The organism is Rhizobium sp. SG741, assembly GCF_012275435.1.
GTDB lineage: Bacteria > Pseudomonadota > Alphaproteobacteria > Rhizobiales > Rhizobiaceae > Rhizobium > Rhizobium lusitanum.
The window spans coordinates 114,323-171,465 of sequence record NZ_JAAZQP010000009.1; the positions used below are offsets into that span (position 1 = coordinate 114,323).

Consider the following 57,143-nt stretch of genomic DNA (forward strand, 5'->3'; position numbering starts at 1 on the left):
ACATGGATCACTACGCTGCCGACGCCTCCGCCGTCGTCGAGCACCTGAACCTGAAGAATGCCGTTCATATCGGCCACTCCACCGGCGGCGGCGAGGTTGCCCGCTACGTCGCGAAGTTCGGCCAGCCGCAGGGGCGTGTCGCCAAGGCTGTTCTCGTCAGCGCGGTTCCGCCGCTGATGCTGAAGACTGAATCCAATCCGGGCGGCTTGCCGATGGAAGTCTTCGATGGCATCCGCAAAGGCGTCGCAGAAAACCGCGCACAGCTCTTCGTCGATTTCCCCACAGGTCCGTTCTACGGTTTCAACCGTGAAGGCGCCAAGATCTATCCCGGCGTGATCCAGAATTGGTGGCGCCAGGGCATGATGGGCAGCGTCAAGGCCCACTATGACGGCATCAAGGCCTTCTCCGAAACCGATCAGACCGAAGACCTCAAGAAGATCACCGTGCCGACGCTCGTGATGCATGGCGATGACGACCAGGTCGTTCCGATCGCCGACTCCGGTGAGCTTTCCGTCAAGCTCGTCAAGAACGGTACGCTCAAGGTCTACAAGGGTTATCCGCACGGCATGCTGACCACTCATGCAGACGTCATCAACCCGGATTTGCTCGCCTTTATCAAGGCCTGACGGTCTGAAGCCGGCCTGCGGCTACGCCTTTGCGCAGCCGCAGGTCTCCCGATCGAAGCACTGCTCAGAGCGCCAGATCACAGGCTGGATTTCCAACAGGGCTCAGTTAATGAAAAATATCCCTCTTCCCCTTCTCCTCAGCTTCAATGGCGGCTATGTCGACACTGTCGGCTTTCTGGCGCTTGGCGGATTGTTTACCGCCCACGTAACCGGCAATTTCGTGACCTTGGGCGCATCGATAGCGCTGGGCACGGGTGGCGTGCTGTCAAAGCTTCTCGCTCTTCCTGTCTTTTGTGTCGTCGTCTTTGCATCTCGGATAATCGGAATTGTGTTGAGGCGAAGCGGGCGGCCAGTGCTGCGGTCCCTGCTTTTGGGCAAGCTGGTTCTGCTCCTCGCCGCATTTGCCGTCGCCCTAATCTATGGGCCGTTCAACGATCCAAACAGCCCGGCAGCCTTCGCAATGGGCATGGTCCTCGTCGCCGCCATGGCGGTGCAAAACGGCATCCATCGGGCTCACCTCCCAAAGTCTCCGCCTTCGACCCTCATGACCGGAACGACGACGCAGATCATGCTCGATCTTGCAGACATCGCCGCAGGGGGCAAATCGGAGAACACGACGGTTGCTTATTCGCGTCTCAAGCGGATGGTTCTGGCAGTCGTCATTTTTGCGCTGGGCTGTGGGGCGGGAGCACTGGCATACATCCTCGCTCCCATTTGGTGCTTTGTCGTCCCCGCCATTCTCGCCGTCTGTGCTCCCCTTGCCCAGATTGAAACGCCAGAGGGCGATTAACTCGTCTCTGATTGGCCCTGAGCATATCGAGCGATGTTCCGGCAAATGCGGGGGCGGCAAAATCCGACTCGCGTCAATTCCGGGAAGTCGATTTCAAAGCGACTTCCGCCCATCTCTTCAAAGGAGATTGAAATGTCTGATCGTCAAATGTCGGATTCCAGCTACACCCATCTCATCGACGTTGGAATCGAGAATGTCGATATAGCCGAGTGGCTGTTCAGCCTGCCCGATGCGGAATATCAGCGTTGCTCCCCCGACCATATTGCCGCCGGTGCCACCTGGGCGGATGATGGCCGTCGGACGTCGATTAAAGTTGAAACAATCGGCGGTAGCCTGGTGATCCAGCACTACATTGCCGAGGTTGCCCGGCCCGACTATTGCAAGATGGTCTCCATTTCGGACGTCTTGACCGCTCACGGTCGGACCAAGGTGCAGGTCATTTGGGAATTGAGCGCCAAGGCGATCGACGCCGGTCGTTGCGAATACACCAACCATGTACGGGCATTCGCCACGGACGAATTTCTTGCATTCTGCGAGAAGAACAACATCAATTTAGCCGACGCCGCGAAAACCCGCCAGGAAGCATCGTCGGCGCACAATAAAGGCGAGACGCCGCTGTTTGCGGAGAGCATTGCGAGGCGTGCAAGGGAAAAGCATGATGTCGCAGCCTAGGGATTTCCCTGCGCCGAACTACGCGGGTTATCCCTCAGCAGTCCCTCCAGCGTTGGTAGCGATGGAGGGACGGTTTTTTCACTTAACTTTCACGACCCGGCGGCGCTGATGATCTCATCAACAATCGAACCTCATTGGTAACGGGGCGTTCAATCATATTCGATCCATTTCGCTATCCGCAGTTCGCCGTTTTGATGCGGGCTGCATGTTTAAGTCTGAATGCGGATATTCAAGACGTTCGGATCGGGCGAAAGGATGATTGGTGAACGGATCGAAATTTGAAAAAGGACGTCTGAATGGTCGAAAAGAAGAGGATCGCCGATGCCCATGTTCGCGACGGTATTGCGAGCCTGCCGGAAATGGAAGACCTTTCGCTCGAGGTTCTCGTTACGAAGACATCGACCGAAGACAACGGTCTGGACGGAGCGCTTCCCGAGGGCGACGCGCCGGCCTCTGGCCGATTGGACTGATGTTGCAGCCATGTCGATGGACCCCTAGCCAGCCCTGAAGGCGTCAATCAGGCCGTCGCTGAATGCGGCAGCTGGAAGAGATGGCGGATGCGGTTGGCCAATGTTTGCGCATGCTGCGCATGCATGTCGCCGACGCCCTGAAGACGCCTTTCCTGCTCAAGGCGATCGGCAAGCGTCAAGCCGATATCTTCCGCAAGAGCCGGACGATCCCGCAAGATTTCGCAAAGCTGATCTCGGCCTATCTGACGGGTGACGACCGGTGTGAGCGCGACGATGCGGCCGGGCTCCTCCGCCCCGATCAATAGACCGCGCTCGCCGAAGAAATCGCCAGGCGAGAGCCGATTGAGCTCGATGTCCCCTCCATCCTCCTGCCGCACCACCATCACCACGCCGCTCTCGACGAGCATCAATGCAGACGAGCGTTCCCCCTGAGACAGGATCTCGGCGCTCTTTGCATAGGTTCGCCGAACGGCCGCGTTCGAGAGGGTTTCGCGCTCCTTTTCGGTCAGTGCCAAAAACAACGGCAGCGTCTTGATGAGTTGCGACGACGTTTCAGGCGGTGCCTCTGATGCCGTCGCGAGCTGCAAGAGGGAGGGTGCAACGAGCGTGTTGTCACTGGCAAGCGATATCCCCGCCGCCTGTGCGTGCCGGAACACCAGATCGTAGATCTCGTTCTTTGCGGTGAGTGTCTCAGATATGCTGCCGAGACGAAACGCCAGTTCAAATTCTATGGCCTCCTTGCTGAGGTTGACGATCGAAACCGTCGGTGCCGGAGCGCGCAAAATATGGTTGCTTGCCAACATGACCGTATCGAGCAATTGCGCCATGGCTGCTGGCGGTCGCGTCGGCGCAAGCCTGATCGACAGCGTAATCCCATGGGTTTCGTCGGGACTGTTGAGATTGACCAGTTGCGATTTTGCTAGCGCGCTGTTCGGGATGACCACGAGGTCGTTTGCCGCGTTGGACAGATGGGTGGCTCGCCAATTGGTCTCGATCACACGACCTTGGACACCGTTTTCGAGAATGATCCAGTGACCGACTCTATATGGGCGTCCGAGATTGAGTGCGATGCCGGAAAAGACATCGGATAGCGAGCTTTGCAGCGCAAAGCCGAGGACAATCGCAAAGGCTCCCGATGTTGCGATCAGCGTGCCAACCGGCACGCTGAACACATAGGCCACCACGGAAAGGACTGCCCCGACATAGATGATCCCGGCGATCAAGTCCTGGACGAATCGGGCTTCGCGGGGGCGACGCTCGAAGATCAGGAATAGCCTGATGCAACTGACGAGCATCATCGCGCCACCGAGCCACCAGATCGTCTTTGCGAGACCATAAAACAGCCGGTGCCACAAATCGGAAGCGTTGACCACCGCCGAATAGGGCGCAACCCCATTCGCCAAAAGAACAGCAGTCAGGGTTGCGAAGAAAGCGACATCGACGGCGAAGCGTACCGCCTTGTGCCGTGGCAGGGCAGAATGCGCCACTGTCAGCATGGCGACGAGAAACACAAATTGTACAATGGGATCAGATAGATATTGCATGGCGCGTTCCAGACTGCAGCCCACCAGCGGTAGACCATTGCCTAGGCGATGTCTTGGCGATTCCAATTGAATTTGGCGCCCAATCGTTCAGTAATAGTGAACAATGCATAGCTTCTGTAGCCAATTTCAATCTCGATCGAATTCGCCGACATCTGGTTCATGGAAACACAGGAGTTTGGCAAATGAACAAACCAATGACATTTCACAACTTCAAGCATGGTCTCTTCGATGTCACGGTGCTGTCCGACGGACCGATCGTGCTCGACGGAGAAATCTTCGCGCCCCAGGCGACCGATGGTGAACGAGAGGAAATCGTCGCCCGGCTTGCCGGAGCCGATAACGTCGCGGAAGCGCAGTCCAACATTCCCCTGATCATCGCGGCAAACGATGTCATTCTTGTCGATGTCGGTGCGGGGTCGCTTTTCCAGCCGGGCGAGGGGCAACTTGAAGGCAATCTGAACTCCGTTGGTGTAAAGGCAGGGGATGTTACAAAGATCATCCTCTCGCATGCCCATCCCGATCATATATGGGGCATGATACGTGAGGACGGAACGCTGCGTTTCTCCAACGCGCGCTATTACATCACGCGCTCGGAATGGGAATTCTGGATGGGAGAAGAGGCAAGCGCCTTGCCAGAGGCAATTCAGCCTTTTGTCACCGGCGCTCGCCGCGACCTTCAAGCCATCGCGGATCGCGTGACATTCGTCGAAGATGGCGACGAGATTATACCCGGTCTCAGGGTTCTCTCGACGCCTGGCCACACGGCGGGACACATCTCGCTCGTGCTGGACGGCGACGTGCCGTTGATCATCACCGTCGATGCGACCGCCAGCCAGATCGTTTCCGTTGAACATCCCGACTGGAGCTTCGGCTTTGACATGCATCCCGAAACGGCGAGAACCACGCGCCGCGCATTGCTGGAACGAGCCGCACGAGACAGTGCCATTCTTCTTGGCTACCACTGGACCTATCCCGGTGTCGGAAGTGTCAGCAAGGAGGGCGAGACCTTCAAATTCAGTCCTATGACGGAGGCACGATCATGAGGCGTAAGGTTCTCGGAAGAAAGGCGAGCTTCCTGACGGCTGCGGCCGTCGTTGCTCATACGATCTGGACCAGTGCCGCTCCTGCCCTGACGTATCCGCTCTATGCGCAGGAATGGCATCTGACGACCTTCACGACCACGGCGATCTTCGCCGTCTATCCGGTCTTTGTCGTCCTCATGCTCGTAGTCTTCGGCAATGTGTCGGACTATATCGGGCGCAGGGAGGCAATGCTGCTAGGTCTTGCGGCGTCCCTGACGGGCACGATCATGTTTGCGCTTGCGCCGGATGTGGACTGGATCTTCATCGGCAGGGCCTTCATGGGCGTCGGCGTGGGTCTGTCCGCTGGGCCGTCTGCTGCAGCGGTGGTCGAGTTCAGCGCGCCCGGCCGGACCGCCCAGGCCGGTAGTGCGACGGCAGCCGCCCAGGCGTTTGGCATGATCGGCGCAGCTCTGGCCGGCGGCGCATTGATCGAATATGCGCCTCTGCCGACGCGATTGAATTTCGTTGTCCTGACTGCGGTTCTTGTCGTCGTTATGGTTGCAACCTGGATGCTGCCGAACCATACGGCGTCGCGGCCAGCCGGCCGCTGGCGGCCGAGGTTGCCTTCCATCCCAAACGGCGTATTTGCGACGTTCGTGACGGCAACGGCCGCCGTGACGGCCTCTTATGTGCTCGGAGCCATGACGCTTTCTCTTGGCGCGCAGGTGGCGCGGGATATCATTGCGTCGCAGAATGCGCTCGTCAACGGCGGCACGATCGCTCTATTTGCGATTTCCTCCGCCATTGCCACCCTTCCGGCGCGAGGTACCAAGCCTGGCAGGGTCATGCTCGCGGGTAGTGTTATCGCCATCGTTTCCTCGGGATTGCTGGCGCTCGCCGGGGCCTTGCACTCGCTGGTCTTCTATACAATTGCCCAGATCGGCAGCGGGATGGCCTACAGCCTGCTCCTTCTTGGGGGGCTATCGTTGGTCAACGCCGCAGCTCCCGTAACGCACAGAGGCGCAACGCTCTCGGCGCTGTTCCTCGTTGCTTATCTGGCCCAGGCCGTCGTCGCACTGTTGCTGGGTAAGATCGCGACCTGGGCGAGCCTCTCGTTCGCGGTGGATATCGGGGTGGCGACCGTCGCAGTGCTGGCATTGGTGACGCTCCTTCTCGACGCCGTCAGAAGTGCCATCGCTAGCCGCAGCACCCGTAAGGCCCGCGGACACTGACCCCTTTCGCATAGGTGCAATGCAGTGCGGACCGTAAGGCGCGCCCTGCCATTGTTCTTCGACAGGGGAAGGGTTTGAGGATCAATCGATTTATCCAAAACGCCGGGCGTCGCGACAAGACACGGCAGAGGCCGAGGCCGATGAATGAAATAAAAGCAACGTTTACCAGAGCGAACCGCCCTCATGAAATTTTCGAAGCGATATCTGGCAATCGGAGCCGCGTTCGTGTCGGCTGCGATCGTTACCGGACTCGGACTGGCGGCATGGCTCGTCTACGAGCCGCCAATTGCCAAAATCCGCCGCCCGTCGGCATCAAACTTCGATCGCAACCTTGTGGTCAGGGGCGAGCAGCTTGTCACCGTCGGTGATTGCATCGTCTGTCACACCGCGCCGAACGGCGCTCCCTTCGCTGGCGCGCGCGCCCTGCCGACGCCCTTTGGGACGCTTTTTTCGAACAACATCACTCCTGACGAGAAGACGGGGATCGGCACCTGGTCGCTTGCTGCCTTCAGCCGCGCGATGAGGCAGGGCGTCGCTCGGGACGGAAGCCATCTCTATCCGGCCTTGCCCTACGAGCATTTTACCCATGTGAGCGACGAGGACCTCGAAGCCATCTATGCGTTTCTGATGACCCGCCAGCCGGTCGCGCGGCAGGCGCCGGAAAACCAATTGCTTCCGGGCCTTGGGTTTCGGCCGTTACTGGCCGGCTGGAAGCTGCTCTTCCTGAGGCAGACGGAATTCCAGCCTCTGGCGAGCGAAAGCGCCAGTTGGAACCGCGGCAAGTATCTGGTGGACGGCCTTGCCCATTGTGGCGGCTGCCATACGCCGCGCAATCTCGCCGGCGGCGAGGAGAGCGGACGGGAATTCGCCGGCGGCGTGGCGGAGGGCTGGAATGCGCCCGCGTTGGACGAGACAAACCCTTCCGCCGCCAGATGGAACGTTGCCTCCCTTTTCGCATATCTCAAGAGGGGGTCCGATAGCGGCCATGGCGCGGCAGGCGGACCGATGGGGCCGGTAGTCGAAGGGCTCTCCCGCCTCAACGACGCGGATGTCGAGGCGATCGCCGTCTATATCGATTCCCGGATGCATCCCGCTCCGATATCCGGTGAGCGGGCGGTTGATGCGGAACCCGCCATGGATAACCGTTCCGCTGCTGCTGCGGCGCATCCTGATGCCGATCTTCTTTTTGATGGCGCATGCTCAGGCTGTCATGCGCCGCGTGCGCCGATGAACCTCAACGGGCGACCGCTGCTTTCATTTACGACCGACCTGAAGGCCGACGATCCGAGAAACTCCGTGCAGGCATTGCTGCAGGGTATCGCGGCGCCTGGGGAAAAGGGAGCGTACATGCCGTCCTTTTCCGGCACCGTGACCGATCGGCAGCTAGCGGACCTGCTCGCCTATGCTCGCGCCCGCTTCACCGACAAGCCGGCATGGCGGGACCTGGAAGCGACCGTTGCCGACATTCGCAAGGAGAACGCGGAATGACCATCTCGATCAATGTCAATGGCAAGGACCACGTCGTGGAAGCCGAGCCGGATACGCCGCTTCTCTACGTGCTGCGCGACGATCTGGAGCTGAACGGCGCCAAATACGGATGTGGCCTCGGACAATGCGGCGCCTGCACGGTGCATATTGACGGCAAACCCATTTTTTCCTGCCTGACGCCCGTTGGCCTCCTTGACGGCAGGAAGGTGCGGACCATCGAGGGACTGGGCTCGGTCGAGAAGCCAAACATTGTCCAGAAGGCGTTCCAGGACGAACAGGCTGCCCAGTGCGGCTATTGCATCGCCGGCATGATCATGCGTGCGCAGGCTCTTCTCGACCGAAATCCTTCGCCGAGCGAGGAGCAAATTCGCGTGCACATGCAGTCCAATCTCTGCCGTTGTGGAACGCATGCACGAATATTGAGGGCGGTACATCGGGCGAGCCGTGAGATCTCCTCTGCCACTATGGACGGAGGTGCGCAATGAACGCCAGGCAGAACACGGGGTTGACCCGGCGCTCCTTTCTCGGTGCGAGCGGCATCGCAGTTGCATTTGCGCTTACTCGGCCGGCATTTGGGCAGCTTGCTGGCGGGGGCGAAGGAGGTGCTGGTCCGGAAGTCGTCGCTCCCGGACTTCCAGGAAGCCTGAAGTCGTGGCCGTATCTCGACTCCTGGATCCAGCTCGATAGTAAGGGACATGCGACTGTCTTCACCGGCAAGGCTGAACTTGGCCAGGGCATCAGGACCGCACTGTTGCAGGTTGCTGCGGAAGAGCTCGATCTGCCACCCGCGTCGGTAGCGCTCGTAACGGTCGATACGGCGAGAACGCCCGATGAGGGGCTGACCGCGGGTAGCCATTCGATGCAAGATAGCGGCACCGCGATCCGCAACGCATCGGCCAATGTCCGTATGCTGCTTCTGCAAATGGCAGCGGAGCGATTGCAGGTCGAAGCCGGACAATTGTCCACGAGCGGCGACGGCAGCATCCTCGCGCCCGATGGTCGCAGCGTCTCATACGGCGAGGTCGCGGCTACGCTCTCACTTCATGTCGAGGCGATCGCCGACGCGCCGTTGCGGAAGAAGGCCCAGTTCCGCACGATGGGCACGAACCTTCCTCGGCTCGATATTCCCGCCAAGACAACCGGTGGGCAGGCATTTATTCACGACATGCGGCTGCCGGGCATGCTGCATGCTCGCATGCTGCGCGGGCCGAGCGAACGGACGCGTTTGAAGCTGCCGCCAGCCGCCGAAATCGAAGCAATGCCAAAGGTCTTCAAGTTCGTCCAGAACGGCGATTTCGCCGCTGTCGTCACTGAGAGGGAATGGGACGCGATCAAGTTGATGCGAAAGCTCCAGGCGTCCGACTATGAGCCAGCCGGGGCGCCGTTCCCGACAGGCGATGTGACCGACACGTTGAAGGCGCTTCCGGCCCGCGACATCGTCATCCTCGATGTGGCCCATCCCGTTGCCGCGCCCGTCAAGACGGTATCGGCGCGCTACACGCGCAGATGGATCAGTCACGGTTCCATCGGCCCCTCGTGTGCGATCGCCTTGTTCAAGGACGATCTCCTGACAATTTGGACCCATAGCCAGGGTACCTATGACGTGCGCCGCGTCGCTTCGGAGTTGCTCGGACGGCCGATCGGCAAAATCCGCGCGATCCACGTGGAGGGTGCAGGCTGCTATGGTCAGAACGGCGCGGACGATGTCGCCGCCGAGGCTGCCTATATCGCCATGTCCGTTCCCGGCCGGCCGGTCCGTCTGCAATGGATGCGGGAGCAGGAGTTCGGATGGGAGCCGCTCGGTCCAGGCATGGTCACGGAGGTCGATGCCGGCCTGGATGCCTCCAACCGCATCGTGGCGTGGAAATACGATGTCTGGAGCAATCCCCATAATAACCGCCCGGTCGGCGCCGGCGGTGTGCTCATCGGCAACGAGGTCGTGCCCGGATTTCCGCAGCCGGAGGGCAAACCGATCCCGATGCCGGAGGGAGACGGAAGCCGCAACTCCAACCCGCTTTACGATCTGCCGAACATGAATGTGCTTTATCACTTCATCAAGGACATGCCGATCAGGGTCTCGGCGTTGCGTTCGCTGGGGGCGCATCTCAACGTCTTCTCGATCGAAAGCATGTTCGATGAGCTGGCGCTTGCCGGCAATATCGATCCTCTTGAGCTGCGGATGAATCATATGGCCGATATTCGCGCACGGCAGGTCATGCAAACCGCGACCGATGCCTTCGGGTGGCGCAAACGGCAGAAGAGGGGACCTTTCCACGGTTTCGGCATGGCCTTCGCACGATACAAGAATCTGGGCGCCTACTGCGCGGTCTGCCTGGAAATCAGCGTCGACCAGAATACCGGCCGCATCACCGTCCACCGAGTGCAGGCAGCCGCCGACTGCGGCGAGGTCGTCAGTCCGAACGGTGTTCAGAACCAGATCGAGGGTGCCATCATCCAATCCCTCAGTTGGTGCACGCGCGAGGAGGTGACGAATAACGAAACGATTCGTACGAGCTTCGACTGGAGCGCCTATCCGATCCTGCGTTTCCTCGATATCCCGGAAAAGATCGATGTGATCGTCGAAGAACAGCCGGGTCAACCGTTTCTGGGCGTGGCCGAATGCGGGCAGGGACCGACCTCGGCGGCACTTGCCAATGCGTTGGCTGACGCGACCGGCATACGCTTCCGGGACATGCCCATGACGCCGGAAAGGGTGAGGACGGCGATCGTCACTCTGTAGTTCCTTCAATACCGGCCTCCGCCAGCGCGGTACGCAAAGCTGCAATGAAGACACGGACCTTCGGCAGCACCAAACGTGTCGTCGGATAGACGGCCCAGATGTTGATCGGCTCTGGTTGTGCGCCTGGAAAATCGATCGGCACCAGGCGGCCGGCTTTGATGTCGTCGGCGGCATACCAGGTCGACAACAGGGCAATACCGGCTCCGCCAAGGCATGCCGTGTAACAGCCTGCGATGCTGCTGCAAGAAAAGCGTCCATTCAGTCTGGCATGCCGCTCATCGCCGTGTTCCCGGAAGGTCCAGTGGGTGGCGCCGGCAAGCGGCAGGCAATCGTGATTGGCGAGGTCGTCGAGAGACAATGGCACGCCGCGACGGGCAAGGTAGCGGGGGCTGGCGACGATGACCCGAGGATTGTCCGCGAGCTTGCGGGCGATAAGGCTGCTGTCCCTGAGACGGGCGATCCGGATTGCGAGGTCCGTTCCGGTCGTCACGAGATCGGGCAGGCTGTCGGTCATATCGACGGAGATTCTGAGATCAGGATTGTCTTCCAGGAGCCGTGGCACGATCGGCATGATGAACTTCAAGCCGAATGAAATTGGCACGGACATGCGCAGCAGCCCCGAGGCGCTTTCCGTTCCGGAATGCAGGAGCGCCATCGCCGCCGCCTCGTTATCGACGAGAGCCTGGGCGAACGGCAGGAAGCTTTCGCCCTCCGGCGTCAACGAGAGCGATCGCGTGGTGCGATGTAGCAGCCTCACGCCGAGCTCAGCTTCCAGCCCGGCCAGTCTGCGGGTCGCGACCATGGGGGTGATGCCAAGGCGCCGGGCCGCGGCGGCGAGGCTGCCGCTGGAAACCGCGGAGGTGAAGACCAGAACGTCATTCGTGTCCATTATATCGAAAACCGTTACACAGGCCAATCATTCAAGATGACTAAAACGTTTTTCGATAAAAAGCTAGATATCTGCATACTTCTTCAGCCAGAAAGGCAAGGACCATGGACACGATAAGTCAACACCGGCCGGCAGGTTCAAAACAGCTTTCGAAGCCGGCCCTATTCGCGATGGCAGCAGCCAGTGGCATCGCCGTGGCGAATATCTATTATAACCAGCCAATGCTCGGGATCATCGAAAACGAGTTCCAGCACCAGCCAATCACGGGCTTCATCCCGACAGCTACTCAACTGGGCTATGCGCTGGGTCTATTCTTCCTGCTCCCGCTCGGCGACCTCGTACACCGGCGCAAGTTGATCATCGGCCAGTTCATCGTTCTTGCCGTGGCTCTCGCGCTTGCGGCCATCGCGCCTTCGGCCTGGTCGCTCGTCGCGGCGTCACTCGTTGTTGGCGCCAGCTCCACGGTCGCCCAGCAAATCGTTCCCTTCGCCGCCTCGCTCGCCTCCCCCGACAGGCGCGGATCCACGATCGGCACTGTCATGGCCGGCGTCCTGTCCGGAATTCTGTTCAGCAGGACCCTGTCCGGATTCGTTGGCGAGCATGCGGGCTGGCGTCAGATGTTCTGGATCGGCGTGCCGTTGGCGCTTGCCGCGGCGGCTCTCATGTTTTTTGCGCTGCCTCACCACCGGCCAACATCCCGGATGGCCTATCATAATGCCATCAAGTCCCTTGCCCATCTGTGGAGGCGGGAACGCGCGCTGCGCACGGCGGCGCTGATGCAGGCCGCGCTCTTCGGCTCCTTTACGGCCTTCTGGACGATTCTTGCACTCTACCTGGCAACACCGCGTTTCCATCTCGGCGCAGACGTGGCTGGTCTCTTCGGCATCGTTGGCGCGGCCGGTATCTTTGCGGCGCCGCTTGCCGGTAAGATCGCCGACCGTCGCGGACCCGATTTCGTCGTCTGGATGGGCGCCTTGCTCACTCTGGTCGCTTGGGTCATCTTCGGTCTTTGGGCTTCGCTTACGGCACTCGTGATTGGCGTGGTCATTCTTGATTTCGGCATCCAGAGTGCGCTCGTATCGAACCAGCATATCGTCTATGCGCTTGATGCCGACGCTCGCAGCCGTCTGAACACGATCTTCATGACCGCGATGTTCCTTGGTGGGGCGGTCGGTGCTGCCCTGGCGACCGCTGCCTGGAGTTATGCCGGCTGGTTCGGCGTCAGTGCTCTCGGCGCCCTGCTTGCTCTTCTCGCCTTGGTGGTTCGCGTAGCTGGACATCGTACCCGTTCGACAACCGCCGCTCAGGCTCGATAGGAGAATATCATGAAGCGGTTGCGTATTCGGATCGTCGGAGGATCGCTTGCCGGCTTGTTCGCCGGCATCCTCTTCCAGCGCGATGGCCACGACGTCAGAATTTACGAACGCTCTTCGTCCGGTCTTGCCGGGCGGGGAGCAGGGCTCGTCGGCCAACGGGATCTTTTCCGTATCCTGCGTGTGATTGGATGCGAACATGTAGCTCGCGTCGGCGTGGTCGCCGACGAGCGGATCTACTTCAACCGGGATGGAAGCATTGCCGAACGTCTCGCGACGCCGCAAATGCAGATTTCCTGGGATTTTCTGTATTCGACCGTCGCATCACATATGACCGCCGATAGCTATATGATCGGACATCCCATAGACAGCGTGGTCGAGAGCCTTGAGGGTGCGCAGATCATTTTCGCCGATGGCGGGCGTGAGGAAGCTGATTTGGTCATAGGCGCCGATGGACTTGGTTCGGTCGTTCGCCCTCTTCTGAACCGGGACGCAAGCAATCGTTTCGCCGGTTACGTCGCCTGGCGCGGTCTCGTCCCCGAGACAGCATTGCCACAGGAGGCCGCGATCCTGCTGGACAGGTTTGCCTTCTATATCACCGGCGGGATCCACGTCCTTGGCTATCTGGTGCCTGGCCCACATGGCGAAACCGGGCGCGGCGAGCGCAGGTACAACTGGGTCTGGTATCGACCAGTGGCGGGGAACGATCTGCGGACGGAATTCACCGCCGCGGATGGCAGGATATTTGATTATTCGCTCCCGCGCGGTGCCCTCTCCGACGAGCGCCTGCAAATCCTGCAAAAGGATGCTCTTTCGATGCTGCCGCCGCAGCTTGCCATGGCGGTCGAAGCGGAACCCCAGCCCTCCATCCAGGGTATTTTCGACTTCGAAGCTGCGAAGATGGTATCTGCCCATATGGCCTTGGTCGGCGACGCGGCCTTTGTCGTTCGGCCGCACACGGCCATGGGTGTCTCGAAGGCCGCAGGCGATGTCCTCGCACTTCGAGAGGCCTTGATGGGCTCAGATGATCTGCCGGAAGCACTGGCTCGATACGAGCAAGAGCGCCTGCCTGTGGGCAAATATATCGCGGATTATGGCCGCCAGCTAGGCGCCTCCGCCCTTTGACTCAAACGCGCCAACTCTGAGCACGTCCCGGAAAGAGACCGCCTGTTGTTTGCCGTTTTAATCCCTTGGAATGCTGCAGCTTCCCCCGACATGAGCCTAAAGGAGAAACGTCCATGGAGCATAGAAACAGACAATACTCATCGGCTGGCCTCTCCTACAATAGCCGCATGCCTTGGCATCAACCCATGGAATGACGATGAAAGAAGAAAGCGCACCGATGCATCTGACTTATCACATTGGCCGGCATGACGGCGGCTGGGCCTATCGACTTGGCGACGTCTGGTCCGAGCCATATGCCAGCCACTCCGATGCGCGAGCCGCGGCCCATCGTGCTGCCCGCAGGCAACAACTCGAGGGCCGGGACGCCGAGATCCTCTTTCAATCCGAGGATGGCTCCTGGCACCGGGAACATGTCGAAGCAGGGGATCGTCCGGAAGTCGGTGTGGCCGATGAGTAGCATGCGGCGGGTGAGCGATATGTTCCCTCACCGGATGCACCCGAACGGACGGGCTTAGCAGTACGACCCCGCCAATTGGCGGCTCAGATCCCAGTTCTGAACAAACGGCGACGCTGCGCAAGTTTGCACGGCGCAACGAACCGACATGTCCTCTTGCACAAGGAGAAACGTATGACACGTAGACTTTTCCTCGGCGGTCCCGATGGGCGATCGCGATGGGCCGCGCGCCGAGCCTTGAATGTGGTTTTTCTTGTTGCCTGCTCGATTTTTACGGCAATGTTGTTTGCCGGACACGCTCTTGCCGCAGCCCCCCAAGTTGGTACCCAGGCGCCCGGCTTCTATCGCATGATGCTCGGCAACTTCGAAATCACGGCCCTGTCCGACGGCACGCATCCTTTCCCGGTCCACAAGGTTTTCACGAAGTCGTCGTTGGCCGATGGGCAGAGTGTGCCGCTCGATCAATCATCACCGGGAGAAGCAGATGCACTGCTTGCCGAAAGCAAACTTTCCGTTCCTGTTGCGGGATCGATCAACGCGTTTCTGATCAACACCGGATCGAAACTCATCCTGATCGATAGCGGTGCAGGGAGCCTTTATGGTGACTGTTGCGGCCATCTCATCGCGAATATGCGGGCAGCCGGTTACGCTCCGGAGCAGGTCGATGAAATCTATTTGACCCATTTGCACGCCGATCATGTCGGGGGCATTGCGCCCAATGGGAAAATGGCGTTTCCAAACGCCGTGGTAAGGGTAAGCCAAGCCGATGCCGACTACTGGCTCAAGGACGCCAACGAGGCTGCGGCACCGAGCCTGTTGAAATCGATGTTCGAAGGCGACAAGGCGTCCTTGAAGCCCTATATCGACGCCGGGCGTTTCAAGCCGTTTTCCTACGGCGACGAGCTGGCACCTGGTATCAAGCCTATCGCCGGCCCCGGCCATACCCCTGGTCACAGTTTCTTTGAGGTTGAAAGCAACGGCGCGAAGCTCTTGCTGTGGGGGGATGTCGTCCACGTCGCTCCGATGCAGTTTCCCGACCCGGCGATTACGGTTGCCTATGACAGCGACGCCGGCATGGCCGAAAGCGTGCGGCTCGCCGTCTTCGCGGACGCGGCGCAAAAGGGTTACTGGATTGGCGCGGCGCATATCTCGTTTCCTGGACTTGGGCATGTCAGCGCGAAGGATGGGCATTTCTTTTGGGTTCCCGCCAACTACGACGCAGCGCCTGGAACAGGAAACTGAACCGGATCTCGTCCAGCATGAAGCTCAGAAAATCTGCGCGCGGGCTCTTGAAGCGAGGCAGGATGTTGTAGGCCTACAACATCCTGCCTTTTGCCTGGGGGTCTGCTTTTTCTGGGCACCCTTGCGGCCTCTTCCGCGTGTTCCAATTCCCCAGCAATAATACTTTGGTATGGTCTGCTAGCACGCACGTGTACCGGAACCGGATCAGTGTACGATTCCGCGAAGATGGCATCGGTCTCAAAATGGACCCCATGAAAGAATTCAGGGTCACTTGGAGATAGACGATGCCTGCAACCGCTGCTGTTCCCGCCCGCGATACGTCCCCCATCGCTTTCAAGAATGTCACGACGGAAACTGCAGAAGAGGTATCCTCGCTTCTTCTTTGCGCGATCCGCTGTGTCGAAAATGACGAGACGATCGCCATCGATCTCATGAAGCAAGCTTCCCATTTGCTGAAGCCTTTCTCCGTTCATGCCGAGCCGATAGAGCGCCAGCGGAGCAGTTCGGGAGGCCTTGCTCCCTGGCAGATCAATCGCGTGAAGAGTTACATCGAAGATCGCATATCCTATCCCATTGCGCTCGATGAACTTGCCGAGGTTGCCAAGCTTAGCACGAGTTACTTCTCGGCAGCATTTAAGGTCACCTTCGGTATTTCACCCCATAATTACGTCGTCGAACGGAGGGTGGAATTTGCCAAGTATCGAATGCTGAACAGCGACGCTCCTCTGTGCGAAATCGCACTCGATTGCGGATTGGCTGATCAAGCTCATCTCTCGCGAATTTTCCGTCGCGTTACGGGGACGACCCCCAGCGCCTGGCGGCGGTATATGGCGACCCCCGGTAGCCGATCAGCTGCCGCCTGAAGAGCGAATTATATCGACTGAGGCCAATTTGATGCGAATCAAGGGCGAAATGAATGGACGAGCTATGGAACCTTTGCTTTCTAATCCTGTGATTGCCTCGCTGCCGGACAGACTGGAACTTATGACTAGATGAATTAAGGATACGAATGTCCCGCGATGCTTAGCCGAGAGGCATCCTAGATCGACGCACATGAAACAAACTGAGATGCCGCCAACCGCACTTATTGGAATTGTCGATGATGACGCAGAGTTCTTGGCCGCTTTGAGCAGCCTAGTTCGCTCGTTTGGGTGCAAAGTTGAGAGCTTCAGTTCCGCCGAACGATTGATCAACCGAGCGAACCTCTTGGACTTTGCCTGCGTCATAAGCGACATCAACATGCCCGAGATGAATGGCCTTGAGCTGACGAGTATTCTCCGACGCACCCACACGGATCACCAATTGCCGATCATTCTGATGACCGGGCGTGATGCGCCGGAATTGGAGAGGAAGGCTCACAATTTCGGTGCATCCGTCATTGTTGCCAAACCATTTGGCTTTGATGAGTTGGCCACGAGCTTAAAGCAAATTGGGGTCCTACCCCGGTGATGCCGGCTCATTTCTCGTTTAATTTGAGTGCTTCCGACATCTTGATGAGGTCGGCCAGAGTACGGGCATTCATCTTGCGCATCGCGGACCCGCGGTGGATTTTTACCGTAACTTCGCTGAGGGATAGCCGGCCGGCTATCTGCTTGTTCATAAACCCCGATGCAACGAGTGTCATCACTTCCTTTTCGCGCGCGCTGAGCTCCTCATAGCGGGCCCTCAGAGAGGAAACTTCCAATTCCCTGGACCTTTTTTGGCGATCGATTTCCAAGGCCCGAGAGACGGCGTCTAACAAATCCTGGTCTCGAAACGGCTTGGGAAGGAAATCGACGGCTCCAGCCTTCATCGCCCGAACCGTCATTGGAATATCGCCGAAGCCAGTCATGAAGATCAGCGGGATGGACTTTTCGCTCATTATGAGTTGGTCCTGGAAATCGAGCCCGCTGAAGCCGGGAAGGCGCACGTCGACCAGTGCACAACGCGGGCCATCCGAGGTCGTGAAAACAGCGAAATCCGGAACTGTCTCGTGAAGCACGGTTTTCAAGCCGACGGACCGAAGTAAGCTATCAAGCGAAAGACGTAGGTCCAGGTCATCATCAATGACATGCACAATGGGTGTCGAATTCATATTCATATCAAAACCGAATTGAGATGCAGGTCGATTTACCGCGAGTACCGTCCTGTGAGCGGTTCATCACCTTATCCATCGGTCTGCACCTGTTCTGCCGGCAAGGCAAAGCTGAATCGTGCACCCAAATGAGGGGTCGACTGGAGCTCGATTTGGCTACCATGTGCTTCTATAATCGAACGGCAAATGGCAAGGCCCATGCCAATGCCGGTTTCCTTCGTAGAAAAGAAGCTTTCAAAAAGCCGTTCGCGAACATGGGCGTCAATGCCAGGTCCACTATCCTCGACCTCCACGGCGACATCTGCGATACCGCGCCGGGTGCGAATGCATAAGGTCCTATTCCACGCATGCCCGTCCGACATGGCTTGCGCAGCATTCAATGCGAGATTTACGATAACCTGCAATATCTGCGTTTTGTCGGCTTTTACCGACGGCAGGTTCGACGAAAGATCAAGGCGTAGCGTGATCTGACGTTTGGCAAGATCGGTTCGCAACAGAAGGATCGCTTCCTCGACAACAGAATTGATGTCTGCCGGCAGGCGCTCTGACTTTTTGTTGCTCGCCAACGCCCGCATTGTCGTTATGACGCCGGCTGCTCGCTTGCCATTTTTCGCAATGCGCTCAAGCAGCTGCTGAACTTCAGCAATGTCGGGTTCATCTCTGGAGAGCCATCGCAATCCGGCCTCAGCACTCGCAACAATGGTGCCAAGCGGTTGATTGACTTCATGAGCGATCGAGGCTGTCATCTCTCCTAGCAGGGAGATACGGGCAGAACGGGCGAGGTCGCTTTGGAGACCATCCTTGGTTTGCTCGAGGGATATTCTCTCGCTGATACTCCAAAAGCTGAGATAGACGTCGTCCGGCGAGACATCGCTTTCGCCCTGCCAAAGGTTAAAGGCAACCTGGTGCTCACCTCCGCCGGCGATGGTTAAGCTGCCGTCATAAGCAATCGCCTTTTGCCCCTGAAAGAGTCGATATAGACCATCTGCAAACAGCCTGAGCGTGTCTTCCGGGAAGACAGATGCAACGGGAGCCATTGCGATGGTACCTGGATTTTCGATGTGCAGCAGCGCACAAGCACTTGGGTTTGCATCTGTAATCAGGCAGGCGTTGCCGAGCGTACAACTGACGTTCTGGCTCAGCTCAATCGCCTCACCATGGCTTTCCGAAGGAGTAAGTTCGGCAATGAGCTCCCATGCCCCTTTGGCGGAAAGACGGAAAATTCCCATCGGCAAGGAGCGGAACAGATTTGGATCGCCGGTGTAACCCAAGGACGCACCGTCGCTCATTGCTGCAGAAAGCCAAGCAAGTCTTCGTTCAGCCTGTCCTTATGCGTAAACAAAAGCCCATGCGGAGCGCCTCCGTAAACCTTGAGCACCGCATCGGGCATCAGCCGAATTGCTTGTTCGGCGGTTGCCTTGAATGGGACGAATGCGTCGTCTTCTCCGTGAATGATCAACACGGGAACGTCGAACTTCTCGATGTCGCCGCGATAATCCGTCGCTGCGCAGGCGGTAATCGCGTCGTGTGCCGCCTTCAGCGACCCTTGCATAGCGATCTGGTGCAACTGAATCATGCTTCCTTCGGAAACCGACGAGCCGTCCCGGTCCGCTCCAAAAAACAATCTTGCGAAACCGCGCATGAATTCCGCCCTGTCGGCTCTCAAACCAGCACGGACCCCTTCGAAGACAGGCTCAGGAACGCCACACGGATAGTCCGCGCTTTGCGCAAGCTTCGGAGTTGTTGCGCCGATGAGGACAACGCGGGAAACTCTTTCAGTTCCGTGCCGGCCGATATAACGGGCGATTTCGCCACCACCCATGGCGTAGCCGACAAGCGTGACATCCATGAGATTGAGCGCTCGAATAAGCTCGTCCAAATCGTCTGCGAAAGTATCGTGGTCGTAGCCATGCCAGGGTTGATCCGACCGGCCAAAGCCTCGCCGATCGTGCGCCACAACGCGATAGCCCTGGGATGCCAGGAACATCATCTGATTTTCCCACATATCGCTGCTAAGAGGCCATCCGTGGCTGAAGACCACCACCGGCCCGGTGCCCCAATCCTTGTAGTAAAGACGCGTGTCATCTCGGACAGTCAGCATAGGCATCCGTCTAAACTCCATTGAAAAAAGCTAAGAATTTCGAATTTATCGAACGGTAGCACAGCGATTTCTGCCGTACCATAGTTGGATTTTACAAGACGGAGCTATGAGGCAAAGGGCGCGCCTTTCGTTCAAAAGGGTCTGGAATTTCCTGAAGGATTATCCGACAGCGAACGATTTAAGACGGCTTGGCCATGGAGGGATTGGAATTTCGGGGCCGCCTGTTTGTGGACCTAGGCGGCCTGTTTCCGACGTTGAAATCAGCGAAGCTTGTTGGTGGCTCGTTTAATCCTTTCTTGCTCCAGCAGGATAATGTGCTCGCGCTTCAATGAAGGTTCGCCAGCAGATCTTGAGCGTTTGGGAATAGTCGATGAGGTGGCAGGCCACGAACGTGATCGAGTTTTCGGCCGTAGGCGATATCTAGCGATTCTTGCTCAAGGCACCCATCCGTCACCGCCAGCAGCTTGAAGAAGTCGAGCTATTTACGTGTCCACAATTCAAATTCTTTCAAAGCGAGCGCTGTCGGCCTGTGTAATTTACTCCTCGGAACAAATTCGAGCGAATGCACCTCATCCTCGTTGAAATCCGGATTGATGGGCGGTGAGAAGTTGACGGGCGGTTGCAGTCAGCCGTCTGCCGCCCTCTGGCGTCACCACGACCGTCTCGCTGAAACCCAGCCGGGCAGCTGTTGCATAGACGTGGAAAACCATGCCTTCTTCAAGCGGCCAATCAGCGTCGGGCAGGAAAGCCCGGGAGAAATCGCTGGTGCGCGGCGTGCGAGTGTAAAGGCCGAGTGTATAGGCCGTCACATTGTCATAGCGCGGCCTCAAGCCGGACGCGATCAGACCCTGGCGCGTGATGGCATCGACGTCGCGAGCCAAGGCGCCGGGTTTCATGGCCTCGATCTGTTCGTCCTGCACGGCGATGATGCGCGCGGCGATATCCCGAAGCTTGACGGTCGTGTCGCCGATGGCGATGGGCCGCATCAGCCGGGCCCCATAGCCGTCGACCCGTGGAATAAGCTCAACATGCAGAATATCACCGACACCAAGCAGTTCGCCTTTGAAGGCGCCGTGCAGAAATTCATGGTTGCCGCTGGCTTTGACGATCGGGCCGGTCTCGCCGCTATCAGCGCCTTCAAGTAGGAAAGTCGCCGCAGCAGTCGCTGCGGCAGCGCGCGTCGAAGAGCCGACGCGGACGTTCTGCGCAATTGCCCGCATGGCCTTGTCGGCGATGGCAGATGCATCCTTCAGAACCGTGATTTCACGCGGCGATTTGATCCAGCGCAAGCTGTCGCTGATGCCGGGAAGGGCGATGAATTCCGCCCGCGGCAGGCATGCCTTGAGGCGGGCGGCCGTATGGGCGCTGAAGCTGTAGGCGTTGACATCGGCGCCGATGCGGGCATCAGCGAAGCCATGGGCGCGAATGCTGTCCGCGACGGCCTGATGTGGATCATCGATATCTGCAAAGCCGATCACATCCGCGATCCAGGTCTTTTTTCGGCAAGGCGCCTCGTCGAGTTCGCGAAGTACGAACCACGGCTGTCCTTGGCGTGGAAGCAAGGCGGCGCGGTACATGGTTTCGGAAACGGTATAGCCCGTCAGCCAAGCCAGGAGCTCGCCGCTGTCGATCAGAAGGAGATCGACGGCGGCGGCATCCATTGCGGCATGTGCCTTGGCGATCCGCCAGTCATATTCGTCACGAGGAAACATGCGGCCTCAGATGATCTCGCAGATGTCAAGAATGGTGAGCATGTAGACGCGGATCATGTCGAGATAGTCGACGATATCGACCCGCTCGTCCGGCATGGTGTTGTAGCGCCCGCCGGGACCGCAGACGACGCCTTCCATACCGAGCTCGTGATAGAGGTGACCGGCATCCGTCCCGTAAAAGCGGGTCGGGGTGATCGCACCGGTCGGCTGCTTCTCGCCGCGCACGGCCTCATAGGCCGCATTGATCGATGTGACGATGCGGGAGGTCGGCGACACCTCGAAAGGCGGCATCAGCGGCCGCCCCTCGATCATCTCGGGAACCAGCTTGGCCTTGAGCCCCGGAAAACGCTTCTCAAGTTCGACGAGTTCGCCGGCGAGATCAGCAAGAACGCCTTCCTGCGTCTGGCCGGGCGCGTAGCGGGCCGAGCCCCGGATGCGGACGAAATCGGAGACCTGTGGCGGCCGCCATTCCTGGAGATCGCGTCCGAGAGCACCATGGACGACGCCGACATGGCCGCGATTGATCGAGCGATGCACCTCACTTTTCGCGCCGCTGAAGGTCATCGCGTTGATGCGCGGAATGATGTCGCAGGCGGCAGCGATGGCATCGACGGATTGCTCGCGCTTGGAAAGATGTCGGGTGTCGCCGGTAAGCTCGATGACAAAACTCAGCGCTGCCGCATGCATCGTCACGGCTGCAAGGTCGCTCGGCTCGCTATTGATGAAATAGTCGGCCTTGATGCCGCCGCGGATCGCGGCGAGCGTGCCGACGCCGCCCTGCAGCTCACCCACGACATAGGTCAGGATGATATCGCCCTTGAGTTTCACACCGGCATCCAGCAGCGTTTTGACGGCGCAGAAATAGGCCGCGTCGCCCGCCTTCATGTTGGAGACGCCGATGCCGTAGATGAACTTGTCATCGACGAGGCCGCCCCAGGGATCGACGGTCCAGCCTTCTGTTACCGGATTGGTGTCGAGATGGCCGTTGAACAGCAGGCTCTTGCCGCCGCCCGATCCCTTCAACCGTCCGATGGCATTGAAGCGCTGACCGTCCTCGAAAGGCTGTAGCTCGGACTGGAGACCGATCGCTGCCATCTCGCGGGCCATGATGCGGGCGAGTTCGCGTTCGCCATCGGTCTGGGAGTGGCTCTTCTGGCGTACCATGTTCGACAGGAAGTCGAGGCAGCTCTTCTCGTCGATCGTGCCGACGAGCGATTTCGGGTCCATTGTATGCTCCTTGCTCTGCAATTCTAGAAGGATGTGCCCGCGAGCGCCGGAACCGCCGCGATCAGCTGGCGGGTATAGTCGGCGCGGTCAGGGCTGGCGATTTCGTCTGATGGTACGACCTCGACAAGGTCGCCGCGGTACATCACGGCGATACGATGGGCGATCTGGCGAACGAGATTGAGGTCGTGGGTGATGAAGAGAAAGGCCGTGCCGTGCTTGCGGTGCAGTTCCAGCAGCAGCTGCACGATCGAGGCCTGCACGGAGACATCCAGCGCCGAGGTGATCTCGTCGCAGATGACGAGCTTCGGTTTCGAGGCGAAGGCGCGGGCAATGGCGACGCGCTGCTTCTCCCCGCCCGACAGCTGGTGCGGATAGCGGTCTGCATGGGTGCGCGGCAGGCGAACCTGTTCCAGCAGGTCGCCGATCCGGTGCGACAGGGAAGCGCCTTCGCCCGCCCCATAGAGTTTCAATGGCCGCGCCAGGATTTCATGAATCTTCTGCCGCGGATTGAGCGAGGCGTCGGGATGCTGGAAGATAAGCTGGACATCCTTGCGATAGGACCTATCCATATCGGCAAGTCCGGCGATCGTCCGTCCGGCGAAGGTCATCCTTCCCTCGAACGGGTTGAGCCCGGTCATCGCCTTGGCCAGCGTCGACTTGCCCGAGCCGGACTCCCCGACGATGCCGAGGATTTCGCCCGGCTGCACAGTGAGGCTGATGGCGCGATTGCCGGTGAAGCGCTTGAAGGCGCGGCCCGTCAGCGCCGAGAGAAACGGCTTGCGGCCGTAGTACACGCTGACGTTCTCGACCTCCATCAGCGGCTTGGCCTGATAGGAGGGGCGCGTCTCGACCAGCCGATTGGCGGGTTGCGGCACGGCGGAAAGTAGCTCCCTCGTATAATCCTGTCGCGGCGCTTGGAAGATATCGTCGATCGTGCCTTGCTCGACGATCTCGCCGCGCCGCATCACCGCCACGCGCTTGGCCGTCCGGGAGAGCAGCGCCAGATCGTGCGAGATATAGAGCGAGGCGACGCCGGTCTCGGCTTGAAGATCGAGAAACAGATCGAGGATCTGCCGTGAAGTGATCACGTCCAGCGCCGTGGTCGGTTCATCGAAGATGATGCATTGCGGATTGCAGGCAAAGGCGGTCGCGATGACGACACGCTGCTTCTCGCCGCCCGATGCCTCATGCGGCATGCGCTGCATCATCTGGGTCGGGTTCTTCAAGCCCACGCGGGCAAGCATGGCTTCCCCTTCGCCCCATGCCTGCCTTTTCGTCAGGCCGCGATGGCGTCTGAGCGCCTCCGTCAGCTGCGTGCCGAGCGAAAGGGTAGGGTTGAGCGAAGTGCCGGGGTCCTGGAACACCATGCTGATCTGCTTGCCGCGCATGCGGCCGACTTCGGCCGGCGATTTCGCCGCGAGATCCTCACCCTGCAGCCGGATGGCGCCGCCGACTTCGCGGGCATTGTCGGGCAGGTAGCGCATGATCGACCAGGCAAGCGAGGTCTTGCCAGAACCGGATTCGCCGACGAGACCGAGGATTTCCCCGGCTGCGATCTCCAAGTCGATATTTCTCAATGCGTGGAAGACGGCGCCGTTCACTGTCAGATAGTCGAGCGAATAATTGCGGATCTGTAGAACACTGTTTTGGGCGGGTTTGCTCATCTCATCCTCCCGTGCGCGGGTTGAGGGCATCGCGCAGGCCATCGCCGAGCAGGTTGAAGCCGACGGCGACGATCGCGATCGCCAGGCTCGGCCAGATGAGGATGCCGGCGCTGATATGCATGTATTGGCGCGCTTCGGAGATCATCAGTCCCCATTCCGTTGCTGGGGGTTGTGCGCCGAGCCCGAGGAAGCTGAGCGTCGCGAAGAGCATCACCGCGAAGGAGATGCGGATGGTGGTCTCGACGATGATCGGGGCGATGACGTTGGGCAGCATTTCGCGCAGGATGATGTAGGACGAGCTTTCGCCGCGGGCTATGGCGGCACTGACATAGTCCTGCTTGCGGATGGAAAGAGCGACGCTGCGGGTAATGCGCGCCATGCCGGGCGCGAAGGCGACGGCGACCGCCACCAGCGCATTGACGCTGCCGGAGCCGAGCAGATTGACGATCAGAAGCGCGAACAGAAGGTTCGGGATCGACATGATGGCATCGATCGTTCGCATGATCATCTCATCGGCGCGACCTCCGAGATAGGCCGACACGGTACCGATAAGGGCGCCGGCAAGGGTACCGGCGAGCGTTGCGACGACCGCCGTGATGACGGTCGCACGGGCACCGATCAGCAGCCGGCTGAGGATGTCGCGGCCATATTGATCCGTTCCGAGCAGGTAGGTCATGCTCGGCCCCTTGTAGCGAGCAAGGATCGACATGGCTTCGGGATCGCGGGGGGCGAGCCACGGGCCGAATGCGACGACAATGAACACCAGAGTGATGAGGATCAGGCCGGTGGCGCCCTGCGGCGTACGCAACAGCCGCTTGAGAAGATCAACCATATTGGATCCTCTTGTCGAGCCAGGCATAGAGAAGGTCGGCTGCGAAATTGACTATGGAATAGGTGGCCGCCATGAGGAGGACGCCGGCCTGGATGGAGGGTAGGTCGCGCGTCTGGATGGCGACGATAAGCTGCCGCCCGATGCCGGGAATGGCGAAGATTTCTTCGACGACGATGATACCGCCGAGCAGATAACCGACATCCAGCGCAACGACAGTGATGGTTGGCAGCAACGCGTTGCGAAGGGCATGGCCGAACAGAACGCGTGAACCGGAGAGGCCCTTCAGCCGCGCCGCGCGGATATAGTCGGTATGCAGCACATCGACGAGTTCCGAGCGGACCATGCGCGAGACATGGGCGATGAGGATGATGGAGATGACGCAGACCGGCAGCGCCAGATGTGCGAGGCCGTCGAGGAAATTCTCGGTGAGCGGCACGTAGCCGGTCGCGGGAAGCCATTTGAGCCAATCGGAGACGACCAGCACCGCCACCGTCGCCGTCACGAATTCAGGTAGCGAAACGCCCGCATAGGATACGAGGCTCACCAGCATATCGGTCAGGCGGCCGCGCCGCATCGCAGCGATAACGCCGAGCGGAATGGCGAGCACCAGCATCAGGCCGATCGACAGGCAGGCGAGCAGTAGCGACCGTCCCAACGCTTCGAACATCACCGGGCCGACGGGTTGGCCCGTGCGCAGCGACTGGCCGAAATCGCCGTGCAGAATGCCGATAAGCCAGTGCAGATATTGCATCCACACAGGGTCGTTCAGCCCCATTTGCTGGCGCAGAGCGTCCAGGGCCTGCGCGGTGGCGTTTTCCCCCAGCATCATCACCGCGGCATCGGCCGGCAGGACCTGGGTAATGGCGAAGACGACGAGCGACACGACGAAGAGCGTGTAGACGATCATCAATAGTCGCTTGATGAGATAGTGCGGTGACAAGGACTTGTTCCCCGGCGTTCCTGCGGCCGGCTGCGGATGGCGCGGCCGACCTTTGGGCTGCGTTGCGCGTCCAAATACGACGCGCAACGCCTATGTCGACTTGACCGCGAGGTCAGCTCCGCTTCGGCGCCTTGTCGGTCAAGGCGGTGTAATCGAGGCGGAAGACGGATGCGCGGGGATGGACCTCATAGCCCGACACCCAGTCGCGTTTAGCCGCGAGCACGTCGAAGAAGGCGGGGATGATCGAGGGGACTTCCTCGTTCATCAGCTTTTGCGCCTCCGCATACAGTGCCTTGCGCTTGGCCTCGTCGGTGATCCCGCGTGCTTCGTTGACGACCTTGTCGAAGGCCGCGTTGTTCCAGCGCGTCTCGTTCCAGGCCGCGTCGGAGGTGTAGAGAAGCTTGAAGATGGCGTCGGCCGTCGGCTGCATATTGTAGAAGCCGACATAGAAGCTGCCCTTCTTCCAAACCTGATCGAGATAGGTGGCATGCGGCATCGTTTGGACGTTGATCCTGATGCCGGCTTCCTTGGCCATTTCGCGAAGCGCCACGGCAAGCTGCGTCCGCTGGCTCGGCTTGTCGGAAGCGATCAGAGTGGCCTCGAACCCGTCGGGATAGCCTGCCTCGCTCAGCAGCTTCTTTGCTTCCTCGATATTGGCCTGGCGCAGCGGCAGGTCCGTGTAGAAATGGTAGGAAGAGTTCAGCGGCGTGTCGTTGCCCGGTGTTCCGAAGCCTTCGGTCACGAAGTCGACCATGGCCTGCCGGTCGACGGTCAGCGCCAGGGCGCGCCGGACGCGGGGATCGTTGAAGGGCTTGGTGTCGCAGCCGAAGTTGATGTTGCAGAACTGGCCGGAGGGAACGCGCAATACGTTGACGCCCTGGGCGTCCTTCATGCGCAGATATTCGGTGGGCTGGACGGTGGAGACGACGTCGATGTCGCCGGCCAGAAGTGCGGAGGTTTGCGCCGAGATATCCGGGAAGATCTGGATTTCCACGCGGTCGAGATAGGGACGCTTCGGGTCGTAATAGTCCGGATTGCGTTCGACGACGATCAGGCGGTCGGGCTCATAGGACACGAGCTTGAAGGGGCCGGTGCCATTCGCTGTCGTCGAGAGCTTCTTGAAATCGCCGGTCGCGATCGAGGCGGGAATGATGCGGGCCACCGTATAGGCCATGGCGACCGGGAAGTCGGCATAGGGACCGGAGAGCTTGAAGACGGCGGTCAGAGGGTCGGCGGCCGTGACATCGGCGATCGGGCCGACATTGTTGCGAGCCGGAGACGCATTGTTCGGGTTGAGGATCGCCTTGAAGGTCTCGACGACGTCGGTCGCGGTGAAGGGCGAGCCGTCATGGAATTTCACACCTGCGCGAAGCTTGAACGTCCATTCGGTCAGCGCATCGTTTGCGCTCCAGGATTCGGCAAGGTCCGGCTCGATGGTCATGTCAACCTTCAGCCGCGTCAGATTGCCGTAGAGCAGCTCGGTGACCATGTATTCGGGATTGACGCGGGTCAGAAGCGGATGGATCACGCTTGCCGCCTGGTCGACGGAGATCCGCAATGTCCCGCCCTTGGCGGGCGCGGCGGTCTGGGCAAGGCCGAGAGACGGCGCGGTCAGGAGCGCCGCCGTTCCGGCCAGAAAATGACGTCGGTTCAACTTCAGCATCTGGTGTTCCCCTTATTTTGACGCGGAATAGTCTGGAATGAGATCGGCGGAAAAATCGCGCGCGAGATAGGCGAGAATGCTTTTCGCCAGGGCGATGATATCCGTCGTTGTCGTGTGTTCTTCCGGGCTGTGAATGCAGCTTTCGGGGCGCCCGAGCCCGCCAAGCAATATCTCCCGCATCACGCCTGCCTGCTGGACGTAACCGAAATCCGAGCAGCTGGCGGCGCCCCACTTGCTGAATTCATCAGGCTGGTAGCCGAAGCCGAGGCTCAGCGCCTTCTGCCAGCGTGGCCAATGGGGACCGTCGGGATCTGCCGTGGGGATCAGGTGGCCGACGAGGTCGATCTCGAAGCTGACCCCCGGCGTTTGCGCCACGCATGCGCGTACCAGATCCTCGAGTGTGGTACGCGCGGCTTCATAGCTCTCTTCCGGAGCATAGCGACGGCTGACGAGGATCTTGATCTCGGCTGCAACCTGCCCGCCTGAGGTGCCGCCATTGACGGCGGATATGGACAGCTGCGGCCGCAGTGGACCGCTCGCATGGGGCGGTGGCGGCAGTTTGGACTCGAAAACAGCGATCTTCGGCTTCAGCGCATGAAGCGCGTTGAGGAGGGGAAGGGCGCCCTCGATGGCGTTGACGCCCGAGCCGGTACGATTGCCTTCGCCCGCATGAACGGCGTGCCCCCTGATGGTGATCTGCAGATGAAAGACGCCGAAGCAGCCGGCCCAGATGCGCGGCGCGGCCGAACCGTTGAAATTGACGATGTGCCCCTTGAGCATGCCCTGTTCGGCAAGATAGCGGATACCGGGATAAAGCCCGCCTTCCTCGTCTGTGCACAGCAGCAGCATTGGATCGTAGGCAAGCTCGACGCCGTGCTCCTCCGCAGCGCGCAGCGCAAGCAATGTTGCGGCAATCGTCCCCTTCATGTCGGCGGCGCCCAACCCGAAAAGCCGGTCTCCCTCACGCGTCAGGCGCAGCGGATGACGCTGCCAGCCGGGAGAAACCGGAACGGTATCCACATGGTAGTAAAGGCCGCAGACCGGCTTGTTTGCCGGACGCTCGGCGATGAGATTGACGCGCTCTCCACAAGCCGGGCCATTGGCGACACGCCACAGCGCATCCGGTACCGTGACGCGTCTGGTATCAAAGCCCAACGGCTTCAACAGCTCTTCCATCAGCTCCGCGAAGGCAGGATAACCCGTGCCCGGGGGGAAGGAGGTGTCGATGGCGATCATCCTTGCCAGATCCTCGACCGCTTTTTCGACATCGCGTTCGACTGCTTCCAAGGCATTTGCAAATGATATCGCCTGGGGTGATAAGGCTTGATTGCTCACGTTGAGTTCCGAAAAGATGTGCGGAATGGAGGTTTGCTCTGCTGTCTTATTCATATAAACTATATAGTAATGATGCTTCCTCGCCTTCCGCGAGTCAACTCCAAATAAGAGGCAATTAATTGCGCGAAATGCCCAATTTTTTAGCGGACACATCGCGAGCGGCGGAGTTTTCCCTGCCGCTCTACGAGGTGGTCAAACGACAGATCACCGAAGCGATCATGATGGGCAAATGGCCGGCTGGAACCGTCCTGCCGAGCGAGATCGCGCTATCGCAGATGTTCGGAGTGGCGGTCGGTACCATCCGACGGGCCTTGGCGGATCTGACCAATGAGGGATTGCTGAGCCGCCGGCGCAAGACGGGGACGGTGGTGACGGGGCGTACGCCGCAACACAGCTTGCGCTTCTTCTTTCAGTATTTCCGTCTTCATGGCCTCGACGGCTCGCTGCAGAATTCCACCTCGGAAATCCTGTCCCTTGAGAAGCGCCAGGCGAGCCGGGACGAGAGCGCGAGCCTGCAACTGGAAAGTCCGACGGAGGTGATCAGCTTTCATCGCCTGCGCAGCGTTGGCGGGATACCGGTCATGCATGAGATCATCACGCTTCCGGTGCACTTGCTTCCGGGGTTCCCCGAGAAGAAAGAGGACATTCCAGCGCTGCTTTATCTGTTTCTTCTCGATCGCTATGGCATCCGCATTTCCGCGGTTCGCGAACAGATCGCGGCAACGCTTGCGACGGAAGACGATGCCCGCCTGCTGAAACTCACTTTGCCGGACGCCGTGCTGACGATCGATGAGGTGTCCTACGATCAGTCCGCCGCCCCGGTCCTTGTCGCGCGCCATCGGGCCACAACGAGAAGTCACCGCTATGTACATGAGGTGCAATAGCGCTCCGGACACATATCTCTCCGACACTTCGGATTTGGCGAACTTGTCAACGTGTCGAATACAAGAATTTCTCTCGGTCAATATGACGCCGGCGAAACTGCGCCTTGCTCAAGCCTCAATGAGTTTACGCACAGCGATCACACATGCGGGTGCTGTGGCGACCAGCGCGAAGACTTGGCCTTCTTGTCGACTTTAGGAATTTTGGAAACGCACCTAGAGCAGGCGAGCAGCCCTGCCGCTTCGGCGCGTGGGACTATTGTAATATGCCGATGCCTGCTGCACGGAGCGATGTCATGATTGCTCCATCGCCTCAGGGAGGGGAATGCCACGAGCAGCGAAGTGCCCTAAGAGGACTTGGTTCGCCGGTAGGCTGGGTAAGCATCTACAACGAATTAATGTCGGGTTTCTAGAGCTAACTACGGCAGCCGCTAGTTTGGTTGATCACTCAGTTATTCCCGCGTGTATCCGCCAATCTAAACGAGAATGCGAATACAGCAGCCGCCATCGCAGAAGCAAGTCCGGCCGTAACGACCAAGTGGCTCGACCCTTGAGCATAGAGAAATCCAGCTGCAACGGGACCACAAGCGAGCCCCAGTTTTGAAGCTAAGCCGCCCAGGACGGTACCACGCCCGCCTTTGTCGTCCGTCGCGCAGGCTGCAAGCACATAGGGTAGCGCCACCGCCATGGTAAAGTAGATGGAAGATACAGAAAGCGCGAAGGCGGCAGGAGTCGTTCCAACGAGCACGAGTGTCTTAGCCACGCCGGCGATGAGCAATGCGGGGGCTACGGGCCGCCATCCCAACTTTCGACTCAAGAGGATCATTAGCAGCGATCCCGGAATTCCGGCAGTCAAGCCCAAGCCCACCACAAGGCCTGCGAAGGCGCGAGATTGCCCAAGATCCGCAGCAATCCCGATCATAAAAGCGCCGAGCCCGAGGTTGGCTGCTTGAAAAAGAAAAATCCCGCAAACCTTCAATATGAGCGGTAGTGTCAACCACTCCGTCAAGGCGGCAGAGCGAGATCGTGATGAAGGACCCGGCTGTCGAAATTGGGGGAGCAGGGGCACTATTACGGCGGCGATCATTCCGAAGGCCGCCAGAATACCGAAGACGATGCCACTGTGCATCTTGCCGGCGAAGAACGACGACATGGCTATACCAATACCACCAAAGCCAAAGTGGAAGACGAACAGCACGCCAAAGCTACGCCGGGTGTCAGCGGTCTGAGACATCAGCGCGTAGGCAACGCTCGCAAGCAGGCCGCCGGCAAGTCCGTGGATGAAGCGAATGCTGAGCATCCAATAATAGTCGTAGACTGCCATTGTCGCCAGATCGGCAACGATCAACGTCGCGAGAAGGCCGATCAGAAACGCGCGCCATGGGACGCGTGATACGAGAAACAAGGCCAGCAACGCGCCAAGCATCGAGCCATAGCCATTCGCACCGGCCACGAAGCCTGCCTGATCCGGGCGCAGGCAGTATTCCGAACGAAGGGTCGCGATGATGGCCGGCATGATATCGACATAGAGCGGGCCGGCCATTGCAACCAGGGCCAGAATGATGTCGACCGAAAATGTGCCGCGCCGGACTGTTGTACTCGCGGCGTTCAGCGAAGCGGTTGCAGAGGATTGTTCGGTCACGGCATCTCCTCTATGGGACTTGTCCGGCAGGGCGGCCTTCAGGGGTGAGCGACATCAGCGATGTCGTCTCCTCACAGCGCGTTTGCCACGCGACCATCATGTTTTGCTGTGCGATCAATTTTGCTTGCTGCAGTAATGTGAACGCCGCTTCAGGGGACACCCGGTGCAATAGCTCGGCCTTCACCCGCAAAAGTTCGGGCAGGTGCCAAGCCTCGCCGCTTGCAGCGCACATCGCAAGGGCATCCTCAATGCATCGACCCCCTTCATCAAAGCGACCATGACTATTGAGCGCCTGAGCAAGAATGCTCAAAAAAAATGTCCGTCGGACCGGCCATCTGGTGCGGGTCAGTTCCTCGAGCCCAATCGAAAGCTGCTCGATTGCCGCCTCCAACCTGCCTCGCCCGAATGAGAGAGCGCCACGGAAACAACCGCCCCATGCTCGCCAGGGTCCAAAGGTCTGTCTTCCGGCAATCGATTGAAGCAGGTCCACTCGCTCTTCCATAATATCAAGGGCGCCGCTGTAGTACGGCACAGGACACCCGGCTTCGACCAGGACAAGAGAAAGGGAGGTCGTATGCCCGCGCAACCGGGCATCCTCGACGCAGCTGGCAGCTGATGCTAAGGCTGCGTCTTGTCGGCCAAGTAGCCACATCGTCATGGCGTGGTAGGCCCGTGCGCTTGCGCTTTGATCGTATTGCATCCTTACGATTGGGCTCAGCGGCGGGGACTGGCTATCAATATAGGCTTCCAGGCTTTCACAAGCACCGGAAACTTGCCCGACGTAGAGTCGCGAAACACCCAGCAATCGATCCCCGATCCGAACTGCTGCTCCCGGGATATTTTCGGCCTTGGCGTGGGCCAAGACCCGGAACGTTTCGGCCGTTGCAAGCGATCTGCGATACTCACCCCCAGCTATCTCAGAAAGCCATGTGCCGTAAAATGCATCGAGCATGAGTGAGGGGTCACCGGACGCTTCAGCAATCCGCGCGGCCTTGGCCCAAAGTCGGTCCACTTCGGGTCCGGGGCCGATCGTGTAGATCAGGGCCGTACCCAATGAACTTAACAGCGATATCACCCGGGCGGGGTCGGTCTGGCTGGTTGGCTCGAGTGCGGCGATCGCCTGCTCGAAATAAATGCGGGCCTCGCTGACAAGCGATAGCTCAAACCAGACGGTCGAGGAGGCGATCGCAAGCTCGACACCCAGTTCTGTGTCGCCATTCGGGCCAAAGCACCAAGCCAGGCAAACACGAAGATCATCGACCAATGTGGCGAACGCACTTATACGATCAGGGCTTGCTGTATGGCCCTTGTCTCGACCGATTTTCTCTAGCCTCGCCTGAACCAATATTGCATGGCGTTTGCTGAGACGGTCGAACTCGCCACGCTTTCGAAGTTTGGCCCGGGCATAAACTCGCGTCGTTTCCAGGAGACGGTAATGCGGCATTTCTTGCGTGAAGTCCGCGTTCACCAGCGACTTCATGACCAGGCTCGCGATGTCGTCGGTCGTGCTCCAAATAGGTTCCGCGATCGATGCGAGCTCAGCGCCGGCATCAAGAGAGAAAAGGCCCGGGAAAACCGAAATTCTCGCAAGGGTCGTCTTCTCGCTGTCCGAAAGCTGATCAAAGCTCCAATTCAGCGTCGCCTGCAGGGTCTGATGGCGAGGAAGAGCTGTGCGCCGACCGGTCGTGAGCAACTGAAACGCGTCATCGAGGCGCTGACCAAGGCCTTTGATCCCATAGGCGTCGACACGGCCGGCAGCAAGTTCGATCGCCAGTGGCATTCCTTCAAATCGCCTGCACAGCTCAATAATGATCGGAATGTCCGGCGGCTGGGGAACATAGTTTCCAAGGACCGATGCAGCGCGCTCTACGAAAAGACGAACCGCCGCAAAACTAAGCGGGTCCACCAATGAGCTGCCATCGTCGACAGGCGGCACCTTTAGACCGGAAAGGCGAAAGACCAGTTCGCCGGCAGCGCGCAGTGGCTCGCGACTGGTCGCCAGGATTTTTGCTTCCGGTGAATTGCGCAGAAGCTCTTCCGCAGCCTCCGCTGTTGCTTTCAGGAGATGCTCGCAATTGTCGAGGATGATTAGAGAGGAGGGGATTGGCAGCGGCTCCGATAATGGCTGCTGCTGGATCATTAGAGTTGAGGATATTGCGGCTTTGATAGTGCTGGCGACATGTGAGGCGTCGGTGACGCGGGCGAGGTCTACGACGATGACGGCGTCGTGCTCGTGAAGCAGGGCCCGTCCAACTTCAATCGCAGCTGTCGTCTTCCCAACACCACCAGTCCCCGCAATCGTCACGAGGCGCCTTCCGGCCAAATGCATGACCAACTGAGCGACGACTGTTTCACGGCCGATTACGGATTGCAGCGGACTGGGGAGGTTATGAAATGTCGAAAGTCCTGGCTGCTCCTGCGCATCTCCCCCAGTCTCTGATCCGGAGAACTGAATTCGGCCTGAGAAGACATAGCCTTGCCTTGCAACGTTTTGGATAAAGGCCTGACCGTCGTTGCCGTCGCCCAGAATGCGCCGAAGAGCAGTCACCTGCACCCGAAGGTTAGCCTCTTCGACGAAGACCTTGGGCCATGCGCTCGCGATCAGATCCTGTTTCGAAACAACCTCGCCAGCGCGCTCCACCAGCGCGATCAGGATCTCGAGCGCGCGGCCACCCATCGTGACTGGGGCCCCTGATTTCGTAAGCTGTCTGTTCGTTAGCGATAAACGGAAAGGGCCAAAGGACGCTACCGAGCGATCGCCATTGTCGTCTGGGAAAGGGGGCACTTGGGCGTCGCATCCTGATTTTTTGTATCCTTGCCAGATATGATATCGGGGCGGCACTATACGTAAGTATAGGTTCCTGGATGTATGGAGGCCGCAACGAGGCCGTTGAAGGGGCGCAGCGCCGACCGCCGAGGTGTCGGAATTGGAGGTTTCGAACTTTTCAAAAGCAGGGGCAAGCGATCTATCGCCTGAGTGATTGCATGTTATGCGGGAGCGCATTGGCCGCCGATCGCCCCTGGGATGTGAAAAATTTACAGTTTTTTGCACCTTTGTCCGACGCACCCGAGCTATTCTCTCCTCCAGCCAGCTCTGACGGAGATTGCCATGAGTGAGACGGATTGCAATCAGTTGATCCAGAAGTTGCAAGATCAAGATGGAAGTTGCGCAACGATCGATGTGCGGGGATACCGGTTAATCCGGCAAGCTCTTAGAGAGGTGGCTTCCTTAGGAACTGACTGCGAGATTGAACAAATGGTGCGGGCACGAAACGTTCCTGCAAGCCGCCAGCGCGTGCAAATTCAGCTTGAGCATGATGCGTCTGGTGCGATTACAGCGGTGCGGGTGACATTCGAGCAGGACGGCGAAATCCTTCGCAACTGGTCGACACTTCAGCAAAGCGAAATTTTCAAACTACTCGCGGACAATCAAGGAACAGATATCGGCGAACTCACAGATCGCTTTACCGCGCTTTACATAAATTTGCATACGGCCCGCCAATACATCTGCCTGCAGGATATCGCGGAAGCCAAGAAGATATTCGACAGAACGATTCCCCAGATGTTGGCTTTCTGGCATCAATCGAGAGACTACAATCTAGTCCGGGCCACCGCAAATCCAAATCCGGCAATTGACCAGTAGGCCGCAAAGCGCTGGTCTGTCCCGGAATTCACTTATTTCTCCGGCGCCCTTCGTCATCGAAAAGCTTGCGGCATCTCATTCTGCGGCGGGCTTTTTTGTCAGGCTGCTTCAATTCTCGCAAAGCCTTTAGAGACAATCGAAATCTTCAAGCCTACTGGCCGACGATCAGTGGTTCTTCGCCAAGTGACATTCTGGCCAGTGATCTTTCAGCAGTCGCTTCTCAATGACACTTCGAGAAATGATACGGAGACCAATACCCATGAAGCGACTTTTCTTTCTGGTAACTTCCGTTGCTGCGATCGCAGCATCGACCTCGGCCTTCGCGGTCGATGCCGTGGACCAGATTCCTACCGCTCCTGTGGCTGTCGATGCAGCCACAACCTTCGACTGGAGTGGCGCATATATCGGCGCCCACACCGGCTATGGCTGGGGTACAGGCAAGACCAAGGGTCTCGGCTCCGACAGCTTCGATGGTTGGCGGCGAGGGTAAAATCCGGTGCAGTGCTTTCTGCCGGCAAAGGTTTGGATTTTGTCGCGGTCATGGCGGTCTCTTTTGATATCGGGATAAATTGGGCAATGGGCGCATTTTTGAGATGCGCAGAATTTGCTGCTCGTACCGCAACGTTCCACCATGCGCGTGCGAGCCGCACTATACCTAAGTGTTGCTCAGCAATACCTCAGGACAGTGTGTGCGGTTCGGCACCGATCTGGAAATGAGAGGATCAACGATTGCGACGCGCGATAGCCCAGGAGACAGCCGTAGTAATGACTACCACGGCGAGAATCATGAGGAGGTCAAGAAAGCTGACCCGGTCGAAGCCATCATTTCGGGAGAGAACGAAGCCGGCAATCGTCAAGACGAAACAGACAAGCCCGGTATAGGCGACGCCGGCGGCAGAAAACACCAGGATGGAAAGCAGGATGAGTGGCACGTAAAGGGCGCTCGAGAACGGCGACATCGGCCCGAGAATATCGAGTAGGAAGATAGCCGATGCGCAAAGCGGCGTGATGAGCAGGAGTATGCTGGGTGCGCGTTCGTTGATGATCATGATCGCATTCCTTCTGGCATGCCGGTCGTTCCGCATCAGGCCGCGCATCGGCAGCAGGGAAGACCGGATTGGGTTCAAACATGCTCTGAAGCTGAAAGCGGTCCGGCGATTGGTGGCCTTGTTTGGGCCTTCGACGGATCACTGCTTCAGAACTGTTCGCTTCGCCGTGAAAGATACGATTTGGATGGTGTCGGCAGAATCGCCCGATGGTGTAACGCTATGGCACCTTAGTATAGGCCGATCTGACGCGGCCGTGTTCAAGGCGAACGGTCGCCCGTGCATCGTGCCCCGTCGAAAGGGAAGTCTTAACACGCCAATCTGCCCCAAATGCCGGACCGGTCGATGCGCGTGCCTGAGGAAGTCTCTGAACCGCTCGCTCGGCGGATCGGTCAACAAGGCTTTCGGATCGCCGTCATGGATCACACGAATTCAGAGCTGACTTGAGGGGAGGACCAAGCGCTTGCGGTGAGCGTAAGGAGGCTTCAGTTCGGACGGGCCGAACGCCCGTATTGATGGGCAATATGGGCACAAAAGGCCAAGGCGATATGGGGCAGTGAATGTCTTTCCGCCCCGCCGCTCGAGTGACAAAGGGGGATCAGCGCGGCTCCAAGGTCTGCAATCGTCTGGTCTTCGATCCCCCTGCAAGTCGCCAAGTCGTCGACAGGGGGCTGGCCGGCTCGCTCAGTCAGTTCGATGAGGTTCTGGCGGGGAATGTGGAATACGATAGCTTCAAACCGTCCTCGGATCGCGATCGCGGCCCCCTGTTTGAGACTGATCAAGCATATTGAACCCTTCGGATACCGTTTCAAAGGCGCGGCCGGACGATCTGGAAAAAGATCGCGATGCTCAACATCTATGAGGTAAAGGACGACGAGAAATGCGTCATCGGAAGGCAAGACGACCGGCGGATCATCTTCGTCGTAGTCACGCGATAGATGCGTGATGGCAAGTTCTGCGCCCTGCAACGGCCTAGTCACAAGAGAGCGGGCATTGTTTGCACCGAAACAATCGGCGACTTCTTCACCTGTTGCCAAAGTTCTTCTCACTAAAATCCCGTGGCCATCATTCAAATTCGCAACAGTCTGTCCAGCGCCGATTTGTATATTATTGCCGCGTTTTTCGCCTTATCCCTTTGCCGCTATGGCGTCGAAGAGCAAAATCGGCCAAAATATAGCGGTTGGCCGTTCCTCCTATCGGATGATATCTGATCGGCCCCGTCCTAGACCAAAGAGAGCTAAGCGATTTGGACCATAATCCCGCCATTGGGCCAAAGGCGCAGGCCGATCAGGTCAAGGACAGCTTCGGTTGCCCCTTCGACAAGCTTTACAAGAACCAGACCGTTCAGGGCGCCGATATAAGATTCTTCCGCAAGGGTACGAAGGAGCTAACCCTTGATCAGGTGACGACCGCAGCCAGCGATCGTGGTTTCGTCATCGGGATTTCGACAACTAGTGGCCATTCCCGTCGGATTTTCCACGAGCACCATGCCACGACTTACGAATTTGCGGAAAATTCGATGTATATCCGCAATCTTGCCGACCCTTACAAGGCCGACCTGGGGGGACCCTTCGACTTCCTGTTGCTCGAGATTTCGCCAGCCTCGTTGCAACGCATCGCCCAGGAGAGCGACCTCTCCGGCGTCTTTTCTCTCGATGTCAAGACGGCACACAGCGATCCAGTCCTTGCCAATCTGGTCAAGACTTTGATCCCTGCGCTGGAGCGGCCGGAACGGGCCAGCCAACTCTTTGTCGATCAATTGGCTTCCGCGATCGGCACGCACATAGTGCAGGAGTATGGTGGGAAACTGCCGTCCGTGAAGAGGATCCGGAAGCTATCCCGTGCCCATGAGGCCCTGGCGAAAAATATACTGCTCGAAAATCTGAAGGGGGATATCTCGATCCTGGACGTTGCCGAGGCTTGCAATCTCTCGCGCGGATATTTCATCCACGCGTTTCGCGAGACGACCGGGATGACGCCCTACAAATGGCTGCAGAGCGAGCGGATTTCGCGTGCGTGCGAATTGCTTCGTACCACCGAACTGCCGTTGTTGGACGTCGCGACAGCATGTGGTTTTGCCGATCAGAGCCACTTCACGCGCGCTTTCACGACTGCCGTCGGTGTGTCACCTGGGACGTGGCGTCGCAATTCCTGACCGAAGGCTATCGGTCTCTGCTTGGCACGTTGTGACCCCTCGATTGCCGGTTATTCGGGTCGGCTGATTGTCGCGCGCTACCGTAATGGCCCCTGCGAATCCTACCATACTTAGGTATCACTGCCTCACACGGAGAGCCATCCGACATGTATCTCAGTTGAGTTTCGATGCATCTGCGTGACCGGCACTATCGCTCCCATCAAGTGCTTCATCAGTTGCATCGGAGATCGATATGCCGTTCCAGACCATCAGCGCTGAGCGCGTCTTAAACTTTTCCAACGTCGGCGGAATTTCCGCGAAGGGCGCATTCCCGGACGCAGTGCCGTATGTATCTGAGATACGGCCGGAGCAGGTCACCAAGCCGACGCCGGGTGGGCTGGCGCCCTGGCAGGTCAAGCGCGTGACCGCCCATATCGATACGCGTCTGTCTGAAAAGCTTTGCCTCGACGGGCTTGCGGAACTGGCCAAGTTAAGCACCAGCTATTTCTCTGCAGCCTTCAGGCGTAGCGTTGGCACCTCCCCACACGTGTATATCACTACTCGTCGTGTTGAGCGGGCAAAGCAACTGATCGCAGACGGCATGCCGCTTTGCGAAGTCGCACTCGAATGCGGCCTTGCCGATCAGGCGCACCTGTCGCGCGTATTTCGCAGGGTGGCAGCGACAACGCCATTTTCTTTCTCTTCGACATATTCGCGGAGGCGCGCCCGAAACCCGGTGTAGGCGCTCTTGCGGGCTACGCGCATGATCTCCCGGTTCAACGTCAAGACATCGATCGTGAATTCTGCCCTGGCCAGATCTGCCGGAGCGAGAGTGTCAACTGCCAGGAAATTGAAAGTGCCTTCGAGCACGGTTCCGTCTGGCGTCGTCCCGCCAAGGTCAAGCTCGGGATATACGGTTGGATCCTCCTGTCGTGGATCAATGCATCCTGCAGGACCGGCGGGAGGAGGAACAACCGGCTTCAAGGCCGCGTCCGAAATTGTTATGTGCTTCGGCCTAGGAAGCGGTGGCGACAGCCGTGCCGGCGATCGTCAAGGCGACGAGACCTACGGTGACAAACTGACGAGTGCTCATCATCATGGTCGTGATCCTTTCGAACGGTCAGCTGCTATGTCTGATATGCATGACCGTGGGTGGGACATAAGCTCTGGGTTGATTACCGCAAATTTTCCAAACAGTTAAACGTTGTTAACTTTTGGACAATCCGCTTGTGATTGCAACCTTAGTGCGCGTAATTTCTGGATTTCCGGAAAAGTTGTGTAGCCAGTCGCTGGACGAGTATCGTGATCTAGTTGCGGCGCTGCAAACCTGGCTACTTTGCGGCCGTCTCTCCACCTGGAGACGGCTGCATTTGCTGTAACTGATCGATCAGGCGCCGGCCAAGCCGCTGCCAATCATGTTTCCGGGAACGATAACCTTCTCATACTGCTCTTCGGTCACGAAACCGGATGAAAGCGCGGCCGCCTTGAGGGTTGAGTCGGTCGCGACGGCATTTTCGGCAATATGGGCGGCCTTCTGATAGCCGATAACCGGAGACAGCGCGGTGACCAACATCAGATTATTATCGACATAGGACTGGATCCGATCCCGGTCGATCTCCGTGCCTTCGACTGAATAGGTGCGGAATTTCTCGCAGCCGTCGGCCAGAATTGCCGCCGAGTGCAGGAAATTATTGATGATGATCGGCCGCATGGCGTTGAGCTCAAAATTGCCCTGACTGCCGGCGAATGCGGTCGCGGTGTCGTCGCCGATCACCTGGATCGAGATCATTACCATCGCTTCGCATTGTGTCGGGTTGACCTTGCCGGGCATGATGGAAGAGCCCGGTTCATTGGCCGGCAGTTTCAGTTCGCCAAAGCCGCAGCGCGGGCCGGAGGCGAGCCAGCGCATGTCATTGGCGATCTTCATGAGGGAGACAGCGACACCGCGCAGCGCGGCCGAGGCGCGAACCATGGGATCGAGCGAACCCTGCGCCATGAACTTGTTGGGTGCAGTTACGAACGGCTTTCCGGTGAGCTCTGCAATCTTGGTCGCGACATTGACCGAAAAGCCCGCCGGCGCATTGAGGCCAGTACCGACGGCCGTACCGCCAAGTGCAAGCTCAAGCAGGCCCTCGCGTGCATGCTGGATTTCGGCGATGACTGCGCGGATCTGGGCGGCCCAGCCGGACCATTCCTGCCCGACCGACAAGGGGGTCGCGTCTTCGAGATGGGTGCGGCCAACCTTGACCACGTCCATCCATCCAGCTGCCTTCTTCTCGATCGTCGATGCCAGCTTCTCGAGTTCGGGAATGAGCCGATCATCGATCGCGGTCACCGCGGCGATATGCATCGCGGTCGGAAAGCTGTCATTGGAAGACTGGCCCATATTGACGTCGTCGTTCGGACCGACCGGATGCTGTGAGCCAAGGGTGCCGCCGAGCAGGTGGATCGCCCGGTTCGACAGGACTTCGTTGACATTCATGTTGGACTGGGTGCCCGAGCCGGTCTGCCATACGAAGAGGGGGAAGTGCGCATCGAGATCGCCGGCGATTGCCTCGTCGGCGGCCTTTACGATGGCGTACATCTTCCAGCCGGGGAGCTTGCCGGACTGGCCGTTGACGAGAGCCGCCGCCTTCTTGACGACACCGTAGGCACGGTAAACAGCCTTCGGCATCCGATCGCCACCGATATTGAAGTGAAGCAGTGATCGCTGCGTCTGCGCCCCCCAATAACGGTCAGCAGGAACCTTTACTTCGCCCATGCTGTCGAACTCGGTGCGTTCGCCAGTCGCGTTGAGGCCGATGGGAATGTCCTGCAACACCGGATGGCTGCTTGTGGTGTCATTCATGGTCTTGGTCCTTTCGTGAGTTCGCAGGTGAAGGCTCGTTCGGGAAGCCCGAGAGCGGCAACGCCAGGCCGATGGCAGTGGCGATGGTGGTGATTGTCGTGATGATGGCGAGCGAGAATGTGTTGGCGACGAGGTCAAGCGGGGCTTTGGCGCCCAGAGACATAATCTCGAGGCCGCCGATACCAGCGCGGAAGCCGAATGATCCGGGGATCATCGCGACGACGCCTGGAAAGGCAAACACTACGGCGGGCACCCGGTGAATGGATGCCGCCAATCTCGCGATCAGTGCGGCAACTATGGCACCAATCAGCGAGGCGATCGGCAGGTTTATGCCCAGTTCCTCCAGGCCGGTGCGCAGTCCGTGGCTTGCCATTCCTGCGATGACGCAGAAGGCGATGCCCCGAACAGGAACGTTGAAGAGCAAGGCAAAGCCGATGGCTGCGAGTGCGGAGAACAAGAGATCTTCGGGGACCGGGAGCATGCCCGGCCCCACATCGACCGGCAACTTGGCGCCCGTGACAACACCCACCACATAGAGCGCGAAGCCGATCGTTAGGACGAGGGTTATCCCCGTTGTCAGCCGGGCAATGCCGTTTCCGGCGTGGCCCGTGGCAATTTCTCGAATGCCGTTGATGAGGGGGACACCCGGAACGAGGATCATCCCGGCTGCCGTCAGCGCAAGGATCGGCGATTCCTCCGGCCGCAGCCGTAATGCAAAGACTGCGACAAGGCCGCTGATGATGGCCACAGCGAAAGTGACCGCGAAGGGGTTCGGTAGAAGCTCCGGCAGGCGCCGCCTTAGAAGGGTGCTGACCAAGCCTGTTACAAAAGATGCCAGCGCCACCGTCCAGGAAGAACCGAACAACATGGCCAGGGAGCCGGTCGTCACCGCTACACCCAGGATGACCACGTACTCGGGATAGCCATGACTATTTCGTTCGGCGTCATCGATCCGACGCTCGATCTCGAATGAGCCATCTCGGCGCAGGAGGATATCATCGGCGATTTGCTGGATCTCCAGCAACTTGCCCATGTTCACACCGGTCGTGGCTACTTCATGGCCGAGTTTGGTGCTGAACTGCTCCTCGGTTCCAACGGTAACGAGGATGCCCTCCGGGGTGACCAGGGCGTGGGCAGGATGCCCAAGGTGTCGGGCAATCTCGGTGACGTTATGTGCGACATGCCGCGTATCGGCCCCATTCATGTAGAGAAGGCGGCCGATACGCGCGGCAAGGTGGGCCGCGCGAGCCGCCGGGACAGAGGCCCGGGGCTCTACGGCTTGTTTGTCCCGGGCCATATCCATATCAGATCAAACGAATTCCAGACCGAGCACGGAGGCGGTCTCTGATCTGATCTTGCGGCAGGCATCAGCGTCCGTCTTGAGGTCGATGCCGTAAGTCGGGATGACTTCACTCAGGCGTGGCAGCCAGGCGTCTTCGGTCAGCCTGTCGGCAAAGCACTTTTCGAGGACTTCGATCGCGATGAAAGCCGCCGTTGAAGCACCAGGGGAGGCACCGAGGAGTGCGACGAGGGAGTTATCGGCGGCAGCAATCAGCTGCGTGCCGAATTCCAGTTCGCCACCCACATGTCCCTTCGGCTTGATGATCTGGACGCGCTGACCGGCGACGGCTTCGGTCCAGTCTTCTTCCTTTGCCAACGGGAAGAAATGCTGCAGCGTTTCGAACTTTGAGCGGTCGGTCGCGACGACCTGGCCGATGAGATATTCCTCGAGCTGCAAGCTGTGGAATGCCACATCCAGCATCGGCAGAATGTTGGCCGGACGGATCGAACCGAAGAGATCAAGATATGATCCCTCCTTCAGAAACTTGGTCGAGAAGCTGGCATAGGGGCCGAACAGGACCGAGCGCTTGCCGCCGATGATGCGAGTGTCGAGGTGAGGCACCGACATGGGCGGAGAGCCGTGTGCCGCCTTACCGTAGACCTTGGCATGATGGCGGCTTGCAACGGCATCGTCGTCACACCGAAGCCAGATCCCGCTAACTGGGAAACCGCTATAACCGTGACCTTCGGGAATGCCGGATTTCTGGAGGAGCTCGATGGACGCGCCGCCGGCGCCGATGAATACGAAGCCGGCAACGGTCGAGGACCTGTCACCGCTTGTGACATCCTCCACCTCGACGCGCCATTTTCCGTCCTCGGTCCGCGACAGGTCCGTGACGCGGTGCTTAAAGAACACCGAGAAGCCGCTCTGCGCCGAAAGCTGGGCCATCAGAAGATGGGTGAGGGCACCATAGTCGACATCCGCACCGCTGACGATGCGGGTAGCTGCAACCGCTTCGCCATTGGCGCGACCTTCCATGACGAGCGGCGCCCACTCCTCGATCTTGGCCGAAGCGTCCGAGAACTCCATGCCATGGTAGCAATGGCTTTTCGTCATGGCATCGAAGCGTTTGCGAAGAAACGCGACATTGGCGTCCCCGGTCACGAAGCTCATATGGGGGCAGGCATGCAAGAAGGCGCCCGGATCCTGGATCGCGCCCTTGCGGACGAGATGTGACCAAAGCTGCCGCGAGACGTCGAATTCGACGTTGACTTCGAGGGCCTTGTGGATATCGACGGTGCCGTCTGCGAGCTGGGGCGTGTAGTTCAGTTCGCAATTGGCCGCGTGGCCCGTACCGGCGTTGTTCCAGCCATGGGAGCTTTCGAGCGCGCAGTCCTCAAGCACTTCGAAAGCAACCATGGACAGCCCAGGTTCAAGCTCCTTGAGCATGGTCGCCACAGTCGCGCTCATGATGCCGGCGCCGATGAGAACGATGTCGGCTTTCTCGTTGACGTTAGCCATGCACCTGCTCCTTGCTCTGCGACGACGTGGTTGCGACGAACCCGGCGCTGGCAGCGTTTGCCAGGATCACATATGCGCGACGCCACGGATCTTCCCCGAGCAGCCGCCAACGATGGCCTGTGCCCGTTGTGTCCTCGGCAAGTAGAATGTCGCCCGGATGAATGGTGAAGCGCTTGCCGCTTTTGGTTTCGAACTCGAGCGTGCCGCTCAAGGTGAGAACGAACTGGCGGATGGGGGCAGGATGCCAGGCATATTCTCCGCCAGGCCCGGTCTCGCGAAACGAGATGGAAGTGCTCTTGAACACCGCACTTAATGTGTCTCCGCGTTCACCCTTCGGGAGATCGATGACCCCCTCCTCGAACTTGGAATTGCCCTCGCTGTCGGTCCAGATTCGGACGCATCGAAACATGTCTTTCACCTCACTTTGGTTCAGACACCCGTTGCATTTTCGGGCCTGATCTGTTTGCAGTGAGGTGCAGCCTAAGCTGCTGGCGATCGGCGGCGATACCACGCTTAGGTATAGATTTGACCAGACTTTAGCCTATCGAGGATTTGTCTTGTCAGGCGTAAGCTATTGAAAATCAATAAATTTAAATAATATAATCCTGTTCCCCTCCAAAGCACTAGCGCGCATCCTGTACTGCCCAAGGCAACGGATGGGATAGACCTCCACGTAGCGGTTTAGATTGCTGTCAGTCTTTCGGAAGAACCGATCTGAGACCACGTAAGGAAAACTTGGAGCTCCATTCCGACAACGCGCTTAATGTCGTTTACGGTCCGGTTGGCGAGAAGTTGCCGCACGCCGCAGTAGATCATCATGGCGTGGAGTCGCCGGATTGCTTCGGCTTATATCGGCAAGGCTTGACCGTTCGTCGGGTCTTCTATTCATCAGGCCGCGAAAGAGGGCCCAGCATTTCTGTAAGCTTTTCGTCAAGCGCTTCTATGAATGCTCTTACTTTGGGCAGAAGCATGCGTGTCGTGGGATAGACAGCCCAGACAGCGAGTGGCTCGGGTTCCACCCCTTGGATCTTGATTTGGACGAGGCGGCCCGCACGCACGTCATCGGCCACATTCCACCGGGCAACAAGACCTGCAACAGACATTTACCGGGCAATCCGGACGGTCTTCTCGATTCTCACTTGCACGAGGCGAACTTTCCGACCTGCGACGCTGGCTGTTGCGTCAGGATGCAGCAAGGCTTCTTCCGCCACAGTTCATCGCGGCGATCGATGCGGAGGAGGCCCCGTCCGTCCAGGGCATTTTCGATTATTAGGCGGACCGGATCAGCGGGACTTCAACCGCTCTGATCGGAGATGCGGCGTTCGTGGTTCGCCCCCATACAGCAATGGGCGTGGCCAAGGCGGCCGGCGACGTCCTGTCGCTTCGTGCGCATCTACGGCGGGCAACAAACCTTGTGGCGGCATTGCGTGGTTTTGAAGCGGAGAGGATCGTGGTCGGCCGCGAGATTGCCGCATACGGGCAGCAACTCGGCCGTTCGTCCATGCGATAACGATGTTCACCTTGCCGGACTAGCCTGCGGAGCACGCAGAAAACGATACCATAGGGCTGGTCCCCTAAACGTACGTATGGTTCAGCCATGGTGCGATGAGGGCTACGGTTCGACAACTCAAATGTTACGCCCGGATGGGCGCGAGAGGTCGAACGATGTACGAAGATTCCGTCAACAGTTTCGCGGAAGCTGGCGTCCACAAGGCGCAAGTCGTTAAAACCCAGTTTTTTGCTTTCGTGATCGGCGCAGCAATGGCCGGAGCCTATATCGGCTTCGGCGATGTTCTAATGTTCACCGCCGGTGCTCACGTCGATCCTGCTTGGGCCCATCTGGTCATGGGCATCGTCTTTTCGTCTGCTTTGACGATCGTCGTTTTTGCTGGCTCCGAATTGTTTACGGGAACAGCCATGTACATGACGCTCGCGGTTCTGACCCGGCGGGCGACAATCGGTGATGTCATTCTGGTTTGGTGTGCGGCGTGGATCGGCAATCTGGTCGGTGCAGTTATTCTTGCGGCGCTCATCCATCTTGCAGGTGGCGGCGTCATCCTTGGTGATGGCAGCCAGACATTCTTCAGTATCGTCTCTGCAAAGATGTCGGCTGGCTCTGCAGCACTTCTGGCGCGAGGGATCCTCTGCAACTGGCTTGTATGTCTGGCTATTTGGATGGCCGGCAGAACCGACAACGCCGCGGCAAAGGTCATGCTGATCTTCTGGCCAATCACGATTTTTGTCGCCGCCGGCTTCGAGCATTCGGTGGCAAACATGTTTACCTTTGCGGTCGCGCTCATCGGTGATCATCCACCAAGCGTGACGTTCGCTGGGGCCATCCACAACCTCGTCTGGGTGACGCTCGGCAATCTGATTGGCGGCGCCGTCTTCATGGCGCTTGGATACTGGGCCCAGTTCTATAGCAGTGGCCGCGTTTCCTTTGCGCCATCAGCTGTCCCCTCTCAATCACGTATCAAGGCAACGTGGGGTGACCAGTGATGTCTCCGCCAACCGAACCCGGCGAGAACAATGGCGCCGCACTCCAGTTGGCGTTCCCCAGTGTCCGGCCCGATGATGCCGGCGCCCAGATGAAGCATCTCAAATCCATGACCGCTCATGCGCGCCATGGCATCGTCATAGGCCTTTGTGCCAAGCTCGAAGAAATGTCGCTTGTGGCAAAGGCGAGGGCAATGGCAGACCTGGAGGTGATGCTGGCAGACCTATCGCAATCAATACGGCTTTCCGCCGCCGAGATCTCTGACGCCACCTTTGGGCCCGCATTAATAGGAAAAATGTCCGCTTCAGTCAGCCGGATCGAACAGAATTTCACTGGATGACGCTCGCGAGATCGGATGCTTTGAGGCGCCGCTTTTCTGGCGCCAATTCTAGAATCGCCAGGACGCGAAGCCCGCGACACAATCGTGGGAATGTCCTCAAATGCCGTGGGCGCGTGCGCGAACGTATATGGTCGGCGACACCTAAGTATAGTTACGTTCATTCGAACAGCCCGCTAATCTGACACTCGTTAGCTCGATCGCCGCCCCTCGACGAGGCCGGCAGCGCCAAGGCGCTGCACGGTCCGAGCAACCCTCCCCTCGGACCGACTGCGGACCACCGCGATCCGCAAAGGCCGCCTTCCACTGCCGGGAAGGCGGCCTCTTTTATTTGGCGACTCTGCCTCGAATTCCCTCGTTTCGAAGGGTTCCCGTAATGAGCAACTAGACCATTGTATAGGTCCGGCGGACGCCGCGAAAAGCTATCCTTCATCTCAAAGATATGGAACCGCCCATGACACAGGTGCTGGAATTGAGATTGGCAAGGTTGGAAGCAGGTCGATACGATCTGATCTTTGGTAGTACAGCCCTGCTCGTGGCTGCGGCGGTTTTTGCCGTCGATATGTTCTCCCAGATCGAGGGTGCGATAGCCGTTCTATATGTGATTGCGCTTCTGCTGGCAGCTGAGTCCGTAAACAGGCTTGGTCTGATCATCGTCACGGCGCTCTTCATGGTAGGCGCGTTGACTTCATTTTTCGTGACACACGCGTCGGATCCTGACTTTCCGACTTTCCTGCGCCTTTGTGTAGCACTTGCCGCTCTAGCAGTGACAGCAGCGTTGCTGTTGCGAACAGACCAAGCCAGAACGGCGCTTCTTCAGACAAACTCTGCGTTGCGCGCTAGTGAAGCCCGCTATCGTGCGATTTTTGATCGCACTCGGGTCGCCTTGTGGGAGTGGGATTATTCGAAATTGCGCGAATTCCTGATGAGTCTAAAATCTCGCGGCGTGACCGACGCGAAGGCCTATGCGCAATCGAACCCCGGCTTTTTGAAGGATTGCGTCTATAAGATTGAAATCGTTGATGCCAACGAGGCGGCGGTTGAGCTCCTTGGTGCATTTGCTGCCGATGTTCCAGGTTGCATCATGCACCGGATCATCCCGAAGGATAGCGATACGTTCACGGCCCTGCTGCAGGCTATCATGGATGAAGCAACCTATTTCGAAGACAATGCAGAGGTGTTCAACGAAGATGGCGAACCGAGAATCGTTCTTCTCGACATCAGCTTTCCGAAAGATCCATCGGCGTTCAGTCGTGTGATCGTCAGCATGGTTGATGTGACGCAGCGAGAGGAAGCGCGCAAGGCGCTTGCCGATGCACAGGCTGAACTGAGCCGTGCTTCGAAAGCGGCGACGGTCGGTGCGTTGTCGGCGTCGCTCGCCCATGAGCTCAATCAGCCACTTGGAGCAATCGCAGTCGCTTCGCAGACCCTTATTCGCTGGCTTGATCGGACACCGCCGGACATTGAATCGGCAAAGCGATCTGCAGAACGGATCCTACGCGACAGTAATCGGGCGAGTGACATTTTCAAGAACACACGTGTCATGATGCTGCCGACACCAAAGGAGAATGAGACCGTTGATCTGGCGAGTTTGGTCAACGACACACTCACGCTGATGGACCACGATCTGCAGCGCGAACAAACGGATGTGGAGGTCGTCCAAAAGACGAAACTTCCAGAGGTTGCCGGCATTCGCGTCGAGATGCAGCAGGTCCTGATAAATCTGATTTCCAACGCGGCGCAGGCCATGACGGGATCGGATGCCTCCAAGAAACTGGTGACCGTCACGCTGGATGCGCCAGCCGACGCAACTCACGTCTCAATCACGGTTCGGGATACAGGGCGAGGACTTGATGCCGATGCTCAGCAGAACCTGTTCAAGCCTTTCTTCACGACAAAGGAAAACGGCATGGGGATCGGCCTTTCTATTTGCAGAAGTACCATTGAAGCCATAGGCGGCTCGCTTGATGGGCACAATCATCCCGATGGCGGCGCGATTTTTGAGATCAAATTACCGAAGGAGAAAGCCGATGCTTGAAATGAAGACCAGCAAGCGGAACCCGGACTCCCCCGTCATCTATATTCTCGATGACGATCTTTCGATGAGGGAGTCCCTGATCGACCTCTTTCGCTCCATGCAGTTCGAGGCTGAGGCCTACGCAAACCCGAACGAGTTTATGGGGATGGCCGATCTCAATCGCGCGGGTTGCATCGTTCTTGACGTTCGCTTGCCTGGCATCAACGGCCTGGACTTCCAGACCCATCTCGAGCGTGCCGGTAGCCTTCTCCCCATCGTCTTCATGACCGGATACGGCGATATCTCCATGAGCGTCCGTGCCATGAAAGCGGGCGCCGTGGATTTCCTGGCCAAGCCATTTCGCGATCAGGATATTCTGGATGCCGTCCTTGCTGCAGTCGAACGCGATGCAACCCGCCGACGCGAAATGCGCCGCCACCAAGACGTCGCAACCCGCTTCGAGACCTTGACAGTGCGAGAGCGTGAGGTGATGGAGGCAGTTGTCGAAGGTCTAATGAACAAGCAAATCGCCTTCAGGCTCGGTATAAGCGAGATCACCGTAAAACTGCATCGAGGAAACGTCATGAAGAAGATGCAGGTGAAGTCGGTCGCAGAATTGGTTCGCGCGACTGAGCATGCCACTGAACATCTGGCACGATCGGCAAGTCCCACGCTCGTCCGCGTTGCCTAAGACCAATAAGAAAACAATGAGAGTCGGAATAAGTGTCCCAATCTTCCCTAATCGCCGTTGTCGATGACGATCTGGCAATCCGCGAAGCGCTCGATGACCTGATCAAATCGCTCGGATATCAAAGCAAGCTGTTCGAGTCTGCTGAGGCCTTCCTCGCATTCAAGCAGCGCTCTACCGTGGACTGCATGGTCGTTGATGTGAAAATGCCCGGTCTGAACGGTATCGAACTTCAAAGTCGTCTGAATCAGGACGGAGACCGTCCTCCCATGATCTTCATGACGTCTTATCACGACGAATATACCCGAAGCGCAGCGCTTGACGGTGGTGCGCTAGCCTTTCTCGGCAAGCCGGTTGATCTGACCAAACTGATCGAATTTATCGATGTGGCGCTGGCTTTACCCAAGCGCGCCTGACCAAAGATCCGTCGTTCAACGACCGTCATTATCCAAATGCCAGGGAGACGGAGAAGGCCTCGCACAGCGGCTTTCCCAGAAGCTGTCAGTTAAGGCGATGGAGCACCGGAGGAGGTCGTCGTTGTTGAACGCGACTGATAGATCCTTTTACCAAACGTGGCTCAACCACCGGTCATGCTCATATGCCGGGCGACGCTCGGACGATTGTTCGAGCGGTCGATGATAAAATCATGGCCTTTCGGCTTGCGACTGATCGCTTCCGAAATTGCTGTATCGATGGCCGTGGCGCTTCCATCAGTGCGCAGTACAGACCGAAGGTCCGCGGCGTCGTTCTGGCCGAGACATAGGTAAAGCGTACCTGTGCAGGTCAGCCGAACGCGATTGCAGCTTTCGCAGAAATTATGGGTCATGGGCGTGATAAAGCCCACACGACCACCTGTCTCCGCAACCTTCACGTAGCGCGCCGGACCACCGGTGCGATACGTCAAATCGTGAAACGTGAATTGTTGCTCCAGATCGGAGCGCAACTTTGAAAGCGGCAAATATTGCTCAGTGCGGTCTTCGTCGATCTCTCCCATCGGCATCGTTTCGATAACGGTGAGGTCCATTCCGCGACCGTGAGCGAACTGGATGAGAGCTGGCATCTCGCTGTCGTTAAAGTCCTTGAGGGCAACGGCATTGAGCTTGATCGCGATCCCGGCCTTCTGCGCAGCGTCCAGCCCTTCCATGACACGGTTGAAATCACCCCACCGAGTGATCTTACGGAATTTCTCCGGGTCGAGCGTGTCAAGCGAGACGTTGATCCGCCGCACGCCGCAGTCGGCGAGTTCTGAAGCGTACCGCGCCAGCTGGGAGCCGTTGGTTGTCAATGTCAGCTCGTCGAGCCCCTGACCGATATGTCGGCCCAGCTGGCGGACCAGATACATTATGTTCTTACGAACCAGTGGCTCTCCGCCCGTCAACCGAAGTTTGCGGACACCTCGCTCAATGAAGGCAGAGCAAAGCCGATCGAGCTCGTCGAGTGACAACAGATCCTTTTTTGGAAGGAACGACATGTTTTCTGCCATGCAATAGGTGCAACGGAAATCACACCGGTCTGTCACGGAGACGCGTAGGTAAGTAACAGCTCTGCCGAACGGATCGATCAATCCGTTTTCGGCTGGGGTTTCAAAGCTCTGCGCAGTCTGAAGAACTGTCATCTGTCTCGCGGTTCCTTCCGATTTCGCATGAAAATCCAGCACACGAAGCGCCAGGACAACCATACTTATGTATAGGCTAATGTCCTGCGCGTGCATCATGCAGTGGACGTCACTCGTCCGCGACGAGGTCGCTCGGAAAGTTGATTAAGACGTCGGTTCCCAGTGTGGGGGCGTTCCAATCGACGCCATAAGCGCTTTCGTGAAGGCGACAACCTTGGCACTTGGGCTCTGAAGGGTCCGTAGAAGGTAAATACCGGGCGGATCGTCGTTCCAACAGCCGACGGCGTGAAGGCACGTTTGCGGGCTGCTCCGGAGAAGCTTCCTTCCTGGACGACATCCACGAATGTGGGAAGAAACTCAGCTTTCATCTTTGCATTCCCGGCAAAACCGTTCTGAGGAGATTTGGGCTCATACCTGCGGCCTGTAGGGTCCAATTTCCTGCTTGCCAGAAAACCTCAGAAACAAGCGTTTTCGCTGTATTTCCCCGCATTCTGCGCAAAAAACCGGACTTTCCTCCAACACCTTTGCCGGTGGCGAAGGCGAGAAGCCAAGACCAAAGAATAGGGTCGAGACTAATCAGTATAATTGAGGCCAAGCCCGTCGAATGCCAATTTCACCCCAGAGCAGACAACGGGTTGCTCGAAAAGATCACCGCAAGAGTGCCAGGAACTTTGCCGGAAAGGCCTTGGGTTCAGGTGCAAAAACAGACCGAAAGGATAGAACCATGAAAGTCATCACCGACAAGCTGCTTTCGCTCTCCGCTTACTCGCACGAGATCGACGTCCCGCTCGACCAGATCGATATCGCCGATTGGCTCTTCAACCTACCGGAAGCGGAATATCAGCGTTGCTGCGTGCCGGATCACGTCTCGTGCGGCGCCACCTTCACCGATGATGGCCGCAAGATGTCTATCAACGTCGAGAAGATCGGCACGGGCCTGGTCATCCAGCACTATGTCGCCGACGAGGCCACGCCGTCCCATTGCCGCATGAATTCCATCTCCGACGTCTTCACGCCCACCGGCGAGCGCACGCAGGTCAATGTCATCTGGGAGCTGATCGCCGAAGCGATCGATGGCAACCGCACCCGTTACACCAACAAGGTTACCTGCCACCCGACCGACGCCTTCATGGCCTTCATCGAGCAGCACGGCCAGTCGTTCGAAGATGCTGCAGCTGCCCGCCAGGCTGCCGGTGGTGACCACAACCATCGCGAAACGCCGTTCTTCGCCGAAAGCATTGCCCGCAAGGCTCGCGCTCGCGCCGCCGCCAAGGTCGCTGCAGAGTGAAGGCGATCGTCTATGACAACTTCGTCAAGGCAGATGTTCTCCGCCTTGACGAGGTTCCCAAACCGGAGCTGCGCCCAGGCGACCTCCTTGTCGAGGTCAAGGCACTCGGTGTTAACCGCGCCGACCTGCTGCAGCGCCAAGGCTATTACGGCACCCAAACCTATGGAGAAAGTGCCTTGCTGGGATTAGAGCTGTCGGGCAGAGTTGTTGCCGTCGGATCCGACGTGACGGACGTGGAGCCTGGCGATCACGTCATGGCTATCGTCGGCGGTGGCGCCTATGCCGAGTATGCGCGTGTCGACCGAGGCATGGCAGTGGCCATTCCTGAAGGTTTCGGCTTCGTCGAGGCCGCAGCAATCATGGAATCCTTCGTCACCGCCTGGGAGGCGCTCGTTCATCTTGGCGAGATCGGGCCTGGCAGTTCCATCCTCATTCATGCGGCAGCTGGTGGTATCGGCTCGGCGGCAGTCCAGATCGGCAGTGCTCTGGGAACACGCGTCTTCGCGACCGCGTCTGCGTCGCGACGGGCGGAAGTCGAGGCACTCGGTGCGGAGCGTGTCTTCGACTACAACTCCGAGGACTTCGAGCTCGGCATCCGTGATGCCACTGATGGCCAGGGCGTCGATGTGATCGTCGATTTCGTAGGTGGCCCTTATCTCGGGCGCAACCTTCGCAGTCTGCGTCCCGGCGGCCGGCTGGTCCAGGTTGGCCTGCTCAGTGGCCAGGATAACACAGACATTTCTCTGGGCCTCGTCCTCCACAACCACCTGAAGATCATCGGCACGGTGATGAAATCGCGCAGCGCTGAAGAAAAGCGCGAAATGGTCCGCCGGTTTACCGAAGACGGTCTTCCCATGTTCCGCGATGGCCGATTGCGGCCAGTGATCGGGCAGACTTTCCCGCTTGCTCGCGCCTCTGCTGCCCACAGTGCAATGGAAACAGGTGGCGGCTTCGGGAAGATCGTTCTCACGATCGATAACGAGGACTGATTCCCACGGTTACCGCCGCTTGGCGGTGACCGCCGATTTTTGAGACCGCAATCGCGGCGAAAGCCGTTCACAAGCGAGCGTAGCGATGGACTACTATAAAAATTATGCCGTGAAATACGGTCGCCCTGTCGCTGATGCCGTTGCGGATCGATATGGTGACGCAGATAGCCTCGTCCGATCCGGCAATCCCATCATCGATCATATGTTGATGCATCGAAGCATTCGCCGGTTTACATCCGATCCGGTGGCCGAAGGCGATGTGAGGACTGCGATTGCCGCCGCCCAGTCGGCAGCGACGTCGTCCAACCTTCAGAGCTGGAGTGTAATCAAGGTGTCGGACCCGTCGCATAAGCAGGAGGTCAATCGCCTTTGCGGCAACCAGGGCCAGATCGACGATGCGCCCCTGATGCTCGTATGGCTAGCCGATCAGAGCCGCAACTATGCGATCGGTGAGGCTTACGACACACAGCTTGAGGCCTTCGACTATCTCGAATCAACGATGCTCGGCATGGTCGACACCTGCATTGCCGCTCAAAATGCAGCATTGGCATTCGAAGCGCTTGGCTACGGCACCTGCTTTATCGGAGCCGTGCGGAATAACGCCGAGGCGCTGGCGGCGCTCCTGCAACTTCCCGCGCGGTGCGTTCCGGTCATCGGTCTCGCCGTCGGGCGGCCGCATCCCCGGCACGACAGCGACATCAAGCCGCGCTTGAGTCAGGACATCGTGGTGCATGACGAGGTCTATCGCGTTGCTGAAGGCCAGGAGATCACGGCCTACGATCGCGTCATGACAGAATTCCAGGGCAAACAGGGAATGGCTCCTCACGGATGGTCAGGGGCTGTTGCCGTCCGGCTGGGCACAAGAAGTGCGCTCCATGGCCGAGATCGGTACATGGAATTCCTTCGTGTAGCCTATATGGGGACGCGGTAACGCCTCCTCAGCCGGCGCCACAGACACGAGCAGAACGCAACATTTGTGCCGGTTCGCGACGAGCCATCTGATCGGCAGGCCGGCTCTCGCGACGAGAGAGTTCTGCCCTGGCGTAAGCGTCAAACCGGTTGGTTTCTGGGTCGATCGCGCCGGTCATACGCAGCTGAAATAGGTCCAAAAGGTCCTACGAACACGACCCGTGGTGCCGGCCTCGCTGGCGCATCCTGATCTGCGAGCCTGCCGACATGTCTATCGAACTCGACTACGAATTTCTTGTCGGTCTGCTGATGGCGGTGCTCGTTTTGGCGTTCGCCGCCAAACACCTTCACTTACCCTCTGCTGCCGCCCTGATTGGCGGCGGAATCGCGCTTGCCTTCATCCCCGGAATTCCTGTCGTCGCGATGGATCCCAATCTCGTGATGGTCGTGTTTCTGCCGCCGCTTCTTCTCAGCAGCGCGTATCAGACCGTCTGGCTCGACTTCAAACAGTATTTTGCGGCGATCTCGTCGCTGGCCGTGGGCGCCGTGGCGTTCACGACACTATCTGTGGGGGCGATGGTCCATTGGCTGCGCCCGGATATTCCCTGGTCTGCTGCGTTTGCATTGGGTGCCATCGTATCGCCCCCGGACGCAGTTGCCGCGCGCGCCGTGCTCGATAAATTGCGACTACCCACCCGTGTGACGACGGTCCTGACTGGCGAGAGCCTGGTCAACGATGCGAGCGGCCTTGTCCTCTTCCATTTTGCCGTCTCTGCAGCGGTGAGTGGCACTTTCGACGCGCCGGTGGGAGCCGCGACTTTCTTCGTGGTGTCGCTTGGCGGCGTGATGGTCGGTGCGACGCTCGGTTGGGTGGCCCTGCGGCTTTTGCGACATTTCCAAAGCAGCGAGTTGATCGTCACAGCCACGCTGCTGCTTGCAGCCGTATCCTATATGATCTCCGATCGACTGGGCTTTTCCGGTGTCCTTGCCACGGTGACGACCGGCCTGATGTTGGGATGGCAACAGCACGAGATCTTTTCCGCAGCGACACGCATCAGGGCGCAGGCATTCTGGCGTGTCCTCGTGTTTCTGTTGGAATCTCTACTGTTTGTGCTGATAGGTCTGTCTCTGCGCCAGGCACTCAATCACTTTGAGAGCGTCGGTGACGGCATTCAAACATTGGGGATTCCTGTTGCGGCCGTCGTCGTCACCGTGATCGTGACGCGTTTCGTGTGGCTTGTCGGATCGGATATGATTTGGACAGGGCTATCGCGGTTCGGAATACACCCCAAGCATCTTCCATCGCTCCCCGCGACCGTTATCCTAAGTTGGGCTGGTATGAGGGGTGCGGTGACACTGGCAGCCGCGCTGTCACTGCCGATGGAATTCCCGGGACGAGACCTGATATTGGCATCCGCCTTCGGAGTGATACTGGTCACCGTGCTGTTGCAGGGCACGACACTGCCGCTCGTCATCAAGCTGTTTCCTTCGATCACGCCGAAAAGCAATGCTCAACTGGCAAGGGATGAGACTGGAATACGCAAGAAGATTGCCGATATTCAGTATCAGGCAATGCTCGAATACCTCCATACGAGTCGGGCGCGGGGCCTGCCCCATATGTCGGATCGCTACCTCTTCAGTGTCTTATCAGCCCCGCATTTCAACATAGCGCCAGAGAGAAAGAAGTCGCTGTCTGCCGAGCATTTCGAGGCAATCCTGGCGGCAATTCGAGCGGGACGCGCTGAAGTTCTGAAATTGTATAGGACTGGTCACGTCACTGACCGGGTCATGCGGAATATCGAGCAGGATCTGGACTTGCAAGAGCTCGCCACGCTTAGGCGACGCGACGAGCGCGTCGTCTGACATTCATACCTGATCTGTGCCAGGACGCGACCCACCGCGGATCCACCCAAAATGAACTTTCAAGATGCAAGGGTAACTCGTTTGGGATAGTGGCGGAGCTTGTGGACCACTCCGTCTCAGTCGATTGCCGCAAAGTCGTTATCGGTCGCTTCGAGGACCTCAACTCGGGCGGGATCTCTCAGAATCTTTGCGAACTTGGATTTGAAGGCGCCACTGGAAAGTCGCGCCCGATCTCGGTGCCTACTGAGGGAAGCGCTCAGCCAACGCAGCAAGGGTAAATTCACGGTTCGGCGCCCGGTCCGCTGGCTGCGAAGAATAGGCCGACACCACCGGATTGATCATCATCTCCGACACGCCGAGATCGGCAGCAAGATTTGCAACTCCTTCGGCGGCACGGTCCGGCGATCCGATGATCCAGGATCGACGAAACATCTGCACGAGACTTTCGTGGCGAGATGGAAACTCCTTTCCGTCGGCCTCCTCGACCAGCATTTGCGACTGCACAGGCTCGCCCGATCGGAATGATGACATGAAGAACAACTGCGGGCGAGCCAGCCGCTCTGCTTCTTCGTCGGTTTCTCCGATCACCACGATCGCCGAAACGAGGACCTTCGGCTCCGCCAGGTAGGCGCTGGGTTTGAAGCGCTCCCGGTAGAGCGCGATCGCTTCCTTGGCGCCCTCAGCGCGGATGTGATAGCCGAAGGCATAGGGCAAACCGAGCTCCGCGGCGAGCTGTGCCGAATACCAGGATGTCCCCAATATCCAAGGCGCCGGCGCACTTGAAGCGT

53 protein-coding genes and 1 pseudogene (2 of these 54 running past the window's edge) are annotated in these 57,143 nt (G+C 58.7%); 30 read left to right on the plus strand and 24 right to left on the minus strand.

Annotated elements, in window-relative coordinates; all coding sequences use genetic code 11:
• The 4 genes from FHT29_RS22350 to FHT29_RS22365 all read left to right on the plus strand — a co-directional run.
• Positions 1-626 carry the 3' portion of an alpha/beta hydrolase gene (locus FHT29_RS22350; RefSeq protein WP_047557455.1) on the plus strand. 355 nt of this gene lie to the left of the window's left edge, so the window shows 626 of its 981 coding nt (coding positions 356-981); its start codon lies beyond the left edge, outside the window; it ends in the stop codon at positions 624-626.
• Between the two features lie 109 nt (positions 627-735).
• Positions 736-1,416 carry a YoaK family protein gene (locus FHT29_RS22355; RefSeq protein ID WP_047557452.1) on the plus strand — a complete coding sequence of 227 codons (681 nt, stop codon included), beginning with the start codon at positions 736-738 and terminating at the stop codon, positions 1,414-1,416.
• A 132-nt stretch (positions 1,417-1,548) separates the two neighbouring features.
• A complete protein-coding gene (locus tag FHT29_RS22360) occupies positions 1,549-2,088 on the plus strand; it encodes a hypothetical protein (protein ID WP_047557449.1) in 540 nt (179 codons plus the stop codon).
• A 296-nt stretch (positions 2,089-2,384) separates the two neighbouring features.
• Positions 2,385-2,558 carry a hypothetical protein gene (locus FHT29_RS22365; protein WP_168600134.1) on the plus strand — a complete coding sequence of 58 codons (174 nt, stop codon included), beginning with the start codon at positions 2,385-2,387 and terminating at the stop codon, positions 2,556-2,558.
• 47 nt (positions 2,559-2,605) lie between these two features.
• Here FHT29_RS22365 and FHT29_RS22370 read toward each other — a convergent pair whose 3' ends face one another.
• Positions 2,606-4,102: a mechanosensitive ion channel family protein gene (locus FHT29_RS22370; RefSeq protein ID WP_168600135.1), complete on the minus strand. Its 1,497-nt coding sequence runs from the start codon at positions 4,100-4,102 to the stop codon at positions 2,606-2,608.
• A 182-nt stretch (positions 4,103-4,284) separates the two neighbouring features.
• Between FHT29_RS22370 and FHT29_RS22375 the strand changes: the two genes are divergently transcribed.
• From FHT29_RS22375 to FHT29_RS22395, 5 genes are all read left to right on the plus strand, one after another.
• Positions 4,285-5,145 (plus strand): MBL fold metallo-hydrolase, encoded by an 861-nt coding sequence (locus tag FHT29_RS22375; protein WP_047557446.1) that lies wholly within the window; start codon positions 4,285-4,287, stop codon positions 5,143-5,145.
• The gene (locus FHT29_RS22380; protein ID WP_047557443.1) at positions 5,142-6,356 is read left to right on the plus strand and encodes an MFS transporter; all 1,215 of its coding nucleotides are present in this window, start codon (positions 5,142-5,144) and stop codon (positions 6,354-6,356) included. Before FHT29_RS22375 ends, FHT29_RS22380 begins: the two co-directional genes overlap by 4 nt.
• Positions 6,357-6,539: 183 nt before the next feature.
• Entirely contained in the window at positions 6,540-7,844 is a 1,305-nt protein-coding gene (locus FHT29_RS22385) for a c-type cytochrome (protein WP_047557440.1), read from the plus strand.
• On the plus strand, positions 7,841-8,329 hold the full coding sequence (locus FHT29_RS22390) for a (2Fe-2S)-binding protein (RefSeq protein WP_047557437.1): 489 nt from the start codon (positions 7,841-7,843) through the stop codon (positions 8,327-8,329). The genes FHT29_RS22385 and FHT29_RS22390 overlap by 4 nt, the downstream gene beginning before the upstream one ends.
• Positions 8,326-10,584, plus strand: coding sequence for a molybdopterin cofactor-binding domain-containing protein (locus tag FHT29_RS22395; protein WP_047557435.1), 2,259 nt, complete (start codon positions 8,326-8,328; stop codon positions 10,582-10,584). Before FHT29_RS22390 ends, FHT29_RS22395 begins: the two co-directional genes overlap by 4 nt.
• On the opposite strand, the gene FHT29_RS22400 is transcribed toward FHT29_RS22395, so the two are convergent.
• On the minus strand, positions 10,574-11,473 hold the full coding sequence (locus tag FHT29_RS22400; RefSeq protein ID WP_047557433.1) for a LysR family transcriptional regulator: 900 nt from the start codon (positions 11,471-11,473) through the stop codon (positions 10,574-10,576). The two genes, FHT29_RS22395 and FHT29_RS22400, sit on opposite strands and share 11 nt — an antisense overlap.
• A gap of 104 nt (positions 11,474-11,577) precedes the next feature.
• Here FHT29_RS22400 and FHT29_RS22405 point away from each other — a divergent pair, with 104 nt between their 5' ends.
• The 6 genes from FHT29_RS22405 (at position 11,578) to FHT29_RS22430 (ending at position 17,056) form a co-directional block, all read left to right on the plus strand.
• Positions 11,578-12,789 carry an MFS transporter gene (locus FHT29_RS22405; protein ID WP_168600136.1) on the plus strand — a complete coding sequence of 404 codons (1,212 nt, stop codon included), beginning with the start codon at positions 11,578-11,580 and terminating at the stop codon, positions 12,787-12,789.
• A 9-nt stretch (positions 12,790-12,798) separates the two neighbouring features.
• Positions 12,799-13,911, plus strand: coding sequence for an FAD-dependent monooxygenase (locus FHT29_RS22410; RefSeq protein WP_168600137.1), 1,113 nt, complete (start codon positions 12,799-12,801; stop codon positions 13,909-13,911).
• 217 nt (positions 13,912-14,128) lie between these two features.
• Positions 14,129-14,368 carry a DUF2188 domain-containing protein gene (locus tag FHT29_RS22415; protein ID WP_037198775.1) on the plus strand — a complete coding sequence of 80 codons (240 nt, stop codon included), beginning with the start codon at positions 14,129-14,131 and terminating at the stop codon, positions 14,366-14,368.
• Between the two features lie 75 nt (positions 14,369-14,443).
• Positions 14,444-15,607, plus strand: a complete 1,164-nt coding sequence (locus tag FHT29_RS22420; protein WP_246703076.1) for an MBL fold metallo-hydrolase — start codon at positions 14,444-14,446, stop codon at positions 15,605-15,607.
• 284 nt (positions 15,608-15,891) lie between these two features.
• The gene (locus FHT29_RS22425; RefSeq protein ID WP_168600138.1) at positions 15,892-16,470 is read left to right on the plus strand and encodes an AraC family transcriptional regulator; all 579 of its coding nucleotides are present in this window, start codon (positions 15,892-15,894) and stop codon (positions 16,468-16,470) included.
• Between the two features lie 190 nt (positions 16,471-16,660).
• Positions 16,661-17,056 carry a response regulator gene (locus tag FHT29_RS22430; protein WP_051963909.1) on the plus strand — a complete coding sequence of 132 codons (396 nt, stop codon included), beginning with the start codon at positions 16,661-16,663 and terminating at the stop codon, positions 17,054-17,056.
• Positions 17,057-17,063: 7 nt separating this feature from the next.
• On the opposite strand, the gene FHT29_RS22435 is transcribed toward FHT29_RS22430, so the two are convergent.
• From FHT29_RS22435 to FHT29_RS22480, 10 genes are all read right to left on the minus strand, one after another.
• A complete protein-coding gene (locus FHT29_RS22435; protein WP_052212323.1) occupies positions 17,064-17,681 on the minus strand; it encodes a response regulator in 618 nt (205 codons plus the stop codon).
• A gap of 71 nt (positions 17,682-17,752) precedes the next feature.
• On the minus strand, positions 17,753-18,970 hold the full coding sequence (locus tag FHT29_RS22440; protein WP_052212293.1) for an ATP-binding protein: 1,218 nt from the start codon (positions 18,968-18,970) through the stop codon (positions 17,753-17,755).
• Entirely contained in the window at positions 18,967-19,788 is an 822-nt protein-coding gene (locus tag FHT29_RS22445; protein ID WP_047557420.1) for an alpha/beta hydrolase, read from the minus strand. The genes FHT29_RS22440 and FHT29_RS22445 overlap by 4 nt, the downstream gene beginning before the upstream one ends.
• A 563-nt stretch (positions 19,789-20,351) precedes the next feature.
• Positions 20,352-21,494, minus strand: coding sequence for a Xaa-Pro peptidase family protein (locus tag FHT29_RS22450; protein WP_168600139.1), 1,143 nt, complete (start codon positions 21,492-21,494; stop codon positions 20,352-20,354).
• 6 nt (positions 21,495-21,500) lie between these two features.
• Positions 21,501-22,721, minus strand: coding sequence for a M20/M25/M40 family metallo-hydrolase (locus tag FHT29_RS22455; protein ID WP_168600140.1), 1,221 nt, complete (start codon positions 22,719-22,721; stop codon positions 21,501-21,503).
• A gap of 23 nt (positions 22,722-22,744) precedes the next feature.
• Positions 22,745-24,385 carry an ABC transporter ATP-binding protein gene (locus tag FHT29_RS22460; protein WP_168600141.1) on the minus strand — a complete coding sequence of 547 codons (1,641 nt, stop codon included), beginning with the start codon at positions 24,383-24,385 and terminating at the stop codon, positions 22,745-22,747.
• 1 nt (position 24,386) lies between these two features.
• Positions 24,387-25,217 (minus strand): ABC transporter permease, encoded by an 831-nt coding sequence (locus tag FHT29_RS22465; protein ID WP_168600142.1) that lies wholly within the window; start codon positions 25,215-25,217, stop codon positions 24,387-24,389.
• Positions 25,210-26,157, minus strand: a complete 948-nt coding sequence (locus FHT29_RS22470) for an ABC transporter permease (RefSeq protein WP_168600143.1) — start codon at positions 26,155-26,157, stop codon at positions 25,210-25,212. Before FHT29_RS22470 ends, FHT29_RS22465 begins: the two co-directional genes overlap by 8 nt.
• A gap of 112 nt (positions 26,158-26,269) precedes the next feature.
• A complete protein-coding gene (locus tag FHT29_RS22475) occupies positions 26,270-27,820 on the minus strand; it encodes an ABC transporter substrate-binding protein (protein WP_168600144.1) in 1,551 nt (516 codons plus the stop codon).
• 12 nt (positions 27,821-27,832) lie between these two features.
• Positions 27,833-29,155 (minus strand): M20/M25/M40 family metallo-hydrolase, encoded by a 1,323-nt coding sequence (locus FHT29_RS22480; protein WP_047557638.1) that lies wholly within the window; start codon positions 29,153-29,155, stop codon positions 27,833-27,835.
• Positions 29,156-29,283: 128 nt separating this feature from the next.
• Here FHT29_RS22480 and FHT29_RS22485 point away from each other — a divergent pair, with 128 nt between their 5' ends.
• Complete coding sequence (locus FHT29_RS22485; RefSeq protein ID WP_168600185.1) at positions 29,284-30,039, plus strand: GntR family transcriptional regulator; 756 nt, start codon at positions 29,284-29,286, stop codon at positions 30,037-30,039.
• Positions 30,040-30,252: 213 nt separating this feature from the next.
• Here FHT29_RS22485 and FHT29_RS34570 read toward each other — a convergent pair.
• The 3 genes and pseudogenes from FHT29_RS34570 to FHT29_RS22495 form a co-directional block, all read right to left on the minus strand.
• Positions 30,253-30,375: pseudogene (locus FHT29_RS34570) on the minus strand (integrase); the annotation flags it as partial.
• A 109-nt stretch (positions 30,376-30,484) separates the two neighbouring features.
• Complete coding sequence (locus FHT29_RS22490; RefSeq protein ID WP_168600145.1) at positions 30,485-31,678, minus strand: MFS transporter; 1,194 nt, start codon at positions 31,676-31,678, stop codon at positions 30,485-30,487.
• A 10-nt stretch (positions 31,679-31,688) separates the two neighbouring features.
• Positions 31,689-34,355, minus strand: coding sequence for a winged helix-turn-helix domain-containing protein (locus tag FHT29_RS22495; protein ID WP_162740581.1), 2,667 nt, complete (start codon positions 34,353-34,355; stop codon positions 31,689-31,691).
• Positions 34,356-34,787: 432 nt separating this feature from the next.
• Here FHT29_RS22495 and FHT29_RS22500 point away from each other — a divergent pair, with 432 nt between their 5' ends.
• Positions 34,788-35,321 (plus strand): hypothetical protein, encoded by a 534-nt coding sequence (locus tag FHT29_RS22500; RefSeq protein WP_047557392.1) that lies wholly within the window; start codon positions 34,788-34,790, stop codon positions 35,319-35,321.
• Between the two features lie 259 nt (positions 35,322-35,580).
• Positions 35,581-35,811 carry a hypothetical protein gene (locus FHT29_RS22505; protein WP_168600146.1) on the plus strand — a complete coding sequence of 77 codons (231 nt, stop codon included), beginning with the start codon at positions 35,581-35,583 and terminating at the stop codon, positions 35,809-35,811.
• Between the two features lie 232 nt (positions 35,812-36,043).
• On the opposite strand, the gene FHT29_RS22510 is transcribed toward FHT29_RS22505, so the two are convergent.
• Positions 36,044-36,370, minus strand: a complete 327-nt coding sequence (locus tag FHT29_RS22510; RefSeq protein ID WP_131512037.1) for a hypothetical protein — start codon at positions 36,368-36,370, stop codon at positions 36,044-36,046.
• Positions 36,371-36,852: 482 nt separating this feature from the next.
• The gene (locus FHT29_RS22515) at positions 36,853-37,404 is read right to left on the minus strand and encodes a hypothetical protein (protein ID WP_112442323.1); all 552 of its coding nucleotides are present in this window, start codon (positions 37,402-37,404) and stop codon (positions 36,853-36,855) included.
• Positions 37,405-37,613: 209 nt separating this feature from the next.
• On the opposite strand from FHT29_RS22515, the gene FHT29_RS22520 reads away from it, so the two are divergent.
• Complete coding sequence (locus tag FHT29_RS22520; protein ID WP_210255513.1) at positions 37,614-38,522, plus strand: helix-turn-helix domain-containing protein; 909 nt, start codon at positions 37,614-37,616, stop codon at positions 38,520-38,522.
• Positions 38,523-38,754: 232 nt separating this feature from the next.
• Positions 38,755-39,243 (plus strand): AraC family transcriptional regulator, encoded by a 489-nt coding sequence (locus FHT29_RS22525; protein WP_080760550.1) that lies wholly within the window; start codon positions 38,755-38,757, stop codon positions 39,241-39,243.
• Between the two features lie 645 nt (positions 39,244-39,888).
• Here FHT29_RS22525 and fumC read toward each other — a convergent pair.
• The 5 genes from fumC to FHT29_RS22550 form a co-directional block, all read right to left on the minus strand.
• Entirely contained in the window at positions 39,889-41,349 is a 1,461-nt protein-coding gene (fumC, locus tag FHT29_RS22530; RefSeq protein ID WP_047557378.1) for a class II fumarate hydratase, read from the minus strand.
• Entirely contained in the window at positions 41,342-42,646 is a 1,305-nt protein-coding gene (locus FHT29_RS22535) for a threonine/serine exporter family protein (RefSeq protein WP_168600147.1), read from the minus strand. The genes fumC and FHT29_RS22535 overlap by 8 nt, the downstream gene beginning before the upstream one ends.
• A gap of 12 nt (positions 42,647-42,658) precedes the next feature.
• Positions 42,659-44,152: a malate dehydrogenase (quinone) gene (gene mqo, locus FHT29_RS22540; RefSeq protein ID WP_168600148.1), complete on the minus strand. Its 1,494-nt coding sequence runs from the start codon at positions 44,150-44,152 to the stop codon at positions 42,659-42,661.
• Positions 44,145-44,561, minus strand: coding sequence for a cupin domain-containing protein (locus tag FHT29_RS22545; RefSeq protein WP_037198688.1), 417 nt, complete (start codon positions 44,559-44,561; stop codon positions 44,145-44,147). The genes mqo and FHT29_RS22545 overlap by 8 nt, the downstream gene beginning before the upstream one ends.
• Before the next feature lie 472 nt (positions 44,562-45,033).
• Positions 45,034-45,255 carry a LysR substrate-binding domain-containing protein gene (locus FHT29_RS22550; protein ID WP_080760549.1) on the minus strand — a complete coding sequence of 74 codons (222 nt, stop codon included), beginning with the start codon at positions 45,253-45,255 and terminating at the stop codon, positions 45,034-45,036.
• A 221-nt stretch (positions 45,256-45,476) separates the two neighbouring features.
• Here FHT29_RS22550 and FHT29_RS22555 point away from each other — a divergent pair, with 221 nt between their 5' ends.
• The 6 genes from FHT29_RS22555 (at position 45,477) to FHT29_RS22580 (ending at position 50,107) form a co-directional block, all read left to right on the plus strand.
• Positions 45,477-45,662: a hypothetical protein gene (locus tag FHT29_RS22555; RefSeq protein ID WP_162693750.1), complete on the plus strand. Its 186-nt coding sequence runs from the start codon at positions 45,477-45,479 to the stop codon at positions 45,660-45,662.
• 155 nt (positions 45,663-45,817) lie between these two features.
• The gene (locus FHT29_RS22560; protein ID WP_037198686.1) at positions 45,818-46,651 is read left to right on the plus strand and encodes a formate/nitrite transporter family protein; all 834 of its coding nucleotides are present in this window, start codon (positions 45,818-45,820) and stop codon (positions 46,649-46,651) included.
• A gap of 89 nt (positions 46,652-46,740) precedes the next feature.
• Positions 46,741-46,989, plus strand: a complete 249-nt coding sequence (locus tag FHT29_RS22565) for a hypothetical protein (RefSeq protein ID WP_162693751.1) — start codon at positions 46,741-46,743, stop codon at positions 46,987-46,989.
• A 451-nt stretch (positions 46,990-47,440) separates the two neighbouring features.
• Complete coding sequence (locus FHT29_RS22570) at positions 47,441-49,024, plus strand: ATP-binding protein (protein WP_168600149.1); 1,584 nt, start codon at positions 47,441-47,443, stop codon at positions 49,022-49,024.
• Complete coding sequence (locus tag FHT29_RS22575; RefSeq protein WP_037198683.1) at positions 49,017-49,694, plus strand: response regulator transcription factor; 678 nt, start codon at positions 49,017-49,019, stop codon at positions 49,692-49,694. Before FHT29_RS22570 ends, FHT29_RS22575 begins: the two co-directional genes overlap by 8 nt.
• A gap of 32 nt (positions 49,695-49,726) precedes the next feature.
• A complete protein-coding gene (locus FHT29_RS22580) occupies positions 49,727-50,107 on the plus strand; it encodes a response regulator (RefSeq protein ID WP_037198682.1) in 381 nt (126 codons plus the stop codon).
• 161 nt (positions 50,108-50,268) lie between these two features.
• Here the strand turns inward: FHT29_RS22580 and moaA are convergent, their stop codons facing one another.
• Complete coding sequence (moaA, locus tag FHT29_RS22585) at positions 50,269-51,306, minus strand: GTP 3',8-cyclase MoaA (protein ID WP_168600150.1); 1,038 nt, start codon at positions 51,304-51,306, stop codon at positions 50,269-50,271.
• Between the two features lie 724 nt (positions 51,307-52,030).
• On the opposite strand from moaA, the gene FHT29_RS22590 reads away from it, so the two are divergent.
• From FHT29_RS22590 to FHT29_RS22605, 4 genes are all read left to right on the plus strand, one after another.
• Positions 52,031-52,594 (plus strand): hypothetical protein, encoded by a 564-nt coding sequence (locus FHT29_RS22590; protein WP_047557370.1) that lies wholly within the window; start codon positions 52,031-52,033, stop codon positions 52,592-52,594.
• Positions 52,591-53,583, plus strand: coding sequence for an NAD(P)H-quinone oxidoreductase (locus tag FHT29_RS22595; RefSeq protein ID WP_047557367.1), 993 nt, complete (start codon positions 52,591-52,593; stop codon positions 53,581-53,583). The genes FHT29_RS22590 and FHT29_RS22595 overlap by 4 nt, the downstream gene beginning before the upstream one ends.
• Positions 53,584-53,668: 85 nt before the next feature.
• A complete protein-coding gene (locus FHT29_RS22600) occupies positions 53,669-54,514 on the plus strand; it encodes a nitroreductase family protein (RefSeq protein WP_052212282.1) in 846 nt (281 codons plus the stop codon).
• A 245-nt stretch (positions 54,515-54,759) separates the two neighbouring features.
• Entirely contained in the window at positions 54,760-56,355 is a 1,596-nt protein-coding gene (locus FHT29_RS22605) for a Na+/H+ antiporter (protein ID WP_047557365.1), read from the plus strand.
• A 240-nt stretch (positions 56,356-56,595) separates the two neighbouring features.
• On the opposite strand, the gene FHT29_RS22610 is transcribed toward FHT29_RS22605, so the two are convergent.
• Positions 56,596-57,143, minus strand: the 3' portion of a protein-coding gene (locus tag FHT29_RS22610; protein WP_168600151.1) for an MsnO8 family LLM class oxidoreductase. Its footprint extends 496 nt past the window's final position; the window shows 548 of its 1,044 coding nt (coding positions 497-1,044); its start codon lies beyond the right edge, outside the window; its stop codon occupies positions 56,596-56,598.

Excerpts from the sequence above, each read along its gene's own strand:
- FHT29_RS22355 (WP_047557452.1), top strand. The coding sequence starts at position 736 with ATGAAAAATATCCCTCTTCCCCTTCTCCTCAGCTTCAATGGCGGCTAT.
- FHT29_RS22360 (WP_047557449.1), top strand. The coding sequence starts at position 1,549 with ATGTCTGATCGTCAAATGTCGGATTCCAGCTACACCCATCTCATCGAC.
- FHT29_RS22365 (WP_168600134.1), top strand. The coding sequence starts at position 2,385 with ATGGTCGAAAAGAAGAGGATCGCCGATGCCCATGTTCGCGACGGTATT.
- FHT29_RS22370 (WP_168600135.1), bottom strand. The coding sequence starts at position 4,102 with ATGCAATATCTATCTGATCCCATTGTACAATTTGTGTTTCTCGTCGCC.
- FHT29_RS22375 (WP_047557446.1), top strand. The coding sequence starts at position 4,285 with ATGAACAAACCAATGACATTTCACAACTTCAAGCATGGTCTCTTCGAT.
- FHT29_RS22380 (WP_047557443.1), top strand. The coding sequence starts at position 5,142 with ATGAGGCGTAAGGTTCTCGGAAGAAAGGCGAGCTTCCTGACGGCTGCG.
- FHT29_RS22385 (WP_047557440.1), top strand. The coding sequence starts at position 6,540 with ATGAAATTTTCGAAGCGATATCTGGCAATCGGAGCCGCGTTCGTGTCG.
- FHT29_RS22390 (WP_047557437.1), top strand. The coding sequence starts at position 7,841 with ATGACCATCTCGATCAATGTCAATGGCAAGGACCACGTCGTGGAAGCC.
- FHT29_RS22395 (WP_047557435.1), top strand. The coding sequence starts at position 8,326 with ATGAACGCCAGGCAGAACACGGGGTTGACCCGGCGCTCCTTTCTCGGT.
- FHT29_RS22400 (WP_047557433.1), bottom strand. The coding sequence starts at position 11,473 with ATGGACACGAATGACGTTCTGGTCTTCACCTCCGCGGTTTCCAGCGGC.
- FHT29_RS22405 (WP_168600136.1), top strand. The coding sequence starts at position 11,578 with ATGGACACGATAAGTCAACACCGGCCGGCAGGTTCAAAACAGCTTTCG.
- FHT29_RS22410 (WP_168600137.1), top strand. The coding sequence starts at position 12,799 with ATGAAGCGGTTGCGTATTCGGATCGTCGGAGGATCGCTTGCCGGCTTG.
- FHT29_RS22415 (WP_037198775.1), top strand. The coding sequence starts at position 14,129 with ATGCATCTGACTTATCACATTGGCCGGCATGACGGCGGCTGGGCCTAT.
- FHT29_RS22425 (WP_168600138.1), top strand. The coding sequence starts at position 15,892 with ATGCCTGCAACCGCTGCTGTTCCCGCCCGCGATACGTCCCCCATCGCT.
- FHT29_RS22430 (WP_051963909.1), top strand. The coding sequence starts at position 16,661 with ATGAAACAAACTGAGATGCCGCCAACCGCACTTATTGGAATTGTCGAT.
- FHT29_RS22435 (WP_052212323.1), bottom strand. The coding sequence starts at position 17,681 with ATGAATTCGACACCCATTGTGCATGTCATTGATGATGACCTGGACCTA.
- FHT29_RS22440 (WP_052212293.1), bottom strand. The coding sequence starts at position 18,970 with ATGAGCGACGGTGCGTCCTTGGGTTACACCGGCGATCCAAATCTGTTC.
- FHT29_RS22445 (WP_047557420.1), bottom strand. The coding sequence starts at position 19,788 with ATGCCTATGCTGACTGTCCGAGATGACACGCGTCTTTACTACAAGGAT.
- FHT29_RS22450 (WP_168600139.1), bottom strand. The coding sequence starts at position 21,494 with ATGTTTCCTCGTGACGAATATGACTGGCGGATCGCCAAGGCACATGCC.
- FHT29_RS22455 (WP_168600140.1), bottom strand. The coding sequence starts at position 22,721 with ATGGACCCGAAATCGCTCGTCGGCACGATCGACGAGAAGAGCTGCCTC.
- FHT29_RS22460 (WP_168600141.1), bottom strand. The coding sequence starts at position 24,385 with ATGAGCAAACCCGCCCAAAACAGTGTTCTACAGATCCGCAATTATTCG.
- FHT29_RS22465 (WP_168600142.1), bottom strand. The coding sequence starts at position 25,217 with ATGGTTGATCTTCTCAAGCGGCTGTTGCGTACGCCGCAGGGCGCCACC.
- FHT29_RS22475 (WP_168600144.1), bottom strand. The coding sequence starts at position 27,820 with ATGCTGAAGTTGAACCGACGTCATTTTCTGGCCGGAACGGCGGCGCTC.
- FHT29_RS22485 (WP_168600185.1), top strand. The coding sequence starts at position 29,284 with ATGCCCAATTTTTTAGCGGACACATCGCGAGCGGCGGAGTTTTCCCTG.
- FHT29_RS22495 (WP_162740581.1), bottom strand. The coding sequence starts at position 34,355 with ATGGGTGGCCGCGCGCTCGAGATCCTGATCGCGCTGGTGGAGCGCGCT.
- FHT29_RS22500 (WP_047557392.1), top strand. The coding sequence starts at position 34,788 with ATGAGTGAGACGGATTGCAATCAGTTGATCCAGAAGTTGCAAGATCAA.
- FHT29_RS22505 (WP_168600146.1), top strand. The coding sequence starts at position 35,581 with ATGAAGCGACTTTTCTTTCTGGTAACTTCCGTTGCTGCGATCGCAGCA.
- FHT29_RS22510 (WP_131512037.1), bottom strand. The coding sequence starts at position 36,370 with ATGATCATCAACGAACGCGCACCCAGCATACTCCTGCTCATCACGCCG.
- FHT29_RS22525 (WP_080760550.1), top strand. The coding sequence starts at position 38,755 with ATGCCGTTCCAGACCATCAGCGCTGAGCGCGTCTTAAACTTTTCCAAC.
- fumC (WP_047557378.1), bottom strand. The coding sequence starts at position 41,349 with ATGAATGACACCACAAGCAGCCATCCGGTGTTGCAGGACATTCCCATC.
- FHT29_RS22535 (WP_168600147.1), bottom strand. The coding sequence starts at position 42,646 with ATGGCCCGGGACAAACAAGCCGTAGAGCCCCGGGCCTCTGTCCCGGCG.
- mqo (WP_168600148.1), bottom strand. The coding sequence starts at position 44,152 with ATGGCTAACGTCAACGAGAAAGCCGACATCGTTCTCATCGGCGCCGGC.
- FHT29_RS22545 (WP_037198688.1), bottom strand. The coding sequence starts at position 44,561 with ATGTTTCGATGCGTCCGAATCTGGACCGACAGCGAGGGCAATTCCAAG.
- FHT29_RS22550 (WP_080760549.1), bottom strand. The coding sequence starts at position 45,255 with ATGTCTGTTGCAGGTCTTGTTGCCCGGTGGAATGTGGCCGATGACGTG.
- FHT29_RS22560 (WP_037198686.1), top strand. The coding sequence starts at position 45,818 with ATGTACGAAGATTCCGTCAACAGTTTCGCGGAAGCTGGCGTCCACAAG.
- FHT29_RS22565 (WP_162693751.1), top strand. The coding sequence starts at position 46,741 with ATGAAGCATCTCAAATCCATGACCGCTCATGCGCGCCATGGCATCGTC.
- FHT29_RS22570 (WP_168600149.1), top strand. The coding sequence starts at position 47,441 with ATGACACAGGTGCTGGAATTGAGATTGGCAAGGTTGGAAGCAGGTCGA.
- FHT29_RS22575 (WP_037198683.1), top strand. The coding sequence starts at position 49,017 with ATGCTTGAAATGAAGACCAGCAAGCGGAACCCGGACTCCCCCGTCATC.
- moaA (WP_168600150.1), bottom strand. The coding sequence starts at position 51,306 with ATGACAGTTCTTCAGACTGCGCAGAGCTTTGAAACCCCAGCCGAAAAC.
- FHT29_RS22590 (WP_047557370.1), top strand. The coding sequence starts at position 52,031 with ATGAAAGTCATCACCGACAAGCTGCTTTCGCTCTCCGCTTACTCGCAC.
- FHT29_RS22600 (WP_052212282.1), top strand. The coding sequence starts at position 53,669 with ATGGACTACTATAAAAATTATGCCGTGAAATACGGTCGCCCTGTCGCT.
- FHT29_RS22605 (WP_047557365.1), top strand. The coding sequence starts at position 54,760 with ATGTCTATCGAACTCGACTACGAATTTCTTGTCGGTCTGCTGATGGCG.